This window comes from Pseudomonas sp. NBRC 111143, from assembly GCF_001320965.1.
Classification (GTDB): Bacteria; Pseudomonadota; Gammaproteobacteria; order Pseudomonadales; family Pseudomonadaceae; genus Aquipseudomonas; species Aquipseudomonas machongensis.
In genome coordinates this window covers 1-55,265 of sequence record NZ_BCBT01000026.1, presented here as the reverse complement: position 1 = coordinate 55,265, position 55,265 = coordinate 1, and the positions used below count along the sequence as shown (strand labels likewise).

At 64.5% G+C, this 55,265-nt stretch carries 57 protein-coding genes (1 of these 57 running past the window's edge); 29 read left to right on the top strand and 28 right to left on the bottom strand.

What is annotated here, in order from left to right; all coding sequences use genetic code 11:
• Positions 1-5 carry the 5' end (the start) of an agmatine/peptidylarginine deiminase gene (locus APH44_RS15690; RefSeq protein WP_054893532.1) on the bottom strand. It extends 1,051 nt beyond the left edge of the window, so the window shows 5 of its 1,056 coding nt (coding positions 1-5); the start codon lies at positions 3-5; its stop codon lies beyond the left edge, outside the window.
• Between the two features lie 135 nt (positions 6-140).
• Here APH44_RS15690 and APH44_RS15685 point away from each other — a divergent pair, with 135 nt between their 5' ends.
• From APH44_RS15685 to APH44_RS15670, 4 genes are all read left to right on the top strand, one after another.
• Positions 141-992, top strand: coding sequence for a LysR substrate-binding domain-containing protein (locus tag APH44_RS15685; RefSeq protein ID WP_054893531.1), 852 nt, complete (start codon positions 141-143; stop codon positions 990-992).
• Positions 993-1,253: 261 nt separating this feature from the next.
• On the top strand, positions 1,254-2,465 hold the full coding sequence (gene fabV / locus APH44_RS15680; RefSeq protein ID WP_054893530.1) for an enoyl-ACP reductase FabV: 1,212 nt from the start codon (positions 1,254-1,256) through the stop codon (positions 2,463-2,465).
• Between the two features lie 166 nt (positions 2,466-2,631).
• Positions 2,632-3,318, top strand: a complete 687-nt coding sequence (locus APH44_RS15675; RefSeq protein WP_054893529.1) for a hypothetical protein — start codon at positions 2,632-2,634, stop codon at positions 3,316-3,318.
• A gap of 90 nt (positions 3,319-3,408) precedes the next feature.
• A complete protein-coding gene (locus tag APH44_RS15670; RefSeq protein ID WP_054893528.1) occupies positions 3,409-4,317 on the top strand; it encodes an alpha/beta fold hydrolase in 909 nt (302 codons plus the stop codon).
• A gap of 6 nt (positions 4,318-4,323) precedes the next feature.
• On the opposite strand, the gene chrA is transcribed toward APH44_RS15670, so the two are convergent.
• The 5 genes from chrA to APH44_RS15645 form a co-directional block, all read right to left on the bottom strand.
• The gene (gene chrA, locus APH44_RS15665; RefSeq protein WP_054893527.1) at positions 4,324-5,640 is read right to left on the bottom strand and encodes a chromate efflux transporter; all 1,317 of its coding nucleotides are present in this window, start codon (positions 5,638-5,640) and stop codon (positions 4,324-4,326) included.
• A 182-nt stretch (positions 5,641-5,822) separates the two neighbouring features.
• Entirely contained in the window at positions 5,823-6,164 is a 342-nt protein-coding gene (locus APH44_RS15660; protein ID WP_054893526.1) for a HopJ type III effector protein, read from the bottom strand.
• On the bottom strand, positions 6,157-6,453 hold the full coding sequence (locus tag APH44_RS15655) for a DUF1244 domain-containing protein (protein WP_054893525.1): 297 nt from the start codon (positions 6,451-6,453) through the stop codon (positions 6,157-6,159). The genes APH44_RS15660 and APH44_RS15655 overlap by 8 nt, the downstream gene beginning before the upstream one ends.
• 10 nt (positions 6,454-6,463) lie before the next feature.
• Positions 6,464-7,156: a dihydromonapterin reductase gene (folM, locus tag APH44_RS15650; RefSeq protein WP_371105600.1), complete on the bottom strand. Its 693-nt coding sequence runs from the start codon at positions 7,154-7,156 to the stop codon at positions 6,464-6,466.
• A gap of 74 nt (positions 7,157-7,230) precedes the next feature.
• Complete coding sequence (locus APH44_RS15645) at positions 7,231-7,803, bottom strand: hypothetical protein (protein ID WP_054893523.1); 573 nt, start codon at positions 7,801-7,803, stop codon at positions 7,231-7,233.
• A 214-nt stretch (positions 7,804-8,017) separates the two neighbouring features.
• Here APH44_RS15645 and APH44_RS15640 point away from each other — a divergent pair, with 214 nt between their 5' ends.
• Positions 8,018-8,959: a MerR family transcriptional regulator gene (locus APH44_RS15640; protein WP_054893522.1), complete on the top strand. Its 942-nt coding sequence runs from the start codon at positions 8,018-8,020 to the stop codon at positions 8,957-8,959.
• On the opposite strand, the gene APH44_RS15635 is transcribed toward APH44_RS15640, so the two are convergent.
• Together APH44_RS15635 and APH44_RS15630 are read right to left on the bottom strand one after the other, a co-directional pair.
• Positions 8,944-9,561, bottom strand: coding sequence for a PilZ domain-containing protein (locus APH44_RS15635; RefSeq protein WP_054893521.1), 618 nt, complete (start codon positions 9,559-9,561; stop codon positions 8,944-8,946). The two genes, APH44_RS15640 and APH44_RS15635, sit on opposite strands and share 16 nt — an antisense overlap.
• Before the next feature lie 73 nt (positions 9,562-9,634).
• Positions 9,635-10,066, bottom strand: a complete 432-nt coding sequence (locus tag APH44_RS15630; RefSeq protein WP_054893520.1) for a PAS domain S-box protein — start codon at positions 10,064-10,066, stop codon at positions 9,635-9,637.
• A 92-nt stretch (positions 10,067-10,158) separates the two neighbouring features.
• On the opposite strand from APH44_RS15630, the gene APH44_RS15625 reads away from it, so the two are divergent.
• Positions 10,159-10,614: a flavodoxin gene (locus APH44_RS15625; RefSeq protein ID WP_054893519.1), complete on the top strand. Its 456-nt coding sequence runs from the start codon at positions 10,159-10,161 to the stop codon at positions 10,612-10,614.
• A gap of 69 nt (positions 10,615-10,683) precedes the next feature.
• Here APH44_RS15625 and APH44_RS15620 read toward each other — a convergent pair whose 3' ends face one another.
• Positions 10,684-11,568: a LysR family transcriptional regulator gene (locus APH44_RS15620; RefSeq protein ID WP_054893518.1), complete on the bottom strand. Its 885-nt coding sequence runs from the start codon at positions 11,566-11,568 to the stop codon at positions 10,684-10,686.
• A 97-nt stretch (positions 11,569-11,665) separates the two neighbouring features.
• Here APH44_RS15620 and APH44_RS15615 point away from each other — a divergent pair, with 97 nt between their 5' ends.
• The 4 genes from APH44_RS15615 (at position 11,666) to APH44_RS15600 (ending at position 14,843) form a co-directional block, all read left to right on the top strand.
• Positions 11,666-12,052, top strand: a complete 387-nt coding sequence (locus tag APH44_RS15615; protein WP_054893517.1) for a CidA/LrgA family protein — start codon at positions 11,666-11,668, stop codon at positions 12,050-12,052.
• On the top strand, positions 12,042-12,728 hold the full coding sequence (locus APH44_RS15610; protein WP_054893516.1) for an LrgB family protein: 687 nt from the start codon (positions 12,042-12,044) through the stop codon (positions 12,726-12,728). Before APH44_RS15615 ends, APH44_RS15610 begins: the two co-directional genes overlap by 11 nt.
• 176 nt (positions 12,729-12,904) lie before the next feature.
• Entirely contained in the window at positions 12,905-13,810 is a 906-nt protein-coding gene (locus APH44_RS15605; protein WP_054893515.1) for an alpha/beta fold hydrolase, read from the top strand.
• 118 nt (positions 13,811-13,928) lie between these two features.
• On the top strand, positions 13,929-14,843 hold the full coding sequence (locus tag APH44_RS15600; protein WP_054893514.1) for an SDR family oxidoreductase: 915 nt from the start codon (positions 13,929-13,931) through the stop codon (positions 14,841-14,843).
• Between the two features lie 269 nt (positions 14,844-15,112).
• Here the strand turns inward: APH44_RS15600 and APH44_RS15595 are convergent, their stop codons facing one another.
• Positions 15,113-15,889 (bottom strand): IclR family transcriptional regulator, encoded by a 777-nt coding sequence (locus APH44_RS15595; RefSeq protein WP_054893513.1) that lies wholly within the window; start codon positions 15,887-15,889, stop codon positions 15,113-15,115.
• Positions 15,890-16,087: 198 nt separating this feature from the next.
• On the opposite strand from APH44_RS15595, the gene hmgA reads away from it, so the two are divergent.
• From hmgA to APH44_RS15575, 4 genes are all read left to right on the top strand, one after another.
• Positions 16,088-17,389, top strand: a complete 1,302-nt coding sequence (gene hmgA / locus APH44_RS15590; protein ID WP_054893512.1) for a homogentisate 1,2-dioxygenase — start codon at positions 16,088-16,090, stop codon at positions 17,387-17,389.
• A 3-nt stretch (positions 17,390-17,392) separates the two neighbouring features.
• Entirely contained in the window at positions 17,393-18,685 is a 1,293-nt protein-coding gene (fahA, locus tag APH44_RS15585) for a fumarylacetoacetase (protein WP_054893511.1), read from the top strand.
• 12 nt (positions 18,686-18,697) lie between these two features.
• A complete protein-coding gene (gene maiA / locus APH44_RS15580; RefSeq protein ID WP_054893510.1) occupies positions 18,698-19,324 on the top strand; it encodes a maleylacetoacetate isomerase in 627 nt (208 codons plus the stop codon).
• A gap of 91 nt (positions 19,325-19,415) precedes the next feature.
• Positions 19,416-20,774, top strand: coding sequence for an aromatic acid/H+ symport family MFS transporter (locus tag APH44_RS15575; RefSeq protein ID WP_054893509.1), 1,359 nt, complete (start codon positions 19,416-19,418; stop codon positions 20,772-20,774).
• Positions 20,775-20,916: 142 nt separating this feature from the next.
• Here the strand turns inward: APH44_RS15575 and APH44_RS15570 are convergent, their stop codons facing one another.
• Entirely contained in the window at positions 20,917-21,723 is an 807-nt protein-coding gene (locus APH44_RS15570) for a SirB1 family protein (protein WP_054893508.1), read from the bottom strand.
• A 123-nt stretch (positions 21,724-21,846) separates the two neighbouring features.
• On the opposite strand from APH44_RS15570, the gene APH44_RS15565 reads away from it, so the two are divergent.
• On the top strand, positions 21,847-22,866 hold the full coding sequence (locus APH44_RS15565; RefSeq protein WP_054893507.1) for a Glu/Leu/Phe/Val dehydrogenase dimerization domain-containing protein: 1,020 nt from the start codon (positions 21,847-21,849) through the stop codon (positions 22,864-22,866).
• Between the two features lie 64 nt (positions 22,867-22,930).
• On the opposite strand, the gene APH44_RS15560 is transcribed toward APH44_RS15565, so the two are convergent.
• Positions 22,931-23,194, bottom strand: coding sequence for a YebG family protein (locus tag APH44_RS15560; protein WP_054893506.1), 264 nt, complete (start codon positions 23,192-23,194; stop codon positions 22,931-22,933).
• Positions 23,195-23,450: 256 nt separating this feature from the next.
• On the opposite strand from APH44_RS15560, the gene APH44_RS15555 reads away from it, so the two are divergent.
• The 8 genes from APH44_RS15555 to APH44_RS15520 all read left to right on the top strand — a co-directional run bounded on the left by APH44_RS15555 (position 23,451) and on the right by APH44_RS15520 (position 32,162).
• The gene (locus APH44_RS15555) at positions 23,451-23,924 is read left to right on the top strand and encodes a phosphate-starvation-inducible protein PsiE (RefSeq protein WP_054893505.1); all 474 of its coding nucleotides are present in this window, start codon (positions 23,451-23,453) and stop codon (positions 23,922-23,924) included.
• A 151-nt stretch (positions 23,925-24,075) separates the two neighbouring features.
• On the top strand, positions 24,076-25,017 hold the full coding sequence (locus APH44_RS15550) for a fatty acid desaturase (protein ID WP_054893504.1): 942 nt from the start codon (positions 24,076-24,078) through the stop codon (positions 25,015-25,017).
• A gap of 14 nt (positions 25,018-25,031) precedes the next feature.
• Entirely contained in the window at positions 25,032-25,823 is a 792-nt protein-coding gene (locus tag APH44_RS15545) for a phosphate/phosphite/phosphonate ABC transporter substrate-binding protein (RefSeq protein WP_054893503.1), read from the top strand.
• A 114-nt stretch (positions 25,824-25,937) separates the two neighbouring features.
• Positions 25,938-26,444: a sigma-70 family RNA polymerase sigma factor gene (locus APH44_RS15540; RefSeq protein WP_054893502.1), complete on the top strand. Its 507-nt coding sequence runs from the start codon at positions 25,938-25,940 to the stop codon at positions 26,442-26,444.
• Between the two features lies 1 nt (position 26,445).
• Entirely contained in the window at positions 26,446-27,396 is a 951-nt protein-coding gene (locus APH44_RS15535; protein ID WP_054893501.1) for a DUF4880 domain-containing protein, read from the top strand.
• A 138-nt stretch (positions 27,397-27,534) separates the two neighbouring features.
• Positions 27,535-30,204: a TonB-dependent receptor domain-containing protein gene (locus tag APH44_RS15530; protein ID WP_371105601.1), complete on the top strand. Its 2,670-nt coding sequence runs from the start codon at positions 27,535-27,537 to the stop codon at positions 30,202-30,204.
• Between the two features lie 18 nt (positions 30,205-30,222).
• Positions 30,223-31,239: an ABC transporter substrate-binding protein gene (locus tag APH44_RS15525; RefSeq protein WP_054893500.1), complete on the top strand. Its 1,017-nt coding sequence runs from the start codon at positions 30,223-30,225 to the stop codon at positions 31,237-31,239.
• The gene (locus APH44_RS15520) at positions 31,236-32,162 is read left to right on the top strand and encodes an aliphatic sulfonate ABC transporter substrate-binding protein (RefSeq protein WP_054893499.1); all 927 of its coding nucleotides are present in this window, start codon (positions 31,236-31,238) and stop codon (positions 32,160-32,162) included. Before APH44_RS15525 ends, APH44_RS15520 begins: the two co-directional genes overlap by 4 nt.
• Before the next feature lie 71 nt (positions 32,163-32,233).
• Here APH44_RS15520 and APH44_RS15515 read toward each other — a convergent pair whose 3' ends face one another.
• The 5 genes from APH44_RS15515 to APH44_RS15495 all read right to left on the bottom strand — a co-directional run bounded on the left by APH44_RS15515 (position 32,234) and on the right by APH44_RS15495 (position 37,228).
• Positions 32,234-32,533: a DUF3509 domain-containing protein gene (locus APH44_RS15515; RefSeq protein ID WP_054893498.1), complete on the bottom strand. Its 300-nt coding sequence runs from the start codon at positions 32,531-32,533 to the stop codon at positions 32,234-32,236.
• A 158-nt stretch (positions 32,534-32,691) separates the two neighbouring features.
• Complete coding sequence (locus APH44_RS15510; protein ID WP_054893497.1) at positions 32,692-33,036, bottom strand: HPF/RaiA family ribosome-associated protein; 345 nt, start codon at positions 33,034-33,036, stop codon at positions 32,692-32,694.
• Positions 33,037-33,404: 368 nt separating this feature from the next.
• A complete protein-coding gene (gene fecA, locus APH44_RS15505; RefSeq protein ID WP_054893496.1) occupies positions 33,405-35,720 on the bottom strand; it encodes a TonB-dependent Fe(3+) dicitrate receptor FecA in 2,316 nt (771 codons plus the stop codon).
• Positions 35,721-35,813: 93 nt separating this feature from the next.
• The gene (locus APH44_RS15500) at positions 35,814-36,737 is read right to left on the bottom strand and encodes a FecR domain-containing protein (RefSeq protein WP_054893495.1); all 924 of its coding nucleotides are present in this window, start codon (positions 36,735-36,737) and stop codon (positions 35,814-35,816) included.
• Positions 36,734-37,228, bottom strand: coding sequence for a sigma-70 family RNA polymerase sigma factor (locus APH44_RS15495; RefSeq protein WP_054893494.1), 495 nt, complete (start codon positions 37,226-37,228; stop codon positions 36,734-36,736). The genes APH44_RS15500 and APH44_RS15495 overlap by 4 nt, the downstream gene beginning before the upstream one ends.
• A 215-nt stretch (positions 37,229-37,443) precedes the next feature.
• On the opposite strand from APH44_RS15495, the gene APH44_RS15490 reads away from it, so the two are divergent.
• From APH44_RS15490 to APH44_RS15470, 5 genes are read left to right on the top strand one after another with little or no spacing between them, the layout of a single operon-like run.
• Positions 37,444-37,749 (top strand): DUF3649 domain-containing protein, encoded by a 306-nt coding sequence (locus tag APH44_RS15490; protein ID WP_054893493.1) that lies wholly within the window; start codon positions 37,444-37,446, stop codon positions 37,747-37,749.
• The gene (locus APH44_RS15485; protein WP_054893492.1) at positions 37,746-39,317 is read left to right on the top strand and encodes a PepSY domain-containing protein; all 1,572 of its coding nucleotides are present in this window, start codon (positions 37,746-37,748) and stop codon (positions 39,315-39,317) included. The genes APH44_RS15490 and APH44_RS15485 overlap by 4 nt, the downstream gene beginning before the upstream one ends.
• Positions 39,317-39,643, top strand: coding sequence for a DUF3325 domain-containing protein (locus APH44_RS15480; RefSeq protein ID WP_054893491.1), 327 nt, complete (start codon positions 39,317-39,319; stop codon positions 39,641-39,643). Before APH44_RS15485 ends, APH44_RS15480 begins: the two co-directional genes overlap by 1 nt.
• Complete coding sequence (locus APH44_RS15475; RefSeq protein ID WP_054893490.1) at positions 39,640-40,197, top strand: RNA polymerase sigma factor; 558 nt, start codon at positions 39,640-39,642, stop codon at positions 40,195-40,197. Before APH44_RS15480 ends, APH44_RS15475 begins: the two co-directional genes overlap by 4 nt.
• A complete protein-coding gene (locus APH44_RS15470; RefSeq protein ID WP_054893489.1) occupies positions 40,194-41,171 on the top strand; it encodes a FecR domain-containing protein in 978 nt (325 codons plus the stop codon). Before APH44_RS15475 ends, APH44_RS15470 begins: the two co-directional genes overlap by 4 nt.
• Positions 41,172-41,225: 54 nt before the next feature.
• Here APH44_RS15470 and APH44_RS15465 read toward each other — a convergent pair whose 3' ends face one another.
• The 4 genes from APH44_RS15465 to APH44_RS15450 all read right to left on the bottom strand — a co-directional run bounded on the left by APH44_RS15465 (position 41,226) and on the right by APH44_RS15450 (position 45,035).
• Complete coding sequence (locus tag APH44_RS15465; protein WP_054893488.1) at positions 41,226-42,305, bottom strand: polyamine ABC transporter substrate-binding protein; 1,080 nt, start codon at positions 42,303-42,305, stop codon at positions 41,226-41,228.
• 56 nt (positions 42,306-42,361) lie between these two features.
• A complete protein-coding gene (locus APH44_RS15460) occupies positions 42,362-42,703 on the bottom strand; it encodes a cupin domain-containing protein (protein ID WP_054893487.1) in 342 nt (113 codons plus the stop codon).
• A gap of 33 nt (positions 42,704-42,736) precedes the next feature.
• Entirely contained in the window at positions 42,737-44,143 is a 1,407-nt protein-coding gene (locus APH44_RS15455) for an FAD-binding oxidoreductase (RefSeq protein WP_054893486.1), read from the bottom strand.
• A gap of 67 nt (positions 44,144-44,210) precedes the next feature.
• Positions 44,211-45,035, bottom strand: coding sequence for a helix-turn-helix domain-containing protein (locus APH44_RS15450; protein ID WP_176717866.1), 825 nt, complete (start codon positions 45,033-45,035; stop codon positions 44,211-44,213).
• Between the two features lie 241 nt (positions 45,036-45,276).
• Between APH44_RS15450 and APH44_RS15445 the strand changes: the two genes are divergently transcribed.
• Positions 45,277-46,215, top strand: a complete 939-nt coding sequence (locus APH44_RS15445; protein ID WP_054893484.1) for a hypothetical protein — start codon at positions 45,277-45,279, stop codon at positions 46,213-46,215.
• Between the two features lie 169 nt (positions 46,216-46,384).
• Here APH44_RS15445 and APH44_RS15440 read toward each other — a convergent pair whose 3' ends face one another.
• From APH44_RS15440 to APH44_RS15410, 7 genes are all read right to left on the bottom strand, one after another.
• Positions 46,385-47,353 carry a peptide ABC transporter ATP-binding protein gene (locus APH44_RS15440; protein WP_054893483.1) on the bottom strand — a complete coding sequence of 323 codons (969 nt, stop codon included), beginning with the start codon at positions 47,351-47,353 and terminating at the stop codon, positions 46,385-46,387.
• Complete coding sequence (locus tag APH44_RS15435; RefSeq protein WP_054893482.1) at positions 47,353-48,321, bottom strand: ABC transporter ATP-binding protein; 969 nt, start codon at positions 48,319-48,321, stop codon at positions 47,353-47,355. Before APH44_RS15435 ends, APH44_RS15440 begins: the two co-directional genes overlap by 1 nt.
• Positions 48,322-48,331: 10 nt before the next feature.
• Positions 48,332-49,258 (bottom strand): ABC transporter permease subunit, encoded by a 927-nt coding sequence (locus APH44_RS15430; RefSeq protein ID WP_054893481.1) that lies wholly within the window; start codon positions 49,256-49,258, stop codon positions 48,332-48,334.
• A 10-nt stretch (positions 49,259-49,268) separates the two neighbouring features.
• Positions 49,269-50,279 (bottom strand): ABC transporter permease subunit, encoded by a 1,011-nt coding sequence (locus APH44_RS15425; protein ID WP_054893480.1) that lies wholly within the window; start codon positions 50,277-50,279, stop codon positions 49,269-49,271.
• 72 nt (positions 50,280-50,351) lie between these two features.
• The gene (locus APH44_RS15420; RefSeq protein ID WP_054893479.1) at positions 50,352-51,947 is read right to left on the bottom strand and encodes an ABC transporter substrate-binding protein; all 1,596 of its coding nucleotides are present in this window, start codon (positions 51,945-51,947) and stop codon (positions 50,352-50,354) included.
• A 69-nt stretch (positions 51,948-52,016) separates the two neighbouring features.
• Positions 52,017-53,396 (bottom strand): OprD family porin, encoded by a 1,380-nt coding sequence (locus APH44_RS15415; RefSeq protein WP_054893478.1) that lies wholly within the window; start codon positions 53,394-53,396, stop codon positions 52,017-52,019.
• 160 nt (positions 53,397-53,556) lie between these two features.
• The gene (locus tag APH44_RS15410) at positions 53,557-55,149 is read right to left on the bottom strand and encodes an ABC transporter substrate-binding protein (protein ID WP_054893477.1); all 1,593 of its coding nucleotides are present in this window, start codon (positions 55,147-55,149) and stop codon (positions 53,557-53,559) included.
• Positions 55,150-55,265: the final 116 nt, after the last annotated feature.

The following is a 55,265-nucleotide window of genomic DNA, read 5'->3' as shown; positions in this document are numbered from 1 at the left end:
TCCATGGTTAGCTCCAATGTATTAGTGATTTTTATCAACGAAGCCCGCCGTCGCGGGTGTTGGGGTCCATGATATGGCTATGAAGCGGCGTGGACTAACGATAGATTTAGCGTATTCCTGATTAGAAAGGCTTATCGATAATGCTCAAGCACTGGCCGCCCCTCAATGCGCTGCGAGGCTTTGAAGCCGCTGCCCGCCTGGGCAGTTTTCACAAGGCCGCCGAGGCCCTGAACCTTACCCAGTCGGCGATCAGCCAGCAGATCCGCAGCCTGGAAAGCTACCTGGAGCAACCGCTGTTCCACCGGACCGGGCGCAGTGTCAGCCTCACCGATGCGGGCCATGACCTGCTCAGCACCGCGCAGGTCATGCTGCAACAACTGGCGGTAGGCATCCGCCGGCTGGACCAGTACCGCAAGCCCAACCAACTGGTGGTCAACACCACTCCGGCCTTCGCCCGGCACTGGCTGTTGCCGCGCCTGGCCGACTTCCATGCGCGCTGCCCGGAGGTAGACCTGTGGCTGTTCACCAGTTTCGAGGCGCCGGACATGAGCAGCCAGACCATCGACCTGGCGATCCGCGACGACCTTGGCCCGCAGGCCGAGTGCAGTTTCAGCGTATTGCATCAGGACCGTCTGTATCCCGCCTGTCATCCCGCCTTGCCCGAGACCGGGCGCACCACCTTGCATGGCGAACGGGAAATGGACTGGAGCCACTGGCAACTGGAGGGCGGCGAAGCGGTGGGGCAGCAGGGCAAGGGGCTGAATTTTTCCGATCCGGGGCTGCTGCTGGATGCGGCGGGAGAGGGGCTGGGGATTGCGTTGGTCAGCCAGTTACTGGCCCAGCGGCTGGTCGACGAAGGGCGCTTGCAAGCGTTGTCGGCGCAGCGCGTGCGCGGCCCGGCGTGGAGCTGCCTGGTGCACCGCGATAGCCAGGACGATCCGCTGGCGCGGCAGTTTCTGGCGTGGTTGCGCGCAGCCTTGGGCTCCGACTGAGTAGCTGATTCTTGTGGGGGCGGCGGTTCGGCGCCCCGACTTGCCCGCGAAAAGCACACCGCGGTGCCTGGCACGGGCTACGCCCGTGTTCGCGGGCAAGCCCGCTCCTACAAGAAGCGAGTCGCTTTCGGATTCGGGTTTTGCTCGGGCCCTTGACCCCGTAATATGTGTCGGATCACTTGCGGGGGTAGTCTCACCCTCTGATCAATCGGAATCGCCCCTGCGGCGTTTCCCCAGCATAAACCTGACGAGGTACAGACATTGGCCATCATTCATCCCAAGGTACGCGGTTTCATCTGCACCACGACTCACCCGAAGGGCTGCGAGCTCAACGTCCGTGACCAGATCGAAGCCACCCGCAAGCTGGGCGTGCGCGAGGATGGTCCGAAGAAAGTCCTGGTGATCGGCGCCTCCAGCGGCTACGGCCTGGCAGCACGCATCACCGCCGCCTTCGGCTTCAAGGCCGACACCCTGGGCGTGTTCTTCGAGAAGCCGGGCACCGAGACCAAGGCCGGCACTGCAGGCTGGTACAACGCCGCCGCCTTCGACAAGTTCGCCAAGGCCGAGGGTCTGTACAGCAAGTCGATCAACGGTGACGCCTTCTCCGACGAAGCCCGCGCCAAGGTGATCGAGCTGATCAAGAACGAGATGGGTGGCAAGGTCGACCTGGTCATCTACTCCCTGGCCTCGCCCGTACGCAAGCTGCCGCAGACCGGCGAGCTGATCCGCTCGGCGCTCAAGCCGATCGGCCAGCCGTACAAGTCGACCGCCATCGACACCAACAAGGACACCATCATCGAGGCCAGCATCGAGCCGGCCACCGAGCAGGAAATCGCCGACACCGTCACCGTCATGGGTGGCCAGGACTGGCAGCTGTGGATCGACGCCCTGGCCGGCGCCGACGTGCTCGCCGAAGGCGCGCGCACCGTGGCCTTCAGCTACATCGGCACCGAAATCACCTGGCCGATCTACTGGCACGGCGCCCTGGGCCAGGCCAAGCAGGACCTGGACGAAACCGCCCTGCGCCTGGACAAGAAGCTGGCCGATGAAGTGAAGGGCGGCGCCAACGTCGCCGTGCTCAAGTCGGTGGTCACCCAGGCCAGCTCGGCCATTCCGGTGATGCCGCTGTACCTGTCGATGGTCTTCAAGATCATGCAGGAGAAGGGCGTTCACGAAGGCACCCAGGACCAGCTGGACCGTATGTTCCGCGACCGCATGTACCGCGCCGATGGTGCTCCGGCCGAAGTGGACGAAAAGGCTCGCCTGCGTCTGGATGACTGGGAACTGCGCGACGACGTGCAGGACGCCTGCAAGGCCATGTGGCCCAAGGTCACCACCGAGAACCTGTTCGAACTGACCGACTACGCCGGTTACAAGAAGCAGTTCCTCAACCTGTTCGGTTTCGAGCGCGCTGACGTCAACTACGACGAAGACGTGGCCACCGACGTACGGTTCGACTGCGTCGAGCTGTAAGCAAGCCCTTGACCGCGCAGCCGTTTGTCCCGGTTGCGCGGTTCCCTCCGTGGGCTTGTTAACATTCTGCAACAAATCCTCAGCTGGCCCTTTGCTATGGCCGCTTTCTCCCTGATCTATACAGCAGCTATTGGTCCGGCAATCTCGCCTGGGCCGGGGAGGCAGCATGCGCGCATTGCAAAAACTACAAGAACGGATCCGCCAGAAGGGTCTCAAGCGTACTTTCAAGACCCTGGTCGAACGCTACGTATTCTTCCATTGGGAATTGCTGTGGATGGAACGCGACCTGGTCACTCCCGTGCCGCCTCACAAACTCAAGGAACATCCGCCGGTCACCCTGGTGGAAATCACCACCGCCAATGCCGACGCCTTTGCGCGCTATTTCGGCGATCGCGTGGAAACCATGCGCGAACTGGCCGCTGATGGCCATACCGGGCACATGTACCTGGACGAGCACGGTGACGCGGTAGCCTTCATCTGGGCGAGCGTGGTCGACTACCACGACAAGCACTATTACGGCTGCACCTTCCCGGTGAAGCCTGGCGAGTTCTTCGAGTTCGGCGGCGAGATGACCCGGCGCTACTTTGGCAGCGAGTTGTCGGTCACCGCTCAGGTCGAGCTGTGGAACGCCATGCATGCCAAGGGCTGCCGCAAGGTGGTGGATGTGGTGGAGACCCACAACGTGCCGGCCATGAAGCTGCACCTGCGCATGGGCTATCACGAGCAGGGGCGGGTGATGCATGTGTATGGCCTGTTCGGGCGCTGGAAGCTGTTCCGCGAAACGCGTTATGAAGGTTCGCGGCTGGAGGTGCTGCGCAAGCCTGGAGTGGCGCGGGCGTTGCCGACCACCTGAGGCCGGTACAGCCAGCGAAAAATTTGCTAGCGTGGGCGGATGACAAAAAACGCCGCCCGCCTCCCGGCGCGACGGCGCAGGGAGCCCACCATGAGCAGCCTGACCCAACCTGCGACTGCCTTTCGCCATGAAGCCGCCGACGGCTACAGCCTCGGCGGTTTCCAGTGGCGCCACGCCGAGCCCGATCCCCAGCGCCCGCTGGTGATCATCAACGCGGCCACCTCGGTGCGCTGCCGCTACTACGCCCGCTTTGCCGACTACCTGTTCGCCCACGGCTTCGATGTGCTGAGCTACGACTACCGGGGTATCGGCGAGTCCCGCCCGGCATCGTTGCGCGGTTTCCAGGCGTCGTGGAGCGACTGGGGCTGCCTGGACTTCGAGGCCATCCTGCAGCGCGCCGCCAGCGAATTCCCCGGGCAGCCGGTGAATGTGGTGGGTCACAGCTTCGGTGGCTGGGCAACCGGCCTGGCGCCCTCGGCCGGGCAGGTGCGGCGGCTGGTGATGGTCGGGGCACAATTTGCCTACTGGCGTGACTATGCGGCCGAAGGGCGCTGGCGGATGGTGGGCAAGTGGCATGTGGTGATGCCATTGCTGACCCGGCTACTGGGCTATTTCCCCGGCAAGCGCCTGGGTTGGATGGAGGACACCCCGGCCGGGGTGGTGCGTGACTGGAGCACGCCGGCACCGCGCTATGAACATCGGCCCAGTGGACGGCTGCTGCAGGCGCGGCCCTTCGCCCAGGTTCAGGCTGCGGCCCTGGCGGTGAGCCTGAGCGACGATCCCTTCGGCACCGTGGCGGCGACGGAGCGGTTGCTGGGCTATCTGGACCATGCCCAACCTCGCCATCTGCGCATATCGCCTGTTGATATCGGCGAGCAGGAGGTCGGGCATTTTGCGTTTTTCCATGATCGCTTTCGGGCGAGCCTGTGGCCGATAGCGCTGGAGTGGTTGCGTGATGGTGTGCTGTCGGAGGGGATGCCGGGGCAACGCCTGAGCTGATCGGGCTCAGATCACATGCCCGTACAACACCGCCAGCAGACCTGCCAGGGCGCAGGCAATCAGCACTTCCAGCATACTCCTGCGCAACACCAGTAGCCCCACCGCCGCTAGCAGCGCGATCCCCAGCGCCAGCCCGTCGATCCCGGCAGCGAACCCATGCGGCCAGAACACGTGATAGGCGAAGAACAGCGCGAGGTTCAGGATCACCCCCACCACGGCGGCGCTGATCGCCGTCAGCGGCGCAGTGAAGTGCAATTGCCTGCGTGTGCGCTCCACCAGGGGGGCACCGATCAGGATGAACAGGAACGAGGGCAGGAAGGTGAACCAGGTGACCAGGCATGCCGCCAAGGCTCCAGCCAGGAATGCCTGGTCGGCACCGAACTGTGCCTGCACGTAGCCGCCGACGAAGCCGACGAACGCCACCAGCATTATCAGCGGGCCGGGTGTGCTTTCGCCTAATGCCAGGCCGTCGATCATCTGTGTGGGCGTCAGCCAGCCGTAATGATCGACAGCCCCCTGATACACGTAGGGCAGCACCGCGTAGGCTCCGCCGAAGGTGAGCAGTGCTGCCTTGGTGAAGAACCATGCCATTTGAGTGAAGCTGCCTTGCCAGCCGAACAGCAGCGTCAGTGCGGCCATCGGCAGGCACCACAGCGCTGCACCGCAGGCCAGCAGCCCGAACAGGCGCGGCCAGTGCAGGCGGGTATGGGCTGGCTGGGCCAGTGGGGCTTCGTCGTTGGGGGTTTCAGTGTTGGCACGAGTGGTCTGAAACAGCTGCGGCCGCCAGCGTCCGCCGAGATAGCCGACCAGCCCCGCGCCCAGCACGATCAGCGGAAACGGCAGGCCCAGCCCGAACAGGGCGACGAAGGCTGCCAGCGTGATGCCCCACAATGCCGCGTTGTGCAGCACCCGGGAGCCGATGCGCCAGGTCGCCTGCACGACAATGGCGGTGATCGCGGGCTTGAGGCCATAGAACAGGCCGACGACCAGAGGTTGCTGCCCCTGGGTGATATAGACCCAGGACAGGCCGATCAGAATGAACAGCGAAGGCAGGATGAACAGTGTCCCGGCAATGATCCCGCCCCAGGTGCGGTGCATCAGCCAGCCAAGGTAGGTGGCCAGTTGCTGGGCCTCGGGGCCTGGCAGCAGCATGCAGTAGTTCAGGGCGTGGAGAAACCGCGACTCGCTGAGCCAGCGGCGGCGTTCGACGATTTCGCGGTGCATCAGGGCGATCTGCCCGGCCGGGCCGCCGAATCCGATGAAACCGAGTTTGAGCCAGAACAGCATGGCCTGACGGAAGGGGATGCTAGGCGCTGGAGGCATTCGGGCAAGTCCTTCGGGCAACAAAAGGGCGGTCGGCGAAATCATGCTGGGCGCTGCTTTGCAGTACAAGGCCGCGCCGGCATCGTCTAGCTGCCGGAGCGGCCCTGGCGTCGTGAAGCGGGCGAAAACCAGTCGAGCGAACGCTCGCCGACCCCGGCGGCCGCTTCGCGAGCAGCCTTGCCTCAGGCGTTGCGGGTCAGCGGCTGCCCTGCGAACTGCACGCCAGCCAGCCCGTGCTTGATCAGCGCGCGAATGTTGCCATGGTCGCTGCCCTCGGGGGTGGCGAGCACGCTGCGGTAGTGTTCGCCAAAGGCCAGCAGCGCTTCCTCATCGCTCAGCCCTTCCAGCAGGGCCAGGCCCAGGGTCTTGCACGAACCTTCGTTTTGCCCGGCTGCGTTTTCCACGCCGCCGTTGTTGAAGGCTTGGGGCTGGTAGCTGTAGTTGGCGGCGATGAAGCCCAGGGTGTCGGCAAAAACGTGTTCGCCGCTGGCGAGGCTGTTGCGCAGGGAGTTCAGGTCAGTCACGGGGTTTTCCTTGTTCGAACGCCGCTTGCTGCTCGGCGCTGGCTTCTTTCTGGTATTGGGCTTTCCACTCGGCGTAGGGCATGCCGTACACCGCTTCGCGGGCGGCGTCCAGGCTCAGCTCGACCTGGCGCTCGTCAGCGGCGGCCTTGTACCACTTGGACAGGCAGTTGCGGCAGAAGCCGGAGAGGTTCATCAGGTCGATGTTCTGCACGTCGGTACGCTTTTGCAGGTGATCGACCAGGCGCCGGAACGCGGCGGCTTCGAGTTCGAGCTGTTGTTGCTCAGTCATGGGGCTTACCTCAGGTCATGCGGTTCTTCAGATGGCGGCCACCGTTGATGACCACCTGGCTGCCGGTGCTGTACTGGCTTTGCAGCAGGAACATCACCGCCTCGATCAGCGGCTGCGCACCCGGCTCGAATTCCAGCAGGGCCTTTTTCAGGGTCTGCCGGCGGTACTGTTCGTCGCCGCCTTCCTTCAGGATCAGCAGGCCCGGCAGGATACCGTTGACGCGCACCTTGGGCGCGTACTTTTCGGCGAACGACAGCACCATGTTCTGCAGCGCGGCCTTGGTTGCGGCATAGCCGATATGGCTCTTGCTGCCGCGCGAGGAGGTTTCGTCGCAGATGTGGATGATGTCGGCCTTCTCGACCTTGGCCAGGTGTTCGCCCAGCGCCAGGTTGAGGTGGTAGGGCGCCTCGACGTGCAGGCGGAACATGGTGTCGAGGCTCTGCAGGTCGTCGTCCAGCCACAGCGAGGCGTTGTGGATGATTGCGCGCAGGCCATCATAGTTGTGCTGCAGGTGTTCGATCAGCGCCAGGCGGTCGGCCTCGCGGGTGAGGTCGGCCTGGAACTGGATGATGTTTGGGTGTGCGGCCTGCGCATGAAGGCTGCGGCTGGCGCTGACCACCTGATGGCCGGCCTTGGCCAGCGCCAGGGCCAGGGCCAGCCCGACGCGCTGGCTGGCTCCGGTGATGAGGATAGGGCTGTTCATGTTCGGGGCAGTCTGTTCGTCTGTTCGTTCGTGCCCCAGCATACCCGAACTGCGCGGGCTTGCGAGCCCGCTCCTCAGCGGCTGCGCAACCCTTCGCGGCGCCGTGACGCCGGGCGTGCCGGGGGATTGAGCCAGCCGGCCAGCAGGCGGGTGGACAACGGAATGAACAGGTAAACCATCAGCGGCGTCAGCACCAGGGTGCTCAGCAGTACCCGGGGCAGCAGGTCCAGCGGTGCCAGCCAGTGGCCGAACAACAGGTTGAACAGCAGCGACACCGGGAAGAACGCGAGCCAGATGGCGGTAGCCTGCTTCCAGCGCGGCGGTTTATGCACCGTTTCGGTGCCGAACCAGGCGTCGATGCCGCTGAAGCGCCGCTCTTCGGGGCGCTCGAACAGGCCATCGCCACGCTGCAGCCAGGCGCGTCGCGAGGCGGAATGTTCCCAGGCGTGCAGGGTCCGTTCGTCGTTGAAGCGAAAGATGATCTGGAAGGCATCGCTGTCAGCGGGCGGCGCGAGGATGCCCGAGCCCAGGTAGCCGGGGAAGTCGGTGGCCAGTTGCTCGCCTTCATGGAGCCAGGCCAGCAGGTCCTGGTAGCGTCCATTGGCGGCGCGGCGCGACACCATCAGGGTGACGGGTGCGGTAGACATCGTGTATCTCCTTACGACGGGGCTGGCGGGTAGCCGGCCCCTTGGCCTGTGCCCGGGGTGGTGGGCGACGCAGGCGTGGATGCAAGAATCGGGCGCGGATTATCGCGTATATTTCGTGACCGGTCAGTGTTGTGACCGCAAGGTTGCGCTGACCCCTGGCCGATACCGGCGTAGAATGGCCGTCACATATCTACGAGACAGAGTTGTCACGCTCATGAAAGAGCCACAAGCGAGTGCCCTGATCGCACATGGGCTGGTGCATCAGGAGCTGTTTCCGATCCGCGAAGTGTCGCGCCTGACTGGCGTCAACCCGGTGACTCTGCGTGCCTGGGAGCGCCGCTATGGGCTGATCCAGCCGACCCGCACCGAGAGTGGCCATCGTCTGTATTCGCAGGCCGACATCGACGCCATCGACAGTATCCTGGGCTGGCTGCGCCGTGGCGTCGCGGTGAGCAAGGTCGGCAGTATCCTGGCGCGTAGCCAGGGTCCGGCGGAGGGGGCCTGGGCCGGAAGCACGGTCGGCGACCGCTCACGCTGGCAGGCCCAGGTGCGCGAGGCCGTGCGCCAGTTCGATGCCGCGCAGTTGGGGCGGTTGTTCGAGCAGGTGTTTGCCAGCCATGCGCTGGAGCAGGTCTTCGGTGAGGTGTTCATGCCGGTATGGCAGGCCCTGCGCGCCAGCCAGGCGGGGTATGGGCAGGCCAGCGAGTGGTTGTTCCTCGACCAGTTCCTGCGCGCGCGGGTGCTGTTGCGCCTGCAACTGGCACGTGAGCCCAAGAGCCGCCGGATACTTCTGTCGCCGTTGTCGGCAGAATGCCAGGAACTCGAGTTGCTGGTGGCGGGGCTGCTGCTGAGCAGTGACGAGGTGGCGGTCACGGTGCTGGCGCCGGGGCAGCCTGTCGAAGAGCTGCCGTTGGTCTGCGAGCGGTTGGCGCCGGATGCACTGGTGCTGTTCGACAACCATCGCCCGGCCAATGACCTGGACAAGCGCCTGGCACGCCTGGCGCAGCGGGTGAACTGCCCGCTGTTGCTGGCGGGCGAGACCGCCGAAATGGCTCAGGACAATCTAGAGGGCGGGCCGGTGGGCTGCCTGGGCGCCCACGCGGTGTCGATGAAACAGCGGTTGCGCCAGTTCCTCGCCGGTCAGATCGATACCTGAGCGTGCAACTCTGGGTGCGCCTTGCGGTGGGCCTGGAGAATGTACTCACGCAGGCGGTCGATTTCGTCGTCTGGGCTGTGGCTGAGGTCGTAGGCCGCCAGGTCCGGACCGATGCGGCGGCGCAGCCTGCCGTGCAGCCCGATCGGCTCGATGCCCGGTGGGGCGAAGAACAGCTCGAAGTGGCTGGGCGCCTGGGCCTGGCCGTTCACTTGCAGCAGTACCCCTTTGAACGAGATATCGCGCACCCACAGCTCGCTCTGGGTGCCGCGGGCGTCGACCAGTGCGGCCGGCTGATCCAGCGACAGGCGCCAGGGCCGCAGCATCGGGCCGTCTTCGTAGATTTCCGGTGAGCCCAGTTGCAGGTGCAGGGCGTGGAACTCGTCTTCTACCAGTTGCAGGGGAATGCTGATCTGCTGGTTGTTGAATTGCGCCTGCAGGGTGACCTGCTCGTTGGCCACCAGGCGGGTGAGCAGTTGCTGCAGACGACGGTCGCCATTGACCAGCAGGCTCGAGGTGGGGTCGGCCAGGTTCAATTGGGGCGTGTGCTGCATGTCCTGAATGAAATCCAGCTCATCCTGAGTAAGGAGGGCGTCTGCTTGCATGATCGGACTCGGGTCGGGCGTCGTCGGTGGGTTCTTCATTGCCATGGACTGTGCCCGGGGCATTTGGTTCAGGTCATTGGACGGATGGTTGCCCGGCCAGGCGTGTGTGTGCGTCGGCCAGCTCGCGTTCGAGTTCGACCTGACGGCTGACATCCTTCTGGATGCCGATGAAATAGGTGCGTTGATCAGCCTCGTTGTACACCGGGGTGATCGACAGTTCGTTCCAGAACCCACTGCCGTCCTTGCGGTAGTTGCGCAGTACCTCGCGACACGGCCGACCTTCGGCCAGGGCCTTGCGGATGCGGGCGCGGCTCAATTGGTCGCGATCGTCGCCCTGGAGGAAGCGGCAGTCCTGGTAAAGGATCTCGTCGCGCGCGTAACCGGTGAGGCGTTCGAAGGCCGCGTTCACGTAGATCAGGATGGTGTCGTCACCTTCCTGTTCGGCGACCACGATGCCGTCGTTCGACGCGTCGATCATGGCGTGTAGCAGTTGCGCGTTGATCATGTTCCTGGCCATGGGAGTCAAGTGGAGCGGCCTTTTGCCACTGTTGAATGGTAGTATCCTACGTTTTCACTCAGTTTCGGAATCCTCTCCTGATGAAAGTCGCCATTATTTCAGGCTCGGTCTATGGCACCGCCGAAGAAGTCGCCCGTCATGCCGAATCCTTGCTCAAGGCTGCCGGGTTCGACGCCTGGCATGCGGCGCGTGCCACCCTTGAGGATCTGCGCGGTTTTGCGCCGCAGGCGCTGCTGGCGGTGACATCGACCACCGGGATGGGTGAGCTGCCAGACAACCTCATGCCGCTGTACAGCACGATTCGCGATGTACTGCCGGGCGAGTGGCGCGGTTTGCCGGGCGCGGTGCTGGCCCTGGGCGACTCGAGCTATGGCGACACCTACTGCGGCGGGGGCGAGCAGATGCGTGAGCTGTTTGCCGAGCTCGGTGTGCGGGAAGTGCAGCCGATGCTGCGACTGGATGCCAGCGAGACCGTGACCCCGGAAACGGACGCAGAGCCCTGGCTGGCAGAGCTGGCGCAGCTGCTCAAGGCGTAAGCCGCGGGGGCTGCGCGATCTTCTCGCGAGCATGGTTTCTTTCAGGGAGGGTGAGTGGCGATTCGCCGCTCACCCTTCTTTACGCTCCTGCACCAACGCCAGCCACGCCTGCGCCGCTCGCGACAGGTACGCTCCGCGCCGCCAGATGAACGCGATGTCCCAGCGCAGGTGGCCAGGCTCCACCAGCGGCACTCTCACCACCCCATCACGTTCCAGCCCACGTGCCACCACGCTGGGCAGCAGTACCACGCCCTGTCCTGCGGCCACCAGCGCGGTGAGGAAATCCGCCTGGCCGCTGCGCCCGCCTTCTTTTGGGGTGAAACCTGCCTGCTCGCAGGCGCTGAGCAGTTTGTCGTTGAGCATGAAGCTGCGGTGATACAGCAGGAACGGCGTATCGGCCAGTTGGCGTAGGGTCACTCCGTCGCGTTCGGCCAAGGGATGGTTGTCTGGGAGCAATGCATCGAGCGGTTCGTTGCAGAACGGTTGGTAGTCGAAGGCCGGGTCGCTCGGGGTGACGCTGCCACCCAATTCGAGCTCGCCACTCCTGACTCCCTCTTCAACGATCCGGCTGCCGCCTTCGACCAGGTGCACGGTGATGTTCGGATAGCGCCGCCGGTATTCGGCGAACAGGCTGGCGAACAGGGCCTCGCCGCCGACCACCGGCAAACCCAGGCGCAGTTCGCCGCGGGCCATCTGGCTCAGGTCGTCGAGTTCGGTCAGCAACTCATGGCGCTGGCGCAGCAGGGCCTCGCCGCGTTCGAGCACGATGCGTCCGGCGGCGGTGAGATGCAGTTGCGAGCCCTGGCGCTCAAGCAGGGGTTGGCCGAGGTCTTCCTCGAGCTGGGCCACCTGCTTGCTCACCGCCGACTGGCTGATGTGCAGCGTGTGTGCGGCCTGGGTGAATCCCCCTCGATGAACCACTTCGATGAAGCTGCGCAGTTGCTTGAATTCCATTGCATGAATTCCAGATTGGAATGGATGGCAGTCTAACAATTCGCTTTTGGCCTTGGCAGCGGCTTTTTAAAATGGGCCCATCCCGAGGACACCCATTATGAAAGCCATCGTATCGAATGCCTTGCCCCGCCTGCTCGCCGAGCTGTGCGTGCTGTTTGTCCTGTATCTGGTTGGCGGCCAACTCGTCGCCTGGCTTGGCTGGCCGATCCCGGCCGGGGTCATGGGCATGGTGCTGTTGCTGGTGCTGTTTGCCGTGGGAGCCGTGAAACCGGGCACGTTGCAACGTGGCGCCGGTTGGTTGATGGCGCAGATGCTGCTGTTCTTCATCCCGGCGCTGATGAGCCTGCTCGACTACGGCAGCCTGATGCGCAGCGAGGGGTGGCGCATCCTGCTGGTGATCGCCTTGAGCACCTTGGTGGTGATGGTGGTCACGGCGCTCACGGTCGAACTGGTCTGCCGGTGGAGCCTGCGCCATGAAGCTTGAACCGATGTCGCTGTTCTGGCTTGCGCTGACGGTGGCGGCCTATCTGTTCAGCCGCTGGCTGTATGGGCGCACTGGCCGTTATCTGCTGTCGCCGCTGGTGCTGGTCCCGGCGCTGCTGCTGGCGGTGGCGGTTCCGCTGCATACCGCCTACGCCGAGTATGCCCGCAACACCCATTGGCTGATCGGCGTGCTGGGGCCGGTCACCGTGGCCTTCGCCGTGCCGATCTGGCAGCAGCGGGCGATGCTGGCGCGACATTGGCCGGCGCTGTTGCTGGGGATGCTGGCGGGCAGCCTGGCGTCGATCTCCAGTTCCTGGGGGCTGGCGCACCTGCTGGCGCTGGATGAGTCGGTCAGCCTGTCACTGGTGCCTCGCTCGATCACCACGCCGTTCGCCATGCCGCTGGCCCACGACCTGGGCGGTGTGCCCGAGCTGACCGCGGTGTTCGTGATGTTCACCGGTGTGCTGGGGGCTGTGTTCGGCGGCCTGCTGTTGCGGGTGTTGCCGCTGCGTACGTCACTGGCGCGCGGCGCACTGTTTGGAGTCGGTGCCCATGGCGCCGGGGTCAGCCGCGCCCATGAAGTGGGCGGGGAGGAGGGCTCGGTGGCGGGGCTGGTGATGGTGCTGACCGGCCTGCTCAACCTGTTCGCCGCGCCATTGCTCGCCTGCCTGCTATGACCGTTCGTGCCAGTGTCCTGCACGGTCATCAAGCTGGCTGCCAAGGTAAGTTCCGCCATTCAAGGCGCTGACTAGACTCAGCCTCGACATAGAGAGCACATGCAAGTGCCGAGGTGACATGCAATGAGCGCAGCCTTGCCCTATACCGTCAACACCTGATCAGCGGGACGATTCCGATGCCTTTGGCCGAAATTCCATTGTGCGTCTGGCGTACCCGGGGACAGAGTTTTTCCTTCCGGGGCCAGAGCATTCGTTACTGGACAGCAGGGCAAGGAGAGCCCTTGCTACTGTTACATGGCTTCCCTACCGCCAGCTGGGACTGGCACTACTTGTGGGCACCCTTGGCGCAGCGCTTTCGCGTGGTGGCCTGCGACATGCTCGGCTTCGGCGATTCGGCCAAGCCCGCCGACCACGAGTACAGCCTGATGGAGCAGGCCGATCTGCAACAGGCGCTGCTTGACCACCTGAGAATCGAACAGCCGGTGCACCTGCTGGCCCACGACTACGGTGGCAGCGTCGCCCAGGAGTTGCTCGCGCGCCATCACGAAGGGCGTGCCGACATCGCCAGTTGTGCGTTTCTCAACAGCGCGCTGTTCCCCGAGCTGTGTCCGTTGCTGCTGGTGCAGAAGCTGCTGCTCAGCCCGCTGGGCTGGCTGGTGGCGCGTTCGTTCGGGCGGGATGATCTGGTGCGCAATGTCAGCCAGGTCTACGGCCCTTGCACCCACCCCAGCGAGAGCGCGCTGGACGATTGCTGGAGCCTGATGGTGTCAAACCGCGGGACGCGCATCCTGCACAAGTTGATGGCCTATGTGCCGGAGCGTCAGACACAGCGACAACGCTGGATCGGTGCACTGCAGGCGGAGGGCGTGCCGTTGCGCCTGATCAATGGCGCGGTCGATCCGCTGTCGGGTGCGCACATGGTCGAGCGCTACCGGCAACTGGTGCCTGACCCCGATACCGTGGTGTTGCAGGGGATCGGCCACTATCCGCACACCGAAGCGCCGGTGCAGGTGCTGCGTCATTACCTGGCGTTTCGCGAGCAGCCGCTGAGCTATATACCGCAGCGGGTTGCCTGGTCCTGAGCGCAGCGATCATCGCCTTGTGTTATCGCCTGCCATTCAGCGTCACTGCGCTTGATTGTCCGCCGCCGATGGCTGGCGGACACTCCAGGTATCCCAATTCTTGCCTGGAGCCTTGAGCATGAGCGAGCCGGTAAATCTGCAAGACCGCGTAGTGATCGTCACGGGGGCGGGCGGTGGCTTGGGCCGCGCCCACGCACTGCTGTTCGCGGCCCGTGGTGCACGTGTAGTGGTCAACGACCTGGGCGGCTCGACCCATGGCGAAGGCGCCAGCGCATCGGCGGCCGACCGGGTGGTGGAGGAGATCCGCACCGCAGGCGGTACCGCGGTGGCCAACCATGATTCGGTGGCCGAGGGTGCGCGTATCGTCGAGCAGGCGCTGGACAGTTTCGGGCGGGTCGATGTGCTGGTGAACAACGCCGGCATCCTGCGCGACAAGACCTTCCACAAGATGGAGGACGCCGATTGGGACCAGGTCTACCGGGTCCATGTCGAGGGGGCCTACAAGGTGACCCGCGCCGCCTGGTCGCACCTGCGCGAGCAGAACTGGGGACGGGTGATCTTCACCGCCTCCACGTCCGGCATCTACGGCAATTTCGGCCAGGCCAACTATGGCATGGCCAAGCTCGGCCTCTATGGGCTGACCCGCACCCTGGCCATCGAGGGCCGCAAGCATGGGATTCTGGTCAACGCCATCGCGCCCACAGGGGGCACGCGCATGACAGAAGGCCTGATCCCGCCGCAGGTGTTCGAACGTCTCAAGCCTGAGCTGATCAGCCCGGTGGTGGTGTACCTGGGCAGCGAGCAGTGCCAGGACACGGGGCAGTTGTATGAAGTGGGCGGTGGCTGGGTCGGCAAGGTCCGATGGGAGCGAAGCCTTGGCGTTGGATTCGACCCCAATGGCGGGTTCACGCCGGAGCAGGTGGCCGAGCATTGGGCGCAGATCGGCGACTTCGAGGGGGCGACTCATCCGCAGGATACGTTGCAGGCTTTGCAGCAGATGATGGCGAATCTGCAGAAGCACCCGCTGGGATAGTGGGTTTCGAGCGCAAAAAAAGGCCGCTGCATCGGCAGCGGCCAATCGAGACGTCAGATCAAGGAGCTTCAAAATCAACGTCGTTCACACGTGGCGGCCCGAACGACGGGGGAGTGCCTTTCGCGCCAGCCAGTGAAGACAGAATAAGCCGCTGATCCCACGGGAAAAATAGCCCTGGGTGACATTCACCTTTACGTTTCGGGTAAAAGTGCGCCAAAAACAGTCAGGCCGCATCACGACAGTGCAGGGCCTTGAATCCCCGGTCCATCTCAGGCTTCGTAGCCCATCCGCCAACTGACAGTGCGCGCCGCGCTCAGCAATTGCCGGGCGGCCGGGCCATCTTCATCGGCATGGAAGATCGACGTCGGGCCAACGACCGTCATCACCGCTGCAATCTGGCCCATGGCGTTGAACACCGGCGCCGACAACGCATCCACTCCCGGCATCAGCAAACCGTGAACATGGTGCAGGCCGCGTGTGCGGATCTGCGTGAACAGGTCCACGTAGTGCTCGACCTGTTGCCCCCGTGCGGCCAGTTCGCGGTCGCGCAACTCGATGGTTTCCCGCTCTGGCAGGTGAGCGGCGAATACCAGCCCGGTGGATGAACTCAGCAGCGGCAGTACCGAGCCAATCTGGGTCACCACCGTCACGGCGCGCACCGCAGGCTCGATGTTCACCACGGTTGCGCCCTGGTTACCCCACACGGCGATGAAGCAGCTCTCGTTGAGCGCGTCGCGCAGTTGCGACAGCGGCAGGGCCGCGACCTTCAGCACATCGATGCTGCCCAGCGCCGCCATCCCCACGCGCAAGGCTTCGCGCCCGAGCCCGTAGTGATTGGTCGCCGCATCCTGCTCGGCGAAACCGCTGGCGATCAAGGCCTGCAGGTAGCGATGGACCTTGCTGGCGGGCATCTGCACGTGTTCGGCCAGGCGCGACAGCGAGGTGGAGGGCGACAGTTCGGCCAGCGCCTTGAGGATGTCGGTGCCGACTTCAGCGGAACGGACCTTCTGTTTGCTGTTGTCAGCTGCAGTTTTGTCTCTGGACATCGTAAGACGCTTCCGGGATTCATTCTGGCCGACTTTATAGCTTGACGCCTCTTGCCGAGCAAATTACGTTATTCGTAATCGGATTACGATAAATATAAATTCAGATCTGCTGTGTGCCCCTGGCAGTGGTCGGTCCATCAGCCGATTCGGGGCTGCAGCTCTCTGCCATCAATGGCTCCACCGAGCCTGGAGGCCCCGATGACCCGCGACACCTCCCCCGAACTCAGCTACCTGAGCGGCTTCGGCAACGAATTCGCCAGCGAAGCCTTGCCCGGTGCGCTGCCGGTCGGGCAGAACTCCCCACAGAAAGCACCCTACGGGCTGTACGCCGAGTTGCTGTCGGGCACCGCCTTCACCATGGCGCGCGGCGAACTGAGGCGCACCTGGCTGTACCGTATCCGCCCCTCTGCGTTGCATCCACGCTTCGAGCGCCTGGCGCGTCAGCCCCTGGCCGGCCCGCTCGCTGCGGCGAACCCTAATCGCCTGCGCTGGAACCCCCAGCCAATCCCGTCCGACCCGACCGACTTCATCGAGGGCTGGTTGCCCATGGTGGCCAATGCGGCCGCTGACAAACCGGCCGGGGTGAGCATCTATATCTACGGCGCCAATCGCTCCATGGAGCGGGTGTTCTTCAATGCCGACGGCGAGTTGCTGCTGGTGCCACAGCAGGGGCGACTGCGCATTGCCACCGAACTGGGCGTGCTGCAGGTCGGGCCGCTGGAGATCGCGGAGATTCCGCGCGGCATGAAGTTCCGCGTCGAGCTGCCTGATGGCCAGGCACGCGGCTACATCGCCGAGAACCACGGCGCGCCGCTACGCCTCCCTGACCTGGGCCCGATCGGCAGCAATGGCCTGGCCAACCCACGCGACTTCCTCACCCCGGTCGCGCACTACGAAGAAACCCATGGCCCGGTGCAGTTGGTGCAGAAGTTCCTTGGCGAGCACTGGGCCTGCCAACTGCAGCATTCGCCGCTGGACGTGGTGGCCTGGCACGGCAGCAACGTGCCGTACAAGTACGACCTGCGCCGCTTCAACACCCTCGGCACGGTCAGCTTCGACCATCCGGATCCCTCGATCTTCACCGTGCTAACCTCGCCCACCAGCGTGCACGGCCTGGCCAACATGGACTTCGTGATCTTCCCGCCGCGTTGGATGGTGGCCGAGAACACCTTCCGTCCCCCGTGGTTCCACCGCAACTTGATGAACGAGTTCATGGGCCTGATCGACGGCGCCTACGATGCCAAGGCCGAGGGCTTCCTGCCGGGTGGCGCGTCGCTGCATGGGGTGATGAGCGCCCACGGGCCAGATGCCGAAACCTGCGACAAGGCGATCGCCGCCGAGCTGGCGCCGCACAAGATCGACCACACCATGGCCTTCATGTTCGAGACCAGCCAGGTGCTGCGCCCGAGCCAGCAGGCCCTCGAGAGCCCGCAACTGCAGGCCGACTACGACAGTTGCTGGGCAACGCTGCCGAGCACCTTCAATCCGAACCGGAGATGACCGATGAACCAGACCGCCATTGCCCGTAGCTGGGTCGAACACGCCAACGGGCACCGCGACTTCCCGCTGCAGAACCTGCCGCTGGGCATCTTCAGTCGTCCGGGCCAGGCACCACGTTGCGGCGTGGCCATCGGCGACGCCATCCTCGACCTGGAGGCCGCACTCGCCGCCGGTGTGTTCGAGGGGGCGGCCAAGGCTGCTGTCGAGGCTACACGCGGCGGCGCCCTGAACGCCTTCTTCGCCCTCGGCCGCCCAGCCCGTGTGGCCCTGCGCGAGCGCTTGCAGGTTCTGCTCGGCGAGCACAGCGAGCATCGGGCCGTGTTGCAAGCGGCGTTGCATCCGGCTGGCGAATGCACCCTGCACCTGCCGGCCCGGGTCGGTGACTACACGGACTTCTACGTCGGTATCGAGCACGCCAAGAACGTCGGCAAGCTGTTCCGCCCAGACAATCCGCTGCTGCCCAACTACAAGCACGTGCCGATCGGCTATCACGGCCGCGCCTCGACCTTGCGCCCCTCCGGCACTGACGTGCGCCGCCCCAAGGGCCAGACGCTCCCGGCCGGGCAGACAGAGCCGAGTTTCGGCCCGTGTGCACGGCTGGACTACGAGCTGGAGCTGGGTATCTGGATCGGCCAGGGCAATGACATGGGGCAGCCGATCGCGATCGGTGATGCAGCCGAGCACGTGGCCGGCTTCTGCCTGCTCAACGACTGGTCGGCGCGTGATATCCAGGCCTGGGAGTACCAGCCGCTGGGGCCGTTCCTGTCCAAGAGCTTCATCACCAGCGTCTCGCCGTGGGTGGTGACCGCCGAGGCGCTGGAGCCGTTCCGCTGTGCGCAACCCGCACGCCCGGAAGGCGATCCGCAGCCCTTGTCTTACCTGCTCGACAAACGTGACCAGGCCGGCGGCGCCTTCGACATCGAACTGGAAGTGCTGTTGCTGACCGAGCGCATGCGTGATGAGGGCCTGCCGGCGCACCGCCTCACCCTGAGCAACACCCGCAGCATGTACTGGACCGTGGCACAGATGGTGGCGCACCACAGTGTCAACGGTTGCCAGTTGCAAGCCGGTGACCTGTTCGGCTCGGGCACGCTGTCCGGGGCTGTGCCGGGTTCGTTCGGCAGCCTGTTGGAGATCACCGAAGGCGGCAAGCAACCGGTGCAACTGGCCAATGGTGAGGTGCGCAAGTTCCTCGAGGACGGCGACGAAATCATCCTGCGTGCGCGTTGCGTGCGCGATGGCGTTGCCAGCATCGGTTTCGGCGAATGCCGTGGCACGGTGGTCGGAGCCAACTGAGAGGGCAGGGCGATGGAGCTGTTTACCTACTTCCGTTCCACCTCCTCTTACCGGGTGCGCATCGCCTTGGCGCTCAAGGGCCTGGATTATCAGGCCCGGCCGGTCAACCTGCTCAAGGGCGAGCACCGTGCTGCGGACTACCTGGCGCTCAACCCCCAGGGGCGGGTGCCCGCGCTGCGCACGGACAGCGGCGAATTGCTGGTGCAGTCGCCAGCGATCATCGAGTACCTCGAAGAGCGCTTCTCCGACACGCCGCTTTTGCCCCAGGGCGAGGACGCTCGGGCACAGGTGCGTGGGGTCGCGGCGATCATCGGTTGCGACGTGCATCCACTGCACAACGTCAGCGTGCTCAACCAGTTGCGTCAGCTCGGGCACGATGACACCCAAGTCAACCAGTGGATCGCCCACTGGATCGGCCAGGGGCTGGCGGCAGTGGAGCAACTGATCGGCGACCAGGGTTTCTGCTTTGGCGATACGCCGGGGCTGGCGGATGTGTACCTGATGCCGCAGTTGTACGCAGCCGAACGGTTCAATGTGGATCTGGAGGGCTACCCGCGTATTCGTCGGGTCGCCGCCCTGGCTGGGCAGCATCCAGCCTTCGTCAAAGCGCACCCGGCGAACCAGCCGGATACGCCCTGAGCAAGGCGTCGGCCTTTGTGCGGGCAATCCCGTTCCCACAGCGCCGACGCTGCTTCGCACCCCTACAACAAAAACAACCCGGTACCTTGCGATGCACAACCAGATAGCCAGCTTTCGCGCGGCCCTCGATGGGCGTCCTGTGTCCTCCTACCAATGGCGCCTGCTGGCGCTGCTGATCCTGTTGTTGGTGACCGACGGCTATGACGCCCAGGTGCTGGGATACGTGATTCCTGCCCTGGCCCAGGACTGGGACCTGGAGAAGGCGGCGTTCGGACCGGTGTTCAGCGCCAACCTGCTGGGGCTGACACTGGGCTCGCTCGCCGTCACCCCACTGGCCGATCGCTTCGGCGTGCGCAGGGTGCTGCTGTGGTGCGTGCTGCTGTACGCGAGCCTGACCCTGCTGATGGTGTTTTCCACCTCGTTGAACAGCCTGATGCTGGCGCGCTTTCTGTGCGGGATCGGCATGGGCGGGGCGATGCCCAGTGCAATGGCGCTGATGGCCGACTATGCGCCGCCGCGCCTGCGCACCTTGATGGTGACCCTCGCGGCCTGCGGTTTCTCCCTCGGCGGCGCGGCGGGTGGCTTCGTCGCGGCAGGCTTCATCGACAGGTTCGGTTGGGAGGCGGTGTTTCTGGCCGGTGGCGTGGCGCCGCTGCTGTTGTTCCCCTTCCTGGTGATGTTCCTGCCCGAGTCCTTGCCCCGGCTGTTGCGCGATGCACCTCCCTACGCCCGTCTGCAACGCCTGGCAGCGCGCGTGCTACCCGGCTGGCAAGTGCCTGCGGCACAGCTTGCGGTGGATGAGCCGGCGGCAGACAAACTGACCGTATTGGGCTTGTTCCGCGATGGCTTCGCCCGGCCGACGCTGCTCATCTGGGGTACCTTCTTCGTCAGCCTGATCCTGCTGTATTTCATGATCAGCTGGCTGCCGTCGCTGTTGCTGGAGAGCGGGCTGGCGCTCAAGCAAGCCAACCTGGTGACTTCGCTGTTCCTGTTTGCCGGGACCTTCGGCGCGATCTGCCTGGCCTGGTGCGCCGATCGCATGGCCAACAAGGCCAGGTTACTGGCGGCGGTCCTGGTGGGCGCTGCAGTCTTCAGCGTGCTGGTCGGGTTGAACCACGCCGATCCGCGCTGGCTGGTGCCGAGCGTGTTCGCTGCAGGTTTCTGCATCATCGGCGGACAACTGACACTCAATGCCTTCGTCAGCAACTTCTACCCGGCTCAGGTTCGTGCGACCGGCGCCGGCTGGGCGCTGGGCGTCGGGCGCTTCGGTTCGATCCTCGGGCCGTTGTTCGGCAGCCTGCTGCTGGCCATGCACATGCCGGTGGAGTGGATTTTCTTCTTCTGCGCGATTCCGGCAGTGATCGCGGCGCTGCTGATCAGCCAGGTACGTGCGCCGCGCAAGCAGGCCGATGCGCAGGCGGCCAAGGTCGATGCGCTAGGGTCTGCATGAAAAGCCTTGAGACGAAGGTCAGGCAAGGCGAAAACAGCCGAGGAACGGTCGGAGTCGCGCTCGACTTTACGGGTTGTAAATGAGCATTCCGAGGCTGTTTTCAACGCAGCATCACCGAGTATCAAGGTTTTTCATACAGAGCCTAGTGGATTGAACGGTTTGTCGAAGGCAACTGGGCGAGGCGCTCACCCAGCTTGAGGCGTTGCACCGGATCGTCGCTCAACAGCAGTGCGTGCTCCAGGTCGAAGCGTTCGGCCTGGGGGCAGTCCAGGTGCTGGTAGAGGGTGGCGCGGGCCAGGTAATCGGAGACCTGCACTGGCCCCAGTTGCATCACCCGTTCTGCATCGATCAGCGCAGCCAGATCGTTGTCGTTGCTGCTGTGCAGTTGGCGCAGGTTGCGCGACAGGCGCTGCAGCATCTGCATCGGGCTGGCGCTGTGCAGGTGTTCAGCGGTCAGGGTCATGTGCGGGCCGTATTGGCGGTTGAGCAGTTCGCGGCAATCCGCGGGGTACAGGCGTCGACCGCCGCAGGGGTCGAGCAGGTGATCGGCGCCCGGTACGCGCAACAGGAAGTGGCCAGGGAAGTTCACCCCCTCCAGTGGGATCGACAGGCGCTGGGCCATCTCCAGTGCGAGGATCGCCAGCAGCAGCGGCTGGCCTCGACGGCGCTGCAGCACCTTGTCCATCAGCGCCGCTTGCGGACGTAGCGGGTGGTATTCGTCCTGCTGGAAACCCAGGGCGTTGAGTTGACGCAGCAGTGGCTGGGCGAGTTCGCCGACGGGCAGCATTGGCAGGCGCGCGTTGATTTCCCGATGCAGGTCGTGCAATTGCGCAAGACAGGCGGCGGGATCGACCTCGCGATCATGCTCGGCGGCGATCCAGAGGGTGGCTTCCAACAGGGCGACCGGAATGCGGTCGAGGCAGGCCAGGCAGGCTTTACGTGGGTTCATCGGACTTCTCCACACACACTAGATTTTTAGCTCTGGCGCACCGATTCGTCCAGTGGTCCGCCCAGGCCCTGGACAGTCGCCGGCTGCCTATACTGATGTGAGCACCTTGTGGGGAGCCCGTCGATGTTCGCGCTCATGCAAAGCACCCGTACCCAGTCCCTGCACCTGTGGAACGACCCCGCCACTGGCTTGAAAGCCGTGGTGGCGATTCATAGCGAGCAACTGGGGCCAGCCATGGGGGGCTGTCGCTACCTACCGTACGCCGACGATGAAAGTGCGATGAGCGATGCCATTCACCTGGCCCAGGGCATGAGCTACAAGGCGGCCCTGGCCGGGCTGGCGCTGGGCGGTGGCAAGGCGGTGATCGTGCGCAACCCCCATGTGGAAAACCGCGCGGCGCTGTTCGAGGCGTTCGGGCGTTTCGTCGACAGCCTGCAAGGGCGTTTCATCACTGCGGTGGACAGCGGCACGTCGACGCTGGACATGGACTGCATCGCCCAGTCCACCCCTCATGTCACCAGCACCACGGCCTCGGGCGATCCCTCGCCGCACGCGGCCATGGGCGTGTTCGCCGGTATTCGCGCCACCTCGATGGCACGGCTGGGTAGCGACAATCTCGAAGGGTTACGCGTGGCGGTGCAAGGGCTGGGCAATGTGGGTTATGCACTGGCCGAGCAGTTGCATGCGGCAGGGGCGGAGTTGCTGGTCAGCGACCTCGACCCGGGGCGGGTGAGGCTGGCGGTGGAGCAGTTCGGGGCACATCCGGTGACCAACGATGCGCTGATCAGCACGCCCTGCGATATCTTCGCGCCCTGTGGGGTTGGGCCGGTGCTCAACGGCCAGAGCGTGATGAAGTTGCGTTGCGCGGCGGTGGCCGGCGCCGCCAATCATCAGTTGACCACCTTGCAGGTGGCCGATCAGCTAGAGAGCCGCGGGATTCTGTATGCCCCGGACTACGTGATCAATGCCGGTGGGCTGATCTACGTGGCGTTGACCCACCGAGGCGCTGACCTGAGCACCATCACCGCGCATCTGGCGCGTATCCCTACGCGTCTGACCGAGGTGTTCGCCCATGCCCAGGCCGAGAAGCGCTCGCCTGCGCGTGTGGCGCAGATGCTGGCGGAGCGGCTGTTGTACGGTTGAGCGAGCGCTGGCTCCAGCATCCACGCCCCGATGTACAGGAGCCGCAGACGCTGCAGCAGGTGCCTTATTCCGCTGCCTCGCCTTCGAGCAGTTCAGCCAGCGCATCGGGCTGGCTCTTGAATGCCCGGGCGAACACGTCGCGGTTCTTGGCCATGTAGATGCCCGCTTCTTCGACTTGCTGCTCGCTCAGCGACGGCACGGCCTTTTGCAGTACTTCGGCCAGCCGTTCGGCCAGCTCGAGCATCTTGTCGTGACGGTCTGCTTCGGCCTTATCCATGAACAAGCGCTCCGGGTCGCGGCTGCTGCGGTACACCACTTCGACGGCCATTCATCACCTCTGTGCCTTTTGTGTATGTGGGTTGGACGACAACTGTATCTTTATACAGTTTCGAGCATAGCGGATTCTTTGGCAATCGGATAGTGGCGTTCTGATCTACCCCGATGCACGCGCCGAAGCCTAGCCCATAGGTGCCTTGCGGCAATCGGTCGCCTTCCAAGTACAGGGCCTGGCCCTTTAACTGCATGTCACAAGCGTCACATCGGTGGCGCATCATCCTTCATGTCGTATCGAGGAATTCTGCATCGTGAAATCCAAATGGCCAGAAAAGCTGCGCAAGGGCCTGCATGCGCCCGCCGACGCACTGGGAAATCTGTTCGTCGAGTCGTTCCACTACCTGGCCCTGTTCGGCATCGGTGCGATCACGGCCTATGCCGCCGTGGCGACCTTCATCGAGATGCTGGAGAAGGGTGGCATCAGTGTCGATGACATCCTGCTGCTGTTCATCTACCTCGAGCTGGGAGCCATGGTGGGGATCTACTTCAAGACCAACCACATGCCGATCCGCTTCCTGCTGTACGTGGCGATCACCGCGCTGACACGCCTGCTGATCGGCGATGTCTCGCACCACAAGGCGCCGGACGTTGGCTTGCTGTACGTGTGTGGCGGCATCCTGCTGCTGGCCTTCGCGATCCTGGTGGTGCGCTTTGCCTCGTACCGCTACCCGTCGACACGGGCGATCGATGCCAACGGCAAGGATATGGACGACGGCAAGGTCTGACCCATCCGGCAGCGACTTGGGCAAGCGGTGGCGGCTTGCCCTGCCTTATGGACAAATATTTAGTTGAAAGGGGTTTTGATAACCAATCGTTCTGCAAGATTTCTCCGCGTCACGCCACAAGCCTATACCGGAGATCACGCAGGACGCCGCAATGCCCCATTACCTCGACGATGCCCAGCGCGAAGACGTGCAGCATCTTCAGTGCACCTTCACCGGCCGTACCGAATGGCCGACCTGGCTGTTGCTGGCGGTGGTGTATGGCGGCTGGACGGCGCTGCTGCCGCTCAGCCATGCGCTGGGCGTGTGGCCGACCACCCTGTTGCTGATCCCGCTGCTGGTGCTGTGGCTGTCATTGCAGCACGAGTTGCTGCACGGGCACCCGACCCGTTTTCCCTGGCTGAACAAGTTGCTCGGCTACGCGCCCTTTGCCCTCTGGTATCCCTACACCCTGTATCGCGACAGCCACCTGATTCATCACCGCGATCACGACCTCACCTTGCCGGGCTTGGATCCTGAAAGCCGCTACCTGAGCGACCGGCACTGGCAGCGCAGCACCCGGTGGCACAGAGGGGTGCTGTGGCTGGGCAAGACGGTCCCCGGACGTGTGCTGGTCGGCGCGCCGCTGGGTCTGTTCGGGCTGGCCCGCGAGGAGCTGGCGCGGCTGGGGCGCGGTGATCGCCAGGCCTGGCTGATGTGGCTGACTCACGGCCTGTGCAGCGTATTGCTGATGATGTTGGTTGCGCGGTTCAGCGCACTGTCGGTGCTGCACTACGTGTTCCTGGTCAGCGTGCCGGCCGTTGGCCTGGCGATGCTGCGTTCGTTCTACGAGCATCGGCCGCACCCGCTGCCTGAGCAGCGCACGGTGATCAACGAGGCCGGGCGCCTCTGGTCGCTGCTGTTCCTGAACAACAACCTGCACCTGGTGCACCACGATCTTCCGGGCCTGCCCTGGTACTTCATCCCGCGTGTCTACCAGCGTCACCGCGCGCAATGGCTGCTGCGCAGCGGGCACTTCCTGGTGCCGGGCTATGGGGCGCTGCTGCGTCGCCACGGCCTTGCGCCGATCGATAGCCCACGCCACCCCTTCGCCTGAACAGGAGCCATGCCATGACCCAGGGATTCGTCGACCTGTCGATGTACGTCGCCCCCGAGCGCATAAACCAGGCCAGCGCTGCCTGGCTGCAGCGCATTCTTCTGTTGCTCGATGCGCGGGGTGAAGCGGTGGGGGCGCAGCCGTTGCTGCAGGTCTGGCGCTCGCCGCAGTTGCTGCTCAGCCAAACCTGCGGCTACCCGTTGATGACCGCGCTGCGTGGGCAGGTACGAGTGGTTGGGCAGCCACGCTATCGCCTGCCATATGTGCGCGAAGGTCAGCACTGCAGCCTGCTGCTGGTGCGCGAGGATGATCCGCGCCAGGACCTGGCGGCGTTCTTCGACAGCCACGGGCTGGTCAACGGCCCGGACTCCAACTCCGGCATGAATCTGCTGCGCCACGCGCTGGCACCCTTGCAGCGTGAAGGGCGGTTTTTCTTGCACGTCAGCCATACCGGTGGGCACCGCAACAGCATGCGCGCCCTGCGCGAGGGCCAAGGCGATCTGGCGGCCATCGACAGCGTCACCTACGGCTACCTGGCGCGCGATCACAGTGAGGAGGTCGAGGGCCTGCGCATCCTCGGCCAGACCGCCTGGGGGCCGAGCCTGCCGTACATCACTGCCGGTTGGCGCAGTGCCGAGGAGGCCGAGTGGATTCGCCACGCGATGAACCAGGCCCTGGCCGAGTTGCCGGCGGTGGCCGAGACCCTGGCCATCGATCAGGTGCTACCGGTCGAGACGACCGATTACCAAGTGCTGCTGGATTACGAGCACGAAGCGAGGCGGCTTGGTTTAGTCACTCTCGGATAATGAAAACGGAATATAAAAATCACTTTTAAGTATTTTTAAAGCATAAGCGGCCAGACTAGGATGCGCTCACCGGACGACCGGACCTCTTTGTATCCACTCCTGGATGGAAGCCTCATGTCCGGTCGCGAAAACCCTCATGGCGAATATGTCGGCAGTCTGTTCCGCAGCCACTACCCCTGGCTGTGCGGACGCCTGCGCCGACACCTGGGTGACGGTGCCGCCGAGGACATCGCCGCCGACACCTTCGTGCAACTGCTCAGTGCGCCGGTCCCGGAGCCGATCCGCCAGCCGCGCGCGCTGCTGACCACCATTGCCCAGCGCCTGATGTACCAGCTGTGGCGCCGCCGCGACCTGGAGCGCGCCTACCTCGATGCCTTGCTCGAGGATGACGACCATCTGGCGCCATCGCCCGAAGCTCATGCGCAGATGATCGAGGCGTTGCAAGCCATCGACACCTTGCTCGACGGCCTGCCGGCCAAGGTCAAGGCGACCTTCCTGCTGTCGCAGCTCAACGGCCTGACCTATCCGCAGATCGCCCTTGAACTGGGGATCTCCCAGCGCTCGGTGAGCGACTACATGGCCAAGGCTTTCAACCGTTGCCTGAAACTTTCCCTGGACTGACATGCGCGACCCCGATGAGCAGCAACACCTGATCGAGCAGGCGACCCAGTGGCTGGTGCTGCTGCGTTCGGGCCAGGCCGAGGCGCGTGATCACCTGGCGTTCCAGGCCTGGCGTCGCGCCGACCCGCGGCATGAGCAACTGTGCCAGCGCCTTGAGAACACCCTCGGGGTGTTCCAGGTGCCGCGTAGCCAGGGCGTCGACGGCCGTGTGGTGCAGCGCGCCCTGGCAGCGCCTTCAGGGCGTCGGCGTTTCCTCCAGCGTGCCTTGCTCGGGGCCGGTGTGGTGGTGGGTGCGGGCTTGATCGGCAACCCGATGTCTGGCCTGCACCTGGGGGCCGATCTGAGCACCAGTACGGGTGAACGTCAGACCTTGAACCTGCCCGATGGCAGCCAGTTGGTACTCAATGCCCAGAGCCAGGCCGACGTGCGCTTCGACAGCCAACTGCGTGTGCTCGAATGGCGCGGTGGCGAGGGGTTGCTGACCGTGGTCGATGAGTCGCGGCCGTTTCTGGTGCGTATCGAGGGCAGTACGGTCAGTGCGCGATCGGCGCGCTTGCTGGTGGCAGAGCGTGCCGGGCAGTGCCGGGTCTGCGCACTGGCCGGGGTGCTGGAGATCAGCAGCCAGGGTGGTGATCGGGTGCAGTTGCGCAAGGGGCATGCGGTGAATTTCGACCGGGTGAGCATTGCCTCGGTTGAGCTGTTGCGGTCAGGCGAAGGGGCGTGGGTCGATGGTCTGCTGGAAGTGCGCGACAGCCCGTTGAGCGAGGTGGTCGATGCATTGCGCCCCTATCGACGCGGCGTGCTGCGCCTGGATCCTGCGGTGGCCGGGTTGCGCGTGAGTGGGTTGTTTCGGCTCGACCAGAGCGAGCTGGTGTTCGAGGCACTGGCGCGGACCTTGCCGATTCGTGTGAGCCGGCATGGGGAGTATTGGCTGAGTATCGGGGCGGTGTGAGCCAGAATCGCGGGCGGTCTTTTCCAGGTTCTAACGACATAACCAATCGATCTGCAAGATTCTGCGTGCCCGCGCCACACCACTGCTGTAAACGCTGCCGAGGGGGGCAGCGTCATGGATTCCTTGGGGGGAATCGTTGTGCGCCGTATCCAGAAGAAGACCACTGCTACTCACTCGCGCTTCAAGCGCAATGCCCTGGCCCTCGGCCCGTTGCTTGGCCTGCTGATCAGCACCGCCCAGGCCGCCGAGCCGGTACAGGCCTACCACATCAAGTCCGGCCCGCTCGACCAGGTGCTGCTCGACATCAGCCGCCAGAGCGGCCAGGTGATCTCCTTCACCCCGGAGGTCGAGCGCTTCTCGTCCTCGGCCGTGGAGGGCGACCTGACCACCCAGCAAGCCATCGACGCCGCGCTGCGCGGCACCGGCTTGCAGCTTCAGGTCAGCCCGGGCGGCGCCTTCATCATCAAGGACGAGACCGCCGCCGCCAGTGCCCGGCGCGCGCCCAGCGGACCGGCCGGGCAAGCCAGCGCTGCTGCAGCACCCACCCTTGACCGCGTGATTGCCCTTGGCACCCGGCGCAGCGACGCCACCGCGCTGACCAGCGCCGCGCCGGTCGATGTGATCGACAGCCAGGAGCTGGTCAAGACCGGCGCCACCACCTTGAACCAGGCGCTGTTCCAGTTGCTGCCCTCGTTCAACTTCCCGCAGAACCAGAGCGCCACCCGTGGCCAGAACCCCAAGGGCGCCTCGCTGCGCGGCTTGTCGCCGGACCAGACCCTGGTGCTGGTCAATGGCAAGCGCCGGCATGCCTCGGCGGTGGTGAACATCTCCGGTGGCGTGCCGTTCATTGGTGCCCAGCCGGTCGACCTGGACATGATCCCGATCAGCGCCATCGACCATGTCGAGGTCCTGCGCGATGGCGCTTCGGCTCAGTACGGCTCGGACGCGGTGGCCGGGGTGATCAACATCGTGCTCAAGGAGCGCGACAGCGGCGGGCAGATCAACACGCAACTGGGCAAGTACGGGCAGGGCGATGGCTTTCGCAAGAACGTCGATGGTTGGTATGGCCTGGGTCTGCCGGGCGACGGCTTCCTGACCCTGAGCTTCAACGGCGTCAACGCCAAGCCCACCGACATCGGCGACAAGTACGTCGCCGACGGCCAGTTGCAGGAGCACCGCTGGGGCGGGGCCAGCCGCGACAAGTTCAACCTGGCAGCCAACGCCGAGGTCGGCCTGAACGACCAGTGGCGGCTGTACAGCTTCGCCACCTATGGCCAGGACAAGTCGATCAACAACACCCCGCCGCTGTTGCGCGACAACCCCAACAACGTGCAGGCGCTGTACCCCGAGGGCACCATCCCCAAGTACCGCTTCCGCTACGAGGACGCCTCGGTCACCGTCGGCTCGCGCTTCGAGGACGAGGCCATCGGACGCCTGGACATCAGCGCCACCTATGGCCGCGACAAGCATGACGAAGTGGCGTTCGACACTCTCAACCCCAGCTATGGCGTGAACAGCCCGACCAAGTTCGACATTGCCACGCTGATCAACAGCCAGACCAACCTGGCCGTCGACTACGCCCGTGACGTGGGCGTGGCCTGGTCGACCCATCCGCTGACGGTGTCGGCGGGCGTGGCCTACCGTCGCGAGCAGTACGAACTGCAACCGGGCGATTTCAGCTCCTACTCGTTCGGCGGCATCGACGGGGTGCAGGTGGGTGGGGTGCAGGCTTCGGGCCTGACGCCGGACGATGCCGGCACCTACAAACGTGAGGTGGGCGGGGTGTATTTCGGCCTGGAAAACCAGGTCACCGACAAATTCCAGGTAGGCCTGGCCGGGCGCAGCGAGCATTACTCAGACTTCGGTTCGGCCACCACCGGCAAGCTTTCGGCGCGTTACGAGTTCACCCCGCAGGTCGGCCTGCGCGGCACCCTCAACAGCGCCTACCGTGCGCCGACCCTGGGCCAGATCGGCACCTCATGGACCACCACCACCAACGTCGACGTCAATGGCAATCCGGTGCTGACCCGCATCCTGCCGGTCGACCATCCGGCGGCCCAGGCCCTGGGCGCGCAGTCGCTCAAACCGGAAAAATCCACCAACTACTCGCTGGGCCTGGTGCTGCGCCCGACCGAGCAGGCGTCGCTGACCATCGATGCCTACCAGATCGATATCCGCGACCGCCTGCTCTACAGCGGCGGCATTTCCGGCCCGGACGCCGAACGCATCCTCACCGCTGCAGGCTTCGGCCAGTACAGCTGGGCGCAGTTCATGACCAACGCCGCCAACACCCGTACCCGTGGCGTGGACATCGTCGGCAAGTACAACCTGGGCCTGGACCGCTATGGCGACCTGGCGCTGACCGCCGGCTACACCAAGGCGCGCACCACCATCGAGAAGATCCATGGCAACCCCTTCGGTTTCGACGTGCTGACTCGCGAGGCCCAGGGCTTCCTCGAACATGGCTACCCCGAGGACAAGCTGATCCTTGGCGCCACGCACACCTACGGCCCATGGACCGTCAGCCTGACCCAGACCCGCTACGGCGAGTACCGCAAGTACGCAGCCTCGGCGACCAACGCACAGTATGACCAGACCTTCTCGGCCCAGTGGATCACCGACCTGGACGTCAACTACGCGTTCACCAAGCAACTGCGCGTTTCGGTAGGCGCCAACAACCTGTTCGACAGCAAGCCGGATGACTTCAACACCCGCCTGCGCCAGACCCCGGGCCAGCAGTACAGCTACCTGGCGCCTTCGGCACCGGAAGGGGCGTTCTACTACACCCGGCTCAGCTACGACTTCTGATCGACAACGAGACTGCACATGACTGCGATGAAGAAACTCCTGGGCGGCGCGCTGCTCGCCCTGGGCCTGGCCAGCCAGCCTTTGCTGGCGGCCAGCCCACCAGCCCCGATCCATTTCGGCGCGCTCACCTGGGAAAGCGGCAGCCTGATCACCGAGATCCTGCGTACGCTGGTCGAGAAGGGCTACGGTTATCCGACCGACACCCTGCCGGGCAGCACGGTCAGCCTGGAGGCGGCCCTGGCCAAGGATGACATCCAGGTGATCGGCGAAGAGTGGGCCGGGCGCAGTCCGCTGTGGGTCAAGTCCGAAGCCGAAGGCAAGGTGATCGCCCTCGGCGACACGGTCAAGGGCGCCAGCGAAGGTTGGTGGGTGCCGGAATACGTGATCAAGGGCGATCCTGAGCGCGGTATCGAGGCCGTGGCGCCGGGGCTGAAGTCGGTGACCGACCTTGTTCGCTACAAGGATGTGTTCCGTGACCCCGAGTCGCCGCAACAGGGGCGCTTCCTGAACAGCCCGACCGGCTGGACCTCGGAGATCGTCAACAGCCAGAAGCTCAAGGCCTATGGCCTGGCCGACAGTTTCGTCAACTTCCGCTCCGGCTCCAGTGCTGCACTGGATGCCGAAGTGTCCGCACAGATCCGTCGCGGCAAGCCGGTGCTGTTCTACTACTGGTCGCCGACTCCGCTGCTGGGCCGCTACAAATTGGTCCAACTGGAAGAGCCGGCCTTCGATGCCGAGGCCTGGAAGACCCTGTCCAACCCGAACGAGGCGCACCCCAGAGGTACGCGCTCGCTGCCGGCGCGTCTGTCGATCGGCGTCTCGGCGCCGTTCCATGCGCGTTACCCGGAGCTGGTGCAGTTCTTCGACAAGGTCGATCTGCCACTGGCGTTGCTCAACCAGACCCTCGCCCACATGGCCGAGAAGCGCCTGGATCCGCGTGTGGTCGCCGAAGCGTTCCTGCGTGAGCAGCCCCAGGTGTGGAGCGCCTGGCTACCGGCCGATGTGGCCGCCAAGGTCAAGGAGAACCTGAAATGATCGTGCGTATGCTTGTCACCCTGTTGCTGGCGCTGGGCACCACCCTGGCCCTCGCGGCGGATCCGCAGGTGCTGCGTATCGGCTACCAGAAGAGTTCGGTGAACATGGTCCTGGCCCGCGAGCATCGCCTGCTCGAGCAGGCGTTGCCTGGCACCCAGGTGCAGTGGATCGAGTTCCCAGGGGGGCCGCAACTGATCGAGGCGCTCAACGGTGGCAGCCTGGACGTGGGCAACATTGGTGACATTCCGCCGATTTTCGCCCAGGCGGCGGGTATTCCGTTGCGCTACATCGGTATCGAGCCCAGCGACGGTCGCAGCGAGGCGATCATCGTGCCGAGCAGCAGCCCGGCCAGGACACTGGCTGATCTCAAGGGCAAGCGTATCGCTTTGCAGAAAGGCTCCAGTGCCCACAGTCTGCTGCTCAAGAGCCTGATCAAGGCGGGCTTGCAGCTGAGCGATGTCGAGCTGGTCTACCTGCCGGCCGCCGATGCCCGCCCGGCCTTCGAGCAGGGCAAGCTGGATGCCTGGGTGATCTGGGATCCTTACTACGCAGCCGCCTTGCTCGATGGTAGCGCCCGCACCCTGAGCACCGGTGAGGACGTGCACCCCAGCGGCACCTACTACATTGCCAGTCGGCCGTTCACCGAGCAGTACGGTGCGACCATCGACAAGGTGCTGGAGGCGTTGCGCCAGGCGCAGAAGATTTCAGTCGAGCAGCGTGAGCAGAGCATCGACGGCATGACCAGGGTGCTGGGGCTCAAGCGTGAAGTGGTGGAGCTGTATTTCGAGCATCGCTACAACGCGCCGATCCGCCCGCTGGATGCCGCGGCGATCGAAACCCAGCAGCGGATTGCCGATCTGTTCTTTGCAAACCGCTTGATCCCGCGTGCGGTGCAAGTGCGGGAGGTTGTCTTTCCGCAGTGATGAGGCGTGTGTTGACCTCTTCGCTCCTTTCCTGTGGGAGCGGGCTTGCCCGCGAAGAGATCGACACTGGCCTATCGAGCGATCCCAGCCCCCCGCCAGACCCGATCGCGTCCGGCGCTGTCGGTCATCGCCGCCAGCACCTGCAGGGCATCTTCCCCTTGTTCGATGGCCAGCCCCAGGCGAATGCTGTCCACCACTCGGCGCAGGCGTATGGGGTCGTTGCGTTGGGCGGCGCTGATCAGTCGCTTGGCGACCACGCCGGTATCGTTGGAGAGGGTCAGCATGATGCTGCCGTCGAGCCGCTCGATGCTCAGGTTGACCCGGTAGTACGGGGCGAAGGCGTCGCTGATGAGGTCGAAGGGATTGGTCATGGGCTGGCATCTGCAAAGAATGTTCACCGATTGACCGGGAGACAGTGGGGATGGTTCAGCGACGTTGATCAAATGATGAGTTCTGTGGCCTGCCCCGGCTCGAAACCCTGGAAACGAAAACGCCCGGTGCCAGGCACCGGGCGTCTGTGTGTCACCGATCACTCTTCTTCAGTGTGCTGCACCACGCTGCGCTTGCTGCGCAGCTTGCCGTAGAAATGTTCCAGCGCATTGTTCAGCTTGCTGGCCGCACCGTCGATCGCATGGTCCAGCGAGGTGGCGGTATGGCTGACGGAAATCGGTTGATGACCTTTGGGGCGAGCCTCCATCTGGCAGCGTTTGTCATGCGGGCCGGGCTTGTCGCCGTTCTCGTCACGCAAGTGGACCTCGATGCGGGTGAGGTCGTCCTCGTAGCGCTGCAGCGTGCTTTCCAGCGTACTGCGGACCCATTCGTTCAGACGGCTGCTGCTGTCGATATGGTTGCTGCTGTTGACCTGGATTTGCATGATTCAATCCTTATTCAGCTTGCTCGCGTGGAGGCGTGCCTAGGCCCTTGAGGCCCTTGGGGAAAGCTTCGCCTCTTGACTCTAAGGTCAGGGATTGGCGCGCCGAATTCAAGCCCCTTTTTCGATAAATTTTTTGTAGCAATTCGCAGGGTTGAAGCTGTTGCTGCAGGAGCGACTGTCTTGTTCAAAATCTACAGACCAGCCCAATCCCCCTGTGGGAGCGGGCTTGTCCCGCGAATACGGGCGCAGCCCGTGCCAGACAGCGCGGTGTCTTTTTCGCGGGCAAGCCCGCTCCTACAGGTACCGTACCGATGCCGAGGACCGTGCACGGGCTGGTAGCGCACAAGGCCGCTCCCAAGTGTCCATCCTCAGAATGCTACCGAAGTCTGCACATACAGCGTGCGCGGCTCGCCCACGTACTTGCCCTTGTTGTTGTCGTCGAACGAACGGGTGTAGTACTCGCGGTTGAACAGGTTCTTCACCCCCACCGCCACCTTCAGGTTCGACAGCTGCGGCCCGAAGTCATACCCGGCGCGAGTGCTGACCAGCATGTAGCCCGGAATCCGTCCGGTGCTGCCATCGGCGCTTTCGCTGGCGGTGTTGGCGTTGTCGGCGTACTGGCTGCTCTGGAAGCTGCCATCCAGGTTCAACTGCCATGGTCCTTCGGTGTAACCAAGCCCCAGCGTGCCCTTGTGGCGCGAGGAGAACGGCACCTGGTTGCCCTTGTTCGGGCCGTCTTCGCGGATGGTGGCGTCGACGAAGGCGTAGCTGGCGTGCACATCGAAACCGGCCAGCGTCGGGCTCAGGCCGTCGAGGGCGTAGCGCACGCTGGTCTCGATACCCTGGTGGCGGGTTTCGCCGCGGGCGATCACCGAGTCGTTGGTCTGGTTGCTTTCGTACTGGTTGTCGAAGTTGATCAGGAAGGCGCCGATCTCTGCCTGCAGGTCGCCGCTGTCGTAGCGGGTACCGACTTCCCAGGTGCGCGCCTTTTCCGGTTTCACTTCACCGCTGCTGACGCGGTTGGGCATCTGGCTGTACTGCACGCTGCCGAACGAGCCCTCGGTGTTGGCGTAGAGGTTCCAGGTGTCGGTCAGGTGGTACATGACATTCAGTGCCGGCAATGCGGTGTTGTAACTGCCCTGGTAACGCTGATTGCTGAGCTTGTTGCTTTGCTCGGAGTCGATCATCTCGTAGCGGATGCCGGGGGTGATGGTCCAGCGGCCGATGTCGATGCGGTCGTCCAGGTAGATCGCGTGGGCTTCGGTGGCGCCACGGGTGTCGCGGTCGTTGCGGCTGGCGGTGGTCGGCAGGTTGCCGGTCACCGGTTCGCGGAAGCGCAGTTCGTGGCCGGCCTCGTTGATGTAGCGATAGCCCACGCCCAGTTCGTGCCAGCTGTCGCCCAGTGCTACACCTTGCGAGAAGCGGGTCTCGATGCCACGTACCCAGTATTCGCGTGGCGACAGCGAGACGAAGCTGCCCTGGTCGAGGTAGCCGCTGCGCAGGGTCTTGGTGAAGAAGCTGTTGACGCTGAACTGGCGATCGTCCTGCTTGTAGTCGTAGCCGACGTTGACCAGGGTGCGACGGCCCCAGAACTTGTCCTTCAGGCGGGTCGACTGGTACGGGTCTTCATCGAACGCCGCCTTGCTCAGGCCGCCGGGCATGTCGGCCTCGCCCTCGTAGTACTGGGCCATGGCGTGCAGGCTGTTGGCTTCGTCCAGTTGCAGCTTGCCCTTGAGGATCAGGTCGTCGATCTGCGTGTCGCTGTGTTCGCGCCAGTCGCCGCCGCGGGTGCCGGAGTAGAGCAGGGCGCCGCCCAGGCCGTTGTCGTTGGTGCCGCCGACCAGCAGGTTGGCGCTGTTCTTGAAGCCGTCGTGGCTGGACGAGGGGCTGATCTGGTTCTGCATGGCGGCCTTGAAGGTCGCCTCCTCCGGGATGGCGCGGGTGACGAAGTTGACGATGCCGCCGACGTTCTGCGGGCCGTAGCGCACTGCGCCGCCGCCGCGTACCACATCCACCGCATCCATGTTGCCCAGGCTCAGCGGGGCCAGTGACAGCTGTGGCTGGCCATAGGGGGCGAAGGGCACCGGGATGCCGTCCATCAGCACCGTGGAGCGCGAGGCCAGGCGCGGGTTGAGGCCGCGAATGCCGAAGTTCAGTGCCAGGTCGTGGCTGCCGGTACCGTTGTTTTCCGGGGCATTGACGCCGGGGATGCGGTTGAGCACCTCACGGGCGCTGTTGGCACCGCTGCGCTCGAACTCCTCGCGGCGGATCACGTCACGTGCGCCGGGATGCTCGAAGACGTTGTCCTGGCGCGCCTCGGCCAGCCAGTCGCCAACCACGGTAGAGGCACCCAGCTCGATCGCCGCATCGCTGCTGGAGGCGGCAAGCGGTTGCAGGCTGTAGGCATTGTCAGCCTCCTGACGTGCCTGCAGGCCGCTGCCACGCAGCAAAGCCTGCAGCCCTTGCTGTACGTCGTACTGGCCTTCCAGCCCGGGGCTGCGCAAGCCTTGGGTGACGCTGGAACCGAACGAAATCAGCGCCCCGCTTTCACGGCCAAATTGGTTGAGAGCGTCTTCCAGGGTGCCGGGGGCGATGTGGTAGGCGCGCGGTTCGCCAGCCTGGGCGAAGTTCAGGCTGGTGGCGAACAGCAGGGCGATGGCGAGAGGCGTGGGGCGCAGGGGCATGGGGTCGGGTCCTGTAAGGAGGGTTCTGCCTGCTCTGTCACGCGAGGGAAGCGAAATGGCTCAGGTTGGAAGAAAATAGTTGTCGGCACAGGCTCAAACCGCCTCGACCTTGACCCAGTACCGGGTGAATCGCCGCACCCGTACCGGCAAGGCAACTTCCAGCATCTCCAGGATCCGCTCACTGTCATCCAGTGGGTACGACCCGGAAATCCGCAGCCCGGCGACCTGCTCGCTGCAGCCCAGTTGCCCGTGGCGATAGCGTGAAAGCTCGGCGAGAAACTCGCCCAGGCGCATCTGCGAGACCACCAGCATTCCATCGACCCAGGCGCCGATGTTGCGATCCAGCGCGCCGATACCTTGCCAATGGCCCGCTGCCAGGCGGGCTTGCTGACCGGCGAGCAACACCTGGCCCTGTAGCCGAGCCATGCCGCTGAACACCGAGACCAGGCTGTAGCCCTCAAACTGACGCACGTTGAAGCGGCCGCTGTCGAGGTGCAGGCTGCCATCGTCGCTGCGCAACACCAGCGGGCGGGTATCGCGGGCGACGTCTAGCGACAACTCACCCTCGAGCAGGCGCACGTAACGTTGCTGCCCATCGAACCGCACATCGGCGGCGCTGCGGGTGTTCAGTCGCAACAGGCTGCCGTCGTCCAGCGGAAGGCGTCGGCGCTGGCCCACGGGGCTGCGGTAGTCGGCCATCAGCCCTGGCAACGGATTGTGTGATTGCAATCCGAGCCCGGTGGCACTGGCCACGCCCGCCAGCAGTAACGCTTTGAGCGCGCGACGCCGGGCCGGGGAGGGCGGTGCCTGCAAGGTGGCGTGCACCACGGGCGAGGTCGCGCCACGCAGCCGCTGGTTGACCTGCTGGATGTGCGCCCAGGCGCGCTGGTGTTCGCCGTCAGCCTGCAACCAGTGTTCGAGTGCCTGCTGCTGGGCCGGGTCGAAATCGGCCCCCTGTGATTCGATCAGCCAGTGCACCGCCTGCTCGGCAACCTGGGGTGAGATGCCTGTGCTCACAGGGCGAAATAGCAGCGCAGGGCTGCCTTGTGCAGATAGCGTTTGACCGTCGCCAGGGAAATACCCAGTTCACGGCCGATCTCGGCTTGGCCCAGGCCATCGACCTGGGCCAGCAGGAAGGCGCGCTTGACCAGCGGCGGCAGGTCATCGAGCAGGCGGTCGAGCTCGAGCAGGGTTTCGAAGATCAGCGCCTTGTCTTCCTCGCTGGGTGTCAGGCGTTCGGGCACCTGGGCCAGGGCTTCGAGGTAGGCGCGCTCCAGCTCCTGACGGCGAAAATGGTTGCACAGTACGCGCTTGGCGACGGTGGCGAGAAAGGCCCGAGGTTCGATCAACTGTGGCGCTTCGCGGGCCTGGAGCAAGCGCACGTAGGTGTCCTGGGCCAGATCGGCGGCGCTCTGCGGGCAGCCCAGGCGACGGCGCAGCCAACCGGTCAGCCAGTTGTGGTGAGCGTGGTAGAGGCCTTCGACGGTGGAGGAGAGGGCACTGGACACCGAGGTGACTCCGGCGTCCGATGACGCGATTGGGAGTAAGAATTGTTCGCATTGTATTCCGGGCGACAGGGTGTAGCAATCCTGTTCGACTTGCGGGGTATTCGGGGGCAAACCCGGCTACACAGGGATCGCAGCAGCTCATCTCCAATCTTTGCTTATGAGAATTGAAATCATTACTATTGCACCCTCTTGACCTTGCCCCGGACCGTCGCCCCATGAAAAGCAAAGCCGCCGGCCTGCCCCTGAGCTACCGCCTGGCTGTGACCTCGCGCAGCCTGGCTGCGTTGTTGGGCGGCTACCTGCTGGCCTCGGCGGCCAGCGTCTGTGTCAGCCTGCTGATGCCCGGCGCCCAGGTCGATGCGGCATTGACCGGGATGATGCTGTCGTTCGTGTTCTACCTGCTCGCCTTCATCTGGTGCTTCGCCTGCCGCAGCGCATTGCGCGCCTGGCTGGGCGTATTGCTGCCGAGCCTGGTGCTGGGCGCGATCGGCGGGCTGGCTTACTGGATGAAGAACCCATGAAAGAGGGCTTCCGCCAGGCCATGGCCTGGCTGCATACCTGGACCGGCCTGATCTTCGGCTGGCTGTTGTTCGCCATCTTCCTCACCGGCACGCTTGCCTACTTCAAGGAAGAGATCAACCACTGGACCAAACCGGAAATCCACAGCCATCCGCTGAATCCAGCGGCCAGCCTGGAGATGGCGCAGCGCTACCTGCAAGCCAACGCCGCCGATGCCAGCACCTGGTTCATCCGCCTGCCCAGCGAGCGCGAGGCGGCGCTGAGTGTCGGCTATCGCGACCCCAACGCCGGTGGCCGACGCGGCTTCACCAGCAAGGAGCTGGACGCGGCCAGCGGCGAGGTGGTCGAGGGCCGCGACAGCCGTGGCGGCGACTTCTTCTATCGTTTCCATTTCCAGTTGGAGATGCCCCACCCCTGGGGGCGCTGGCTGTCGACCTTCTGTGCCTTCATCATGCTGCTGGGGCTGGTGACCGGGATCATCACCCACAAGAAGATCTTCAAGGAGTTCTTCACCTTCCGTCCCGGCAAGGGCCAGCGCTCATGGCTCGATGGCCACAACGCCATTGGCGTGCTGGTACTGCCCTTCCACCTGATGATCAGCTACAGCAGCCTGGTGATCTTCATGTACATGGTCATGCCGGCCGGAATCATGGCCAGCTATGGCAGCCCCAACGGTTATTTCAACGACCTGTTCGGCCGTGACGAGGTGCCGAAGGTGGCCGGGGTGGCCACGCCGCTGGTCCCACTGTCGAGCCTGTACGCCAAGGTCCAGGAGCAAGCGCCAGGCGCACGCATGGGCTTCATCCAGGTGCAGAATCCTGGCGACCAGAATGCCCGTGTCACCTTGAACCGTGCCTCGGCCGACAGTGTCGCGTACAAGCGCAGCGCCAACTGGACCTTCGACGGTGCCACCGGTGCACTGCTGACCCAAGGTGCGCCGGAAAGCGCCGCGATGATGACCTCCTTTACCTTTGTCGGTCTGCACATGGGCAACTTCGCCGGGCCATGGCTGCGCTGGTTGTACTTCATCTTCGGTGTCGCCGGCACGGCGGTGATCGGCACTGGCCTTGTGATGTGGCTGGGCAAGCGTCAGCTCAAGCATGCCAAGAGCGAGCGCATGCCTGCGGAGCTGCGCCTGGTCGAGGTCCTCAACATTGCAAGCATGAGCGGCCTGCTGCTGGGCGTGGCGGCGTTCTTCTGGGCCAATCGCCTGCTGCCGATCGGGCTGCAAGGGCGCGCCGACTGGGAGGTCAATGCGTTCTTCCTGGTCTGGGCACTGTCGCTGCTTCACGCCATGCTGCGCCCCGGTCGTCGCGCCTGGGGCGAGCAGTTGGCGTTGGGTGCCGTGGTGTTCGCTGGGTTGCCGCTGCTCAATGCCGCGACCACAGGCCAAGGCCTGAACCATTCGCTGATCGCCGGTGACTGGGCGATGGCCGGCTTCGATCTCACGGCCCTGGCCACCGGGCTGTTCCTCGGCTGGGCGGCCGGCAAGATGCTGCGCGCGCCCAAGCCAGCCGCCAAGCGCTCGGCCAAGGTCAAGGCCCGCACCGAAACCGTGGAGGCGAGTTGATGCTGAGCCTGGCCCTGTTCACCTTTGCCGGCCTGGCTGCCTTGTGCCTGGCCATGGAAAAACACTTCACTGACCTGCTGGGCCGCAAGCCGCGGCAGGCCCAGTTGCGTGCCTTGCGCATCGCCGGCTGGCTATTGCTGGTGCTGTCGGCGGTACTGGCCGTGCACTTGCGTGGCTGGGCGCTGGGGCTGGTGGAGTGGACGGCCGTGTTGATGGCCGGGCTGACCCTCTGGGTGTTCGGCCTGCCGTACCAACCCCGCCTGCTGCTGAGCCTGGCGGCGGCGAGCCTGGTGTTGGCGCCGGTCGTGGCGGTGTTTGGCGCGTGAGCGAGCCCGACCTCGACGAGGCCGGTGGCCGGGCGCGCTTCCTGCAGGTGTTCCTGGCCCAGCGCGGACGCATGGAGGCGCTGGTCAGCCGGCGCGTTGGCTGTCGTGCCACGGCCTCGGACCTGGTCCAGGAACTGTTCCTGCGCTTCTGGCGTCGGCCTGCGGTCAAGGTCGAGGCGCTCGACACCTACCTCTTGCGCTGCGCCGGCAACCTGGCGATCGACCACCTGCGCAGCGAAGGCAGTCGCGGTCGGGTCACCGAAGGGCTGTCGATCAGCGACGAGGCGCTCTCGGCCCAGGCGCCAGAGCAGGCGCTGGAGGTCGATCACGATCTGCGCCGCATCGAGCAGGCCCTGCGCGCCTTGCCGGAACGTACGCGACAGATCTTCTTGCTCAACCGCATCCACGGCTGCAAGTACGGCGAGATCGCCAAGGCCATGCAGGTGTCCCAGAGTGCGGTGGAAAAGCATATGATGCGCGCCCTCGAAGCGTGCAAGGCGAGTGTCGCCGAGCCCGCTACCCCATTGCGCAGGCCAGGGAGCGACCGTCGATGAGCCAGCCCTATCCGATCACCGCCGAACAGTCGCGCATGGCCCTGGGCTGGCTGAGCCGCATCAACGAGCATCCTCCGGCAGCCGAAGGCGCTGAGTTCAAGCGCTGGTTGTTGGCCGATCCGGCGCACCGCGCCGCCTATGCCGAGGCCCAGGCCCTGTGGCAACAGAGCGAAGCGCCCGCCGCGCGTCTGGCCGCAGAGGAACGCGAGGGCCTCGAGCACTACCTGCAGGCCATGCGCCGACCGAAAGCCCGCTGGGGGCGGCGTGGCGGGGCACTGGCGGCAGCGGCCTGTCTGGTGCTGGCGCTGGGCAGCCTGGCCGGTTGGCAGCCGCAATACTGGTTGCAGGACCTGCGCGCCGACTATCGCAGTGACGAGCATGTGCGCCAGGTCACCCTGGCCGACCAGTCACGCCTGACCCTGGATGCCAACAGCGCTGTGGTCGTGGATTTCGACCATGGCGAGCGGCGCGTACGCCTGCTGCGCGGCGCGGCGTTCTTCGAGGTGACCCACACCGGCGCGCCGTTCCTGGTCGATGCGGCGGGTGGCGAAGTGCGGGTGCTGGGCACTCAGTTCGAGGTCCGCGGGCAGGGCGACGGCGCCCAGGTTACCGTGCGCAGTGGACGGGTGGCGGTGACACCGATTACCGGCGCCGTGGCGCGTGAGCTGACCGCCAACCAGCAACTGGACTATGCCCAGGGCGTGGCGGGGGCGATCAGTGCCGTGGACAGTGAAAGTCGCCTGGCCTGGCGCCAGGGCTGGCTGAACTATTACCAGGTGCCGCTGGCGCAGGTGGTCGAGGACCTGGGACGGTATTACCCGGGGCGTATCCTGTTGCTCGACGAGGCCTTGGCGCAACGCAAGGTCAGCGGCAGTTTCCCGGTGGAGGAGCCCATGCTGGCGCTGGCGTCGTTGGGCAAGGTGATGGGCTTCGTGCCGCAGACACTGTTCGGGCGGGTGACGGTGGTGCGCTGAAATCGCCTGTACCCCCCACAGACACCCTGGTGTCTGCGGGGGGGAGGCGGAGCTTCAGTTACCCGCTTTGATGCTGGTCCAGAGCCGCGTGCGAATGCGGTCGATCTTCGCCGGCATCGCTTCCAGGGCGAACAGCTTGCCCATCACATCCGCGCTTGGGTAGATCATGGTGTTCTGCTTGAGCGCCGGATCGACCAGAGCATCGGCCTTGGCGTTGCCGTTGGCGTACTGCACCGAGTTACTGATGCCGGCCATCACCTCAGGCTGCAGCAGGTAGTTCATGTAGGCGTAGCCTGCCTTCTCGTCCGGAGCGTCGGCCGGCATGGCGACCATGTCGAACCACAGCGGTGCACCCTCCTTGGGAATCGAGTAACCCACCTTCACCCCGTTCTTCGCATCGTCGGCGCTGTTCTTGGCCTGCAGCACGTCGCCGGAGAAACCGACCACCACGCAGATGTTGCCGTTGGCCAGGTCGCCGGTGTACTTCGAGGAGTGGAAGTAACTGATGTACGGACGCACTTTCATCAGCAGTGCCTGGGCCTTCTTGTAGTCATCGGGATTCTGACTGTGCGGCGGCAGGCCCAGATAGTTCAGGGCGATCGGCAGCAACTCCGGGCCGTTGTCGAGCATGGCCACGCCACAGCTCTTGAGCTTTTCCATGTTCTCGGGCTTGAACACCAGGTCCCACGAATCGACCGGTGCCTTGTCGCCGAGCACGGCCTTGACCTTGTCGATGTTGTAGCCGATGCCGGTGCTGCCCCACAGGTACGGGAAGCCGTACTGGTTGCCGGGGTCGTTCACCTCCAGCGCCTTGAGCAGCACCGGATTGAGGTTCTGCCAGTTCGGCAGCTGGCTCTTGTCGAGCTTCTTCAGGGCCTTGCCCTGGATCTGCCGGGCCATGAAGTGGTTGGAGGGGAAGACCACGTCGTAACCGGAGTTGCCGGTCATCAGCTTGCCGTCGAGGGTTTCGTTGCTGTCGTAGACATCGTAGGTGGGCACGATGCCGGTGGCTTTCTGGAAGTTCTGCAGCGTGTCGGGTGCGATGTAGCTGGACCAGTTGTAGATCTTCACCGAGTCGGCGGCACTGGCGACGCCAGCAGCCAGCATCAGGGGGGCGAGGAGGAGTTTGCGCATGTCCGGTTTACCTTGCTTTGTCTGTTGTTATCGAAGAACGGCAGGCGATCAGCGGATCAGAAAATCAGTACGTAGGTCTTGCGCACGGTTTCCTGGATATCCCAGATCCCGGTGCTGTTGGCCGGTAGCATCAGTGCGTCTCCGGCTTCTATGACCAGGGGCTCGCCACCGTCGGGGGTGAAGGTGCAGCGGCCCTTGATGAAATGGCAGAACTCCTGTTGCACGATCTGCCGGCGCCAGCGCCCGGGGGTACATTCCCAGATACCGGTTTCGACGCCATCGTTGCGCTCGACGCAGGTGACCGATGTCACTGCGACGGGTTCTCCGAGGGGGACGGCGACCGGGTTGGAGGTTTCCAGCGCGGCGCTGTCGGTGTGCTTGAACTGGGTGATGCTCATGACTGCAGGATCTCTTGTGGTAGTGGGTGCAACTCAGTGCATGAAACCTTCCATGAATCCGGCCAGGCCGCTGGCCAGGCGCCGCCGCCAGGCCGGGCTGGCCGGGTTGGCGAGGGTGCGGTCCTCGTGGACGAAACTCTGGATGATCGCGTTGTAGCCTAGCCAGCGGCAGGGCTCGGGCGGCCAACTGGCCAGGCTCGACAGCGGGCGGTTGTCGTGGACCCAGGGCTGGGCTGTCAGTTCGTTGTGCTGGCCGAGAATCAGTGCCGCGAGCGTGCGCCCGCCCAGGTTGGTGGCGCCGACACCTTCGCCGCCATAGCCACCCGAGAGCGCCAGGCCGCGTTGACGGTCGCACAGCATGTGCGGACGGAAACGCCGCGCCATGCCCAGGTTGCCGCCCCAGGAGTGGGTGATGCGCACGTTCTTCAGGTGTGGGAACAGCTCGCCGAACAGATAGCGGCGCAGCTCGATCTCGGCGTCGCTGAGGCTGAAGTCCTCGCGCAGGCGGCCACCGAAGCGATACCCGCCGCGGGCGCCGAACACCAGGCGGTTGTCGGTGGTGCGCTGACCGTAGGTGACCTGGCGGCTGCCTTCGCTGAAGGCCTGGCCCTGGCTCAAGCCGATCTGCTCCCAGGCCGATTCCGGCAGCGGCTCGGTGGCCACCAGCAGGCTTTGCACGGGCAGTTGATGGCGACCCAGCGGCGGCAGGCTGGCGGCGTAGCCTTCGACCGCCGGCACGACCCATTGGCAACGGATCTTGGCCTGGGCGGTGTGCACCTCACCGGTCTGCCAGTCGCTGGCCGGGGTGTTTTCGTAGATGGGCACGCCCATGCCCTCGACCACGCGTGCCAGGCCGCGCACCAGCTTGGCGGGCTGGATGGTGGCGACGTGGGGGCTGAAGATCGCGCCGTAGGCATTGCTGACCCGCAGTTGGCCGGCCAGTTGCTCGGGCTTGAGCCAGCGGTAGTCGTCTTCGTTCATGCCCTGGCGGTACAGGTCGTCGAGATAGGCGCGCAGGCTGCGCTCCTGCTCCGGGTAGCGGGCGGCGCAGTAGATGACCCCACCTTTGCGGTAGTCGCAGTCGATGCCTTCGCGTTGCAGCACGCCGTGCACTTCGTCAGGGATTGCATGCAGCAGGTCGACGCTGGCGCGGCGCTGTTGTGGGGAGAGGGTGGCCAGCAGACGGTCTTCGCCCAGCAGGTTGCCCATCAGCCAGCCGCCGTTGCGCCCGGAGGCGCCGAAGCCTGCGGTGTTGGCCTCGAGGATGGCGATGCGCAGGTGCGGGGCCTGGCGCTTGAGGTAGTAGGCTGTCCACAGGCCGGTATAGCCGGCGCCGATGATGCACACGTCGACATCCAGGTCCTGCTGCAGCGACGGGCGAGCGTCGAGCGGCTCGTCGAGCTGGTCCATCCAGAGGCTGATCGTGCGCCAGGCTTGCATCAGGTACTGCTCCCACTTCCGTTCAAGGTTCTGGGAGCGATGCTAGTAGTGCGGGCGCTTCGCTGTCTTACGTGCGTGCACGCAGAGAAATCTGCTTCACGTAGGCCTTGGGCGAGAGCCCGGTGTGTTCGCGGAAGCACTTGTAGAACGCCGACAGCGAATTGAAGCCGGCGTCGAAAGCCAGTTCGTCGATGGGGGCTCGGCAGCCTGCGCCTTCGAGCCCGGCCAGAAGATGCTGCAGGCGGGCCTGGTTGACGTAGCGGTAGAAGCTCTGGCCGAGCACCTGGTTGAGCAGGTAGGAAATCTGGTTGCGGCTATAGCCGCTTTCTTCTGCCACCTGCTGCAGGTCCAGTTCAGGGTCAAGGTAGGGACGTTGGGCCTGGAAATAGTGTTCGAGGTCCTGGGCCATGGTGCTCAACTGGCGGGGCGAAAGACCCAGGCGGCTGGTGGCGGGACGCGGCCCGGACGCGCTGGCACCCTTGCCGTCGCGGCGGATCAGCGTGCCGTATTCATTGACCCGCCAGATCAGGTTGTCCTTGACCGTGATCGCCTCGCTGGACTGGAAAGCCACCAGGCCTTCACCGCCCTGGACCGTCACCTGGTACTGGATGAAGGCTGTGCAACCGTCGACCCGGATGCGGTCGCTGTGGACGATGTCCTCCCCGGCTTCGTGCGGCAACGAGACGCGCACGTACTCGCGCAGCTCATCGAAGCCGAGCACGCGGTTCTGGAAAAAGTCGTGGTATTGGATTTCCGGGTGATACAGCGCCATGACCCCATCCAGGTCACGATGCTTCCAGCACAAGTGGTAGCGCATGACGACTTCCGCAGTGAGCGGGGTCTGGGCGGGGCCGTCTGGAAGGAGAGTGGCGGTCATGGGCCGATAATGCATCGGGCTGCTTCAGCCGACAAGGGCGTGCAATCTGACCTTTGAGGCCCCGGGCCTGTGGATACTGCATAACGCCCTGTTCGATTGGGTGGGTTCGGGCGATTCGCACGATCCTAGGAAGTGTTTTTTGCCTAAGTGCTTGATTTAGTTAGGAGTCATTTTTTGTCACAACTGGCACGCCCGCTGCACCAATCGAGTGGCAAACAAAAAGGAAGTTTTGCTCACCCTCATAAGGCGCCGAATCATGATTACCACTGCCGATCTGCCAACTGCTGTCTCCGAGGCCCCGAACCGCTCGGGCGTTTCCTGGGCTGCCATCTTCGCCGGTGCCGCTGCTGCGGCTGCGTTGTCGTTGATCCTCGTGATACTGGGTGCGGGCCTTGGCTTTGCCGCCTCCTCGCCTTGGGCCAACGAAGGTGCCAGCGCCAAGGCGCTGGGGATATCCACCATCGTCTGGCTGCTGATTACCCAGATCCTCGCCTCCGGGCTGGGCGGGTACATGGCTGGCCGCTTGCGAGTGAAGTGGGCCAACCTGCACGGTGACGAGGTGTATTTCCGCGATACCGCCCATGGTTTCCTGTCCTGGGCCATCGCGACCCTGGTCACGGTGTTGATGGTCGTGTCTTCGGCAGGGGGGCTTGCCAGTGCTGGTGCTTCGGCGGGTGCTGCTGCCGCCTCGGGTGCCGTGGCCAGCGTTTCCATGAACGATGACAACAGCAAGCCTTCAGGCGCCGCCGACCCTATGGGCTACTACGTGGATCGTCTATTCCGTGGCGACGGCCCGGTTGCGGTGAGCGAGGATGCGGCCAATGGCGTGGCCAGCCGGATCCTGATCCGCGGCCTGGGTGCCGATGGCGGGATGGCTGCCGAGGATCGCACCTACCTGGCGCAACTGGTGGCCCAGCGTACTCGCCTGACCCAGGCCGAGGCCCAGGCCCGCGTCGAGCAAGTCTATGAAGAGGCGCGTCAGGATGCCGCGCAGGCCAAGCAGGCTGCTCAGGAAGCTGCCGAGACAGCAGCGAAGGTTGCGGCCTGGACCGCCATCTGGACCTTCATCGCCCTGCTGTGCGGTGCGTTCTTCGCAAGCTTCGCAGCCTTGTTCGGTGGTCGCCTGCGTGACCGTGCTCGTTGGGTCGAAGAAGACCCGCGTGCCCTGCATGCTTCGACCACTGTTGTCCGTTAATTCGAATTCACGACTGGAGGAACCATCATGCGCTCGATTCTGCTCTGGATGCTTGGGGTGCCAATCCCGGTGATCATTCTGATCGCGATCTTCATGCACTAATAGAAAAGGGCCGCTAATGCGGCCCTTCTCGCAACTGTACAACCCGCAGAAGCGGCTTTATGCCGCTTTACAGGAACTGCTCAGCATAGTGACACGCCACCTGCCGCGTCCCGACCTGCCTGAACGCCGGAATCTCCTTGCCACAACGCTCGGTGGCATAGGGGCAGCGCTTGTGGAAGGCGCAGCCATCAGGCGGGTTCAGCGGGTTGGGCAGCTCACCGGCGATGCGGATCTTCGGCTTCAGCGGGTCGGGGTGAATGGCCGGAGTCGCCGAGAGCAGTGCCTGGGTGTAGGGATGCAGGGGCTTGTCGTAGATATCTTCCTTCGGCCCCATTTCCGCCGGGCGCCCCAGGTACATCACCAGCACCTGGTCAGCGACATGCCGCACCACCGCGAGGTTGTGCGAGATGAACACATAGGCGGTGTTGAACTCTTTCTGCAGGTCCATGAACAGGTTCAGGACCTGGGCCTGGATCGACACATCGAGCGCCGAGGTGGGTTCGTCCGCGACCAGTACCTTGGGCTGCAGCATCATCGCCCGGGCCAGGGCGATACGCTGGCGCTGACCGCCGGAGAACATGTGCGGGTAGCGCTGGTAGTGCTCGGGACGCAGGCCGACCTGCTGCATCATCTTCTGCACTTTGTCGCGGCGCTCGGTCTTGCTCAGCGAGGTATTGATCAGCAGCGGCTCGGCCAGTTGGTCGCCGATCTTCTGCCGCGGGTTGAGTGAGGCATAGGGGCTCTGGAAGACCATCTGCACATCACGGCGCAGTTGCTTGCGCTGGGCCTTGTCGGCGCCGTTGACCTCGGTGCCGGCAATTTGCAGCGAGCCTGAGGACGGCTCTTCGATCAGGGTCAGGGCACGGGCGAGGGTGGACTTGCCGCAGCCGGACTCGCCGACCACGGCCAGGGTCTTGCCGGCCTCCAGTTCGAACGACACGCCATTGAGCGCGCGCACCAGTGCATGGCCCTTGAACAGGCCGCGGGAGACTTCGTAGTGACGGGTCAGTTCACGGGCGGAAAGAACGACAGTCATCACGCCACCTCCTGGTTCAACGGGTAGAAGCAGTGCACCAGGCTGTGGGCCTGGGGATCGAGGGCCGGACGCTGTGCCCGGCAGTTGTCACGGACATAAGGGCAGCGCGGCGACAGCAGGCAACCCTGGGGGCGGTCATAGCGCCCAGGCACGATGCCGGGCAGTGTGGCCAGCCGTTCGGCGCCGATGCTGTGCTCGGGGATCGCCGCCAGCAGCGCTTCGCTGTAAGGGTGTGCGGGGATGTCGAACAGTTCCGGCACCTGGCCCACTTCCACCGCCTGCCCTGCATACATCACGCACACACGCCTGGCGGTTTCGGCGACCACTGCCAGGTCGTGGGTGATCAGGATGAGCGCCATGTTGCGCTCCTTCTGCAGGTTGACCAGCAGTTCCATTATCTGCGCCTGAATGGTCACATCGAGGGCGGTGGTCGGTTCGTCGGCAATCAGCAGCTTGGGTTCGCCAGCAATCGCCATGGCGATCGCGACGCGCTGGCTCATGCCGCCGGAGAGCTGGTGCGGGTAGGCGTCAAGACGGCTTTCGGCGGCCGGGATCTCGACTTTCTTGAGCAGCTCCAACGCGCGCTGGCGTGCTGCCTTGCCCTTCAGGCCGAGGTGTTGGCGCAGCACTTCCTCGATCTGGTAGCCCACGGTGTAGCTGGGATTGAGTGCGGTCATCGGGTCCTGGAAGACCATGGCGATGTCCTTGCCCACCACCTTGCGCCGCTGACGACCGCTGAGCTTGAGCATGTCGGTGCCGTCGAAGGTGAGGCTGTCGGCGGTGATGCGGCCGGGGGCGTCGATCAGGCCCATCAGGGCCATCATGGTCACCGACTTGCCGGAGCCGGACTCGCCGACGATGGCGAGGATCTCGCCGGCGTCCACCGACAGGTCGAGGCCGTCTACCACGGGTACGGCATTGGTGTCGCCGAAGCGCACGTTCAGGTTGTTGATCTGCAACAGTGACATGGCGCTCTCCTCAGGCGGCGTTCTTGAGTTTCGGATCCAGCGCGTCGCGCAGGCCGTCGCCCATCAGGTTGATTGCCAGCACGCTGAGCAGGATCGTCAGGCCAGGCAGGCTCACCACCCACCAGGCGCGCTCGATGTAGTCGCGAGCAGAGGCCAGCATGGTGCCCCACTCAGGCGTGGGCGGCTGGACGCCAAGGCCGAGGAAGCCCAGGGCAGCGGCGTCGAGGATCGCCGAGGAGAAGCTCAAGGTAGCCTGCACGATCAGCGGTGCCATGCAGTTGGGCAGCACGGTGACGAACATCAGGCGCGGCAGGCTGGCACCGGCCAGACGTGCGGCGGTGACGTAGTCACGGTTCAGCTCGCCCATCACCGCGGCACGGGTCAGGCGTACGTAGGAGGGCAGCGACACCACGGCAATGGCGATCACGGTGTTGATCAGGCCAGGGCCGAGGATGGCGACGATGGCCACGGCCAGCAGCAGCGAAGGCAGGGCCAGCATCACGTCCATCAGGCGCATGATCGACGGGCCGAGCAGACGCGGGAAGAAACCGGCGAACAAGCCCAGCAGGATGCCGGGGATCAGCGACATCACCACCGATGACAGGCCGATCAGCAGCGACAGGCGTGCGCCCTGAATAAGGCGCGAGAGCAGGTCGCGGCCCAGTTCGTCGGTGCCGAGGATGAACTGCCAGGTGCCGCCCTCGAGCCAGACCGGCGGGGTCAGCAGGAAGTCGCGGTATTGCTCGCTGGGGTTGTGTGGCGCGACCCAGGGGGCGAACAGCGCACAGAACACGATCAGGCACATGAAGACCAGGCCTGCCACTGCGCCCTTGTTGCGCGAGAAGGCCTGCCAGAACTCCTTGTACGGGGAGGGGTAGAGCTGGCTGTGGTCGGCGGTGGGAGCCTGGGTCACAGCGTTGGAAGTCGGGTTAGTCATGGCGGGGCCCTCAGCGCTGATGACGGATGCGTGGGTTGGCCAGGCCGTAGAGGATATCCACGACGAAGTTGACCAGGATCACCAGGCAGGCGATCAACAGGATGCCGTTCTGGACCACGGGGTAGTCACGGGCGCCGATGGCTTCGATAAGCCATTTGCCAATGCCCGGCCAGGAGAAGATGGTTTCGGTGAGCACGGCACCGGCGAGCAGTGTGCCGACCTGCAGGCCGAACACCGTCAGCACCGGGATCAGCGCATTGCGCAAGCCGTGCACGAACACCACGCGGGCCGGCGACAGGCCCTTGGCGCGGGCGGTACGGATGTAGTCTTCGCGCAGCACTTCGAGCATCGAGGAGCGGGTCATGCGGGCGATCACCGCCAGCGGGATGGTCCCGAGCACGATGGTCGGCAGGATCAGGTGCATGAACGCATCCTTGAACGAGCCTTCATCGCCCACCAGCAGCGTGTCGATCAGCATGAAGCCGGTCACCGGCTCGACGTCGTACAGCGGGTCGATGCGCCCGGACACGGGCGTCCAGCCCATGCTCACCGACGAGAACATGATGAGGATCAGGCCCCACCAGAAAATGGGCATGGAATAGCCGGCGAGCGAGACGCCCATCACCCCATGGTCGAACAACGATCCGCGCTTGAGCGCCGCGATCACCCCGGCCAACAGGCCGAAGACCCCGGCGAAGATCAATGCGCAGAACGCCAACTCCAGCGTCGCGGGGAACAGCGTGGTGAACTCGTTCCACACGCTCTCGCGCGAGCGCAGCGATTCGCCGAGATCGCCCTGGGCGAGCTTGCCGATGTAATCCATGTACTGGGCTGGCAGGGGTTTGTTCAGGCCAAGGCGTTCCATGGCTTGGGCGTGCATTTCAGGGTCGACCCTGCGCTCGCCCATCATCACTTCCACCGGGTCGCCGGGGATCAGGCGTATGAGCGCGAAGGTCAGCAGGGTGATACCGAAGAAGGTCGGTATCAGCAGGCCCAGGCGCCGGGCAATAAAACTCAACATCGTCGGAGGTACCTCATCGGCCGGTCAAGGCAGCCGCCGGCCCTTGCAGAGGCCGGCGGTCATGTTTTTCTTCTACTTCACCTTGGTGGTGGCGAAGTTGTTATTGGTCAGAGGGTTGATGACATATCCCTCTACGTTGTCGCGCATGGCCGTGAACATCTTCGGGTGGGCCATGCTGATCCACGGTTGATCCTCATCGTACACCGCCAGCGCCTCGCTATAGAGCTTGGCACGCTCATCGTTGTCGATGATCTCGCGGGCACGGGTGATCAGTTCCTGGAACTTAGGGTTGCACCAGCGCGCATAGTTCTCGCCGGTCTTGGCGGCATCACAGCTGAGCATTGGTGTCAGGAAGTTGTCCGGGTCACCGTTGTCGCCGGCCCAGCCGGCGGAGACCAGGTCCGCCTCGCCCTTCTTGGCACGGCGCAGCATCTCGGCCCACTCCATCACGCGGATGTCGAGCTTGAGCCCGATCCTGGCAAGGTCGGCCTGCAGCATCTCTGCCGACAAACGCGGATTGGGGTTGGTCGGGCCGCCACCGTTGCGGGTGAACAGGGTGATGGCGGTGCCCTCGGGGACGCCGGCTTCCTTGAGCAGGGCGCGGGCCTTGTCGAGGTCGCGCGGCGGGTTCTTGTTGGCGGTGTTGTAGCCGATCATGGTCGGCGGGTAGGGGTTGACCCCGACCAGCGCGTTGCCCTTGCCGAACAACTGGTCGACGTGGGTCTGGCGGTCGAAGGCGATGTTGATCGCCTTGCGCACACGCACGTCGCTCAGGTACTTGTGCTCGGTATTCATGGCGATGTAGCCGGTGACCAGGGCCTCGATCTCGGCGACCTTGAGCTTGGGATCGGTCTTGATCGCCGGGACGTCGTCGGGTTTGGGGTACAGGGCGATCTGGCATTCGTTGGCCCGCAGTTTCTGCAGGCGCACGTTGTTGTCGGTGGCGATGGCGAACACCAGCGTTTCGCTGGGCGGCTTGCCGCGGAAATAGTCGGGGTTGGCCTTGAAGCGGACCTGGGCGTCCTTGTTGTAGCGCTGGAACACGAATGGCCCGGTGCCGATCGGCTTGCTGTTGAGGTCGCCGGTCTTGCCGGCCTTGAGCAACTGGTCGCCGTATTCGGCGGAGTAGATCGAGGTGAAGGCCATGGCCAGGTCACGCAGGAACGGCGCTTCGGGGCGGGTCAGGGTGATCACCACGGTGTGGTCGTCGGTCTTGCTCACCGACTTGAGCAGTTGCCCGAAGGCCATGCTCTCGAAATAGGGGTAGCCGACGCTGGTCTTGTCGTGCCACGGATGCTTGGCATCGAACTGACGGTTCAGGCTCCACAGCACGTCATCGGCATTGAAGTCGCGGGTGGGGGTGAAGTAGTCGGTGGTGTGGAACTTCACACCCTGGCGCAGGTGGAAGGTGTAGGTCAGGCCGTCGGCGCTGATTTCCCAGCTGTCGGCCAGGGCCGGCTGGATATCGGTGGTGCCGGGCTTGAAGTCGACCAGGCGGTTGAACACGGTTTCGGCCGAGGCGTCGGCGGTGACCGCGGTGGTGTACTGGACGATATCGAAACCTTCGGGGCTGGCTTCGGTGCACACCACCAGGGGCTTGGCCGCGAGGTTGCCGGCAGCGCCCAGGATGATCGCTGCCAGGGCAGCGCGTAGCGGTAGCGATTTCATGGAACCTCCCTGCGAATGACTCCAGCGTAGACGTCACGGCCCGGATAGCCCGGGCCGTGGCGTTGGCGGTCAGAGAATGTTGAACGGAATGGTGGTGACGATGCGCAGCTCGTCCAGGCTGCCATCGGCCTGGGCCTTGCTGGCGCGGTGAGCGGTATAGGTGGCGCGGATGCTGGTGTCCTTCAGCATGCCGCTCTGCACCGCATAGCTGGTGCCGATGCCCCACTCGTAGTGGGTCTCGCCATCCATGCCACGCACGTCGTAGGCGGTACCGCGGTAGTGGGTACCGTCGATGCCCCAGCCGCGGGCGTTGTACAGGTTGAACTTCAGGCCTGGTACGCCGTACTGGGCCATGTTCAGCACGTAGGAAATCTGCAGGGATTTCTCGTTCGGGCCGTTGAAGTCCGACAGCAGGGAGTTGGCCAGGTAGATACCGTTGGTTTCGTGCAGGTAGTCGAAGTACTCGTTGCCGTTGACCTGCTGCCAGGAGGCGGTGAGCGTGTGCGCCTGGTGGGTGAGGCCGAACGACAGGCTGTAGGTATCGTTGTCGATATCGCCCATCTTCTTGCTGCCGGCATCGACCGTCTTGTAGTAGTTCAGGCCGGTGGTCAGGCTCAGCACCGCGCTGTCGCCCAACACGTGGTTGGCGCCGAAGTAGTACTGGTTCCAGAAGTCGTCGACCTTGGTGGCGTACAGGCTGGTGGTCAGGCTCTTGAACGGCTGGTAGTTGATACCGGCGGTGCTGGCACGGTCGGTTTCCACGCCGGTGGCGCTGTACTCGGTGCGGAACTTGCTCAGGCTCTGCTCGGTACGCGGCGAGACGCGGTCGAAGGTGCCGATGTCGAACGACAGGTTGTCGAATTCGGCGCTGTGCAACGCCACGCCCTGGAAGCTCGAAGGCAGGGCACGGTTGCCGATGTAGGCGATCATCGGCGTGTCCAGGGACTGGCGGCCGACGGTGAGGGTGGTGTTGGAGATGCGCGCCTTGACGTTGGCCAGGCCCGCCTTGCTCCACTGGCCGACAGGGTCGCCATCGCTATGGGTCAGGGTGCGGTTGTTCGGCCCGGCAATCGCTGCGCGACCACGCTCGAGGGCGATGGCGTTGTAGGCGGCGACTTCGGTGGCGAAGCCCACGGTACCCTGAGTAAAGCCCGAACTGTAGTTGAGGATGGTGCCCTGTACCCAGTTGTCACGGCTGTGGGTGTCGTGGCGGGTGCCGTCGCTCTTGTAGTACTTCCACAGCGGCGCACGGGTGGCGCGTTCGCGGGCGTACCAGTTGCGGGTGCTGCCGGAAAGGCTCTGGCCTTCGAAGAAGCCCGAGGCATCGGCCTGCTCGCTGCCCGACTTGAGGCTCAGCGGGTAGAAGTCCTGGCTGACAGGTTCTGCCTGGGCGGCGGCGCAGAAGGCGCCGATGGACAGGGCCAGCGCGGTTTTGGTGGTTCGTTTCAAGGTTAAAGCTCCCTTTCTATTCTTATATCTGTGGCCCGATCTTGTGGGTCGGGCTTGGCTCGGTGACGCGGTACTGCGGGTGTTCACCTGGGATTGCCAGGCAAATCCGGGCTGCACGCGGTCGCGGGAGTGGGGGCACTCCCGGTCTGGCGATACAGGGTCAATCGATGCTGACGCCGGAGAAAACGTTGCGTCCGAAGGGGCTGACCTTGAAGTCTTTCACACTGATGCTGAGGGGTTGGTTGACCGTCGAATGGGCCACCGGGGTAATCGGTACCTGCTGCTTGAGGCGTTGCTGGGCCTGCTGGTAGAGGTGGGTGCGCTGTTCGCGGTCGGTGACCTGCTTGGCCTTCTTGACCAGTTCGTCGTACTGGCTGTCGCACCACTGCGAGTAGTTGTTGCTGCCAATGGCATCGCAGCTGAACAGGGTTCCAAGCCAGTTGTCCGGGTCGCCGTTGTCGCCGGTCCAACCGATCAGGGCGATGTCGTGTTCGCCATTTTTCATGCGCTTGAGGTATTCGCCCCACTCGTAGCTGACGATACGGACCTTGAAGCCGAGCTTGCTCCAGTCGGCCTGGAGCATTTCGGCCATGAGCTTGGCATTGGGGTTGTAAGGGCGTTGCACCGGCATGGCCCAGAGGGTGATTTCCGTGCCTGGCTTGACCCCGGCCTGCTCCAGCAACTGCTTGGCCTTTTGCGGATCGAACGGCGCGTCCTTGAGCGTATCGTCGTAGGACCATTGGGTGGGAGGCATGGCGTTGACTGCCGTTTGCCCGGCGTCCTGGTAGACCGCCTGGATGATCGCCTGCTTGTTGACCGCCATGTCCATCGCCTGGCGCACTTCAAGTCGATCGAACGGTGGGTGCTGGGTGTTGTAGGCGATGTAGCCGAGGTTGAAGCCGGGCTGCGTCATGACCTGCAGCTTGCTGTCCTGCTTGAGCGCAGGCAGATCGGCCGGGCGTGGGTGAAGGGTGACCTGGCACTCGTTGCGGCGCAGCTTCTGGATGCGCACCGAAGGGTCGATGTTGATCGAGAACACCAGGTTGTCGATCTTCACCCGGTCAGGCGCCCAGTAGTCCTTGTTGCCCTTGAAGCGGATCTGCGAGTCCTTCTGGTAGCGCTGGAACACGAACGGGCCGGTGCCGATCGGCTTCTGGTTGATGTCGCTGGGCCTGCCGCTAGCCAGCAGGTGCTCGGCGTATTCGGCGGAGAGTATGGAGGCGAAGGCCATGGCGATGTTCTGGATGAACGCGGCATCGACCTTGTTGAGGGTGAAGGCCACCGTGAGCGGGTCGGTTTTCTCGACCTTGGCGATGTTCTTGTCCAGGCCCATGCTGATGAAGTAGGGGAACTCGGTCGGATAGGCCTTGCGGAACGGATGGTCCTTGTCGAGCATGCGGTTGAAGGTGAACAGCACGTCGTCGGCGTTGAAGTCGCGGGTGGGCTTGAAGTCCTTGTTGTGGTGGAACTTCACCCCGGGCCGCAGGTGGAAGGTGTAGCGCAGGCCGTCTTCGGAGACCTGCCAGTCGGTGGCCAGGCCTGGCTGCACAGCGGTGCCCCCACGCTCGAACTCGACCAGGCGGTTGTAGATCGGTTCGGCGGCATCGTTGTCGGTGGCCGAGGTGTATTGAGCGGTGTCGAAGCCCGCCGGGCTGCCTTCGGAGCAGAACACCAGGTTGTTGGCCTGGGCAGGGAGGGCCTGGCTGAGCAGTCCCAGGCCCAGCACGGTGCCGAGCAGTGTGGTATGGCGCATGGCGATCCTTTCCTCATCTGTTTGCGCTGCCGCACACTGAACGGGCGGCAACAGAAGCCCGTTCCTGACGTTAGCGGCATCAGGAAGGGCGAGACAGGTAATGAATATGTCTAGGG

Coding starts and splice junctions, on each gene's coding strand:
- folM (WP_371105600.1), bottom strand. CDS start 7,156: ATGAACAGCCCTATCCTCATCACCGGAGCCAGCCAGCGCGTCGGGCTG.
- APH44_RS15675 (WP_054893529.1), top strand. CDS start 2,632: ATGCGCGCATTGCAAAAACTACAAGAACGGATCCGCCAGAAGGGTCTC.
- APH44_RS15525 (WP_054893500.1), top strand. CDS start 30,223: ATGACTGCGATGAAGAAACTCCTGGGCGGCGCGCTGCTCGCCCTGGGC.
- APH44_RS15640 (WP_054893522.1), top strand. CDS start 8,018: ATGAAAGAGCCACAAGCGAGTGCCCTGATCGCACATGGGCTGGTGCAT.
- APH44_RS15445 (WP_054893484.1), top strand. CDS start 45,277: ATGATTACCACTGCCGATCTGCCAACTGCTGTCTCCGAGGCCCCGAAC.
- APH44_RS15655 (WP_054893525.1), bottom strand. CDS start 6,453: ATGACTGAGCAACAACAGCTCGAACTCGAAGCCGCCGCGTTCCGGCGC.
- fecA (WP_054893496.1), bottom strand. CDS start 35,720: ATGCCCCTGCGCCCCACGCCTCTCGCCATCGCCCTGCTGTTCGCCACC.
- APH44_RS15595 (WP_054893513.1), bottom strand. CDS start 15,889: ATGTCCAGAGACAAAACTGCAGCTGACAACAGCAAACAGAAGGTCCGT.
- maiA (WP_054893510.1), top strand. CDS start 18,698: ATGGAGCTGTTTACCTACTTCCGTTCCACCTCCTCTTACCGGGTGCGC.
- APH44_RS15620 (WP_054893518.1), bottom strand. CDS start 11,568: ATGGAATTCAAGCAACTGCGCAGCTTCATCGAAGTGGTTCATCGAGGG.
- APH44_RS15410 (WP_054893477.1), bottom strand. CDS start 55,149: ATGCGCCATACCACACTGCTCGGCACCGTGCTGGGCCTGGGACTGCTC.
- APH44_RS15615 (WP_054893517.1), top strand. CDS start 11,666: ATGAAAGCCATCGTATCGAATGCCTTGCCCCGCCTGCTCGCCGAGCTG.
- APH44_RS15545 (WP_054893503.1), top strand. CDS start 25,032: ATGACCCAGGGATTCGTCGACCTGTCGATGTACGTCGCCCCCGAGCGC.
- APH44_RS15685 (WP_054893531.1), top strand. CDS start 141: ATGCTCAAGCACTGGCCGCCCCTCAATGCGCTGCGAGGCTTTGAAGCC.
- APH44_RS15610 (WP_054893516.1), top strand. CDS start 12,042: ATGAAGCTTGAACCGATGTCGCTGTTCTGGCTTGCGCTGACGGTGGCG.
- APH44_RS15600 (WP_054893514.1), top strand. CDS start 13,929: ATGAGCGAGCCGGTAAATCTGCAAGACCGCGTAGTGATCGTCACGGGG.
- APH44_RS15550 (WP_054893504.1), top strand. CDS start 24,076: ATGCCCCATTACCTCGACGATGCCCAGCGCGAAGACGTGCAGCATCTT.
- APH44_RS15430 (WP_054893481.1), bottom strand. CDS start 49,258: ATGACTAACCCGACTTCCAACGCTGTGACCCAGGCTCCCACCGCCGAC.
- APH44_RS15560 (WP_054893506.1), bottom strand. CDS start 23,194: ATGGCCGTCGAAGTGGTGTACCGCAGCAGCCGCGACCCGGAGCGCTTG.
- APH44_RS15535 (WP_054893501.1), top strand. CDS start 26,446: ATGCGCGACCCCGATGAGCAGCAACACCTGATCGAGCAGGCGACCCAG.
- APH44_RS15435 (WP_054893482.1), bottom strand. CDS start 48,321: ATGTCACTGTTGCAGATCAACAACCTGAACGTGCGCTTCGGCGACACC.
- APH44_RS15440 (WP_054893483.1), bottom strand. CDS start 47,353: ATGACTGTCGTTCTTTCCGCCCGTGAACTGACCCGTCACTACGAAGTC.
- APH44_RS15485 (WP_054893492.1), top strand. CDS start 37,746: ATGAAAGAGGGCTTCCGCCAGGCCATGGCCTGGCTGCATACCTGGACC.
- APH44_RS15455 (WP_054893486.1), bottom strand. CDS start 44,143: ATGCAAGCCTGGCGCACGATCAGCCTCTGGATGGACCAGCTCGACGAG.
- APH44_RS15575 (WP_054893509.1), top strand. CDS start 19,416: ATGCACAACCAGATAGCCAGCTTTCGCGCGGCCCTCGATGGGCGTCCT.
- APH44_RS15470 (WP_054893489.1), top strand. CDS start 40,194: ATGAGCCAGCCCTATCCGATCACCGCCGAACAGTCGCGCATGGCCCTG.
- APH44_RS15465 (WP_054893488.1), bottom strand. CDS start 42,305: ATGCGCAAACTCCTCCTCGCCCCCCTGATGCTGGCTGCTGGCGTCGCC.
- APH44_RS15480 (WP_054893491.1), top strand. CDS start 39,317: ATGCTGAGCCTGGCCCTGTTCACCTTTGCCGGCCTGGCTGCCTTGTGC.
- hmgA (WP_054893512.1), top strand. CDS start 16,088: ATGACCCGCGACACCTCCCCCGAACTCAGCTACCTGAGCGGCTTCGGC.
- APH44_RS15540 (WP_054893502.1), top strand. CDS start 25,938: ATGTCCGGTCGCGAAAACCCTCATGGCGAATATGTCGGCAGTCTGTTC.
- APH44_RS15490 (WP_054893493.1), top strand. CDS start 37,444: ATGAAAAGCAAAGCCGCCGGCCTGCCCCTGAGCTACCGCCTGGCTGTG.
- APH44_RS15520 (WP_054893499.1), top strand. CDS start 31,236: ATGATCGTGCGTATGCTTGTCACCCTGTTGCTGGCGCTGGGCACCACC.
- APH44_RS15605 (WP_054893515.1), top strand. CDS start 12,905: ATGCCTTTGGCCGAAATTCCATTGTGCGTCTGGCGTACCCGGGGACAG.
- APH44_RS15515 (WP_054893498.1), bottom strand. CDS start 32,533: ATGACCAATCCCTTCGACCTCATCAGCGACGCCTTCGCCCCGTACTAC.
- APH44_RS15425 (WP_054893480.1), bottom strand. CDS start 50,279: ATGTTGAGTTTTATTGCCCGGCGCCTGGGCCTGCTGATACCGACCTTC.
- APH44_RS15510 (WP_054893497.1), bottom strand. CDS start 33,036: ATGCAAATCCAGGTCAACAGCAGCAACCATATCGACAGCAGCAGCCGT.
- APH44_RS15460 (WP_054893487.1), bottom strand. CDS start 42,703: ATGAGCATCACCCAGTTCAAGCACACCGACAGCGCCGCGCTGGAAACC.
- fahA (WP_054893511.1), top strand. CDS start 17,393: ATGAACCAGACCGCCATTGCCCGTAGCTGGGTCGAACACGCCAACGGG.
- APH44_RS15450 (WP_176717866.1), bottom strand. CDS start 45,035: ATGCATTATCGGCCCATGACCGCCACTCTCCTTCCAGACGGCCCCGCC.
- APH44_RS15565 (WP_054893507.1), top strand. CDS start 21,847: ATGTTCGCGCTCATGCAAAGCACCCGTACCCAGTCCCTGCACCTGTGG.
- APH44_RS15645 (WP_054893523.1), bottom strand. CDS start 7,803: ATGTCTACCGCACCCGTCACCCTGATGGTGTCGCGCCGCGCCGCCAAT.
- APH44_RS15630 (WP_054893520.1), bottom strand. CDS start 10,066: ATGATCAACGCGCAACTGCTACACGCCATGATCGACGCGTCGAACGAC.
- APH44_RS15670 (WP_054893528.1), top strand. CDS start 3,409: ATGAGCAGCCTGACCCAACCTGCGACTGCCTTTCGCCATGAAGCCGCC.
- chrA (WP_054893527.1), bottom strand. CDS start 5,640: ATGCCTCCAGCGCCTAGCATCCCCTTCCGTCAGGCCATGCTGTTCTGG.
- APH44_RS15635 (WP_054893521.1), bottom strand. CDS start 9,561: ATGCAAGCAGACGCCCTCCTTACTCAGGATGAGCTGGATTTCATTCAG.
- APH44_RS15625 (WP_054893519.1), top strand. CDS start 10,159: ATGAAAGTCGCCATTATTTCAGGCTCGGTCTATGGCACCGCCGAAGAA.
- APH44_RS15570 (WP_054893508.1), bottom strand. CDS start 21,723: ATGAACCCACGTAAAGCCTGCCTGGCCTGCCTCGACCGCATTCCGGTC.
- APH44_RS15420 (WP_054893479.1), bottom strand. CDS start 51,947: ATGAAATCGCTACCGCTACGCGCTGCCCTGGCAGCGATCATCCTGGGC.